At 51.9% G+C, this 57671-nt stretch carries 47 protein-coding genes (2 of these 47 cut by a window edge); 24 read left to right on the top strand and 23 right to left on the bottom strand.

Going from position 1 to position 57671, the window contains the following annotated elements; translation table 11 throughout:
- Nucleotides 1-833: the 5' portion of a trypsin-like peptidase domain-containing protein gene (locus SH449x_RS11965; RefSeq protein WP_482381568.1), read on the bottom strand. The gene continues 523 nt to the left of window position 1, outside the view; the window shows 833 of its 1356 coding nt (coding positions 1-833); its start codon is at nucleotides 831-833; the stop codon falls past the left edge of the window.
- 172 nt (nucleotides 834-1005) lie between these two features.
- Nucleotides 1006-1227: a hypothetical protein gene (locus tag SH449x_RS11970; RefSeq protein WP_482381569.1), complete on the bottom strand. Its 222-nt coding sequence runs from the start codon at nucleotides 1225-1227 to the stop codon at nucleotides 1006-1008.
- Between the two features lie 21 nt (nucleotides 1228-1248).
- On the opposite strand from SH449x_RS11970, the gene nrdR reads away from it, so the two are divergent.
- The 8 genes from nrdR (at nucleotide 1249) to dtd (ending at nucleotide 8701) form a co-directional block, all read left to right on the top strand.
- Nucleotides 1249-1716: a transcriptional regulator NrdR gene (gene nrdR / locus SH449x_RS11975; protein ID WP_482381570.1), complete on the top strand. Its 468-nt coding sequence runs from the start codon at nucleotides 1249-1251 to the stop codon at nucleotides 1714-1716.
- Nucleotides 1717-1904: 188 nt separating this feature from the next.
- Nucleotides 1905-2759, top strand: a complete 855-nt coding sequence (locus SH449x_RS11980) for a polyprenyl synthetase family protein (RefSeq protein WP_482381571.1) — start codon at nucleotides 1905-1907, stop codon at nucleotides 2757-2759.
- Nucleotides 2760-2763: 4 nt separating this feature from the next.
- Entirely contained in the window at nucleotides 2764-4668 is a 1905-nt protein-coding gene (gene dxs / locus SH449x_RS11985; protein ID WP_482381572.1) for a 1-deoxy-D-xylulose-5-phosphate synthase, read from the top strand.
- 8 nt (nucleotides 4669-4676) lie between these two features.
- A complete protein-coding gene (locus SH449x_RS11990; RefSeq protein WP_482381573.1) occupies nucleotides 4677-5555 on the top strand; it encodes an NAD(+)/NADH kinase in 879 nt (292 codons plus the stop codon).
- A gap of 51 nt (nucleotides 5556-5606) precedes the next feature.
- The gene (recO, locus tag SH449x_RS11995; protein ID WP_482381574.1) at nucleotides 5607-6371 is read left to right on the top strand and encodes a DNA repair protein RecO; all 765 of its coding nucleotides are present in this window, start codon (nucleotides 5607-5609) and stop codon (nucleotides 6369-6371) included.
- Complete coding sequence (gene bamD, locus SH449x_RS12000; RefSeq protein WP_482381575.1) at nucleotides 6311-7711, top strand: outer membrane protein assembly factor BamD; 1401 nt, start codon at nucleotides 6311-6313, stop codon at nucleotides 7709-7711. Before recO ends, bamD begins: the two co-directional genes overlap by 61 nt.
- Nucleotides 7712-8257, top strand: coding sequence for an LPS assembly lipoprotein LptE (gene lptE / locus SH449x_RS12005; RefSeq protein ID WP_482381576.1), 546 nt, complete (start codon nucleotides 7712-7714; stop codon nucleotides 8255-8257).
- A gap of 3 nt (nucleotides 8258-8260) precedes the next feature.
- On the top strand, nucleotides 8261-8701 hold the full coding sequence (gene dtd / locus SH449x_RS12010; protein ID WP_482381577.1) for a D-aminoacyl-tRNA deacylase: 441 nt from the start codon (nucleotides 8261-8263) through the stop codon (nucleotides 8699-8701).
- Between the two features lie 15 nt (nucleotides 8702-8716).
- Here dtd and SH449x_RS12015 read toward each other — a convergent pair whose 3' ends face one another.
- From SH449x_RS12015 to der, 5 genes are all read right to left on the bottom strand, one after another.
- Nucleotides 8717-9208: a cytidine deaminase gene (locus SH449x_RS12015; RefSeq protein ID WP_482381827.1), complete on the bottom strand. Its 492-nt coding sequence runs from the start codon at nucleotides 9206-9208 to the stop codon at nucleotides 8717-8719.
- The gene (locus tag SH449x_RS12020; protein ID WP_482381578.1) at nucleotides 9181-9642 is read right to left on the bottom strand and encodes a rod-binding protein; all 462 of its coding nucleotides are present in this window, start codon (nucleotides 9640-9642) and stop codon (nucleotides 9181-9183) included. Before SH449x_RS12020 ends, SH449x_RS12015 begins: the two co-directional genes overlap by 28 nt.
- 3 nt (nucleotides 9643-9645) lie before the next feature.
- The gene (locus SH449x_RS12025; RefSeq protein WP_482381579.1) at nucleotides 9646-10845 is read right to left on the bottom strand and encodes a flagellar basal body P-ring protein FlgI; all 1200 of its coding nucleotides are present in this window, start codon (nucleotides 10843-10845) and stop codon (nucleotides 9646-9648) included.
- Nucleotides 10846-10956: 111 nt separating this feature from the next.
- Nucleotides 10957-11538, bottom strand: a complete 582-nt coding sequence (locus tag SH449x_RS12030; RefSeq protein WP_482381580.1) for a hypothetical protein — start codon at nucleotides 11536-11538, stop codon at nucleotides 10957-10959.
- Between the two features lie 146 nt (nucleotides 11539-11684).
- Nucleotides 11685-13247, bottom strand: coding sequence for a ribosome biogenesis GTPase Der (gene der / locus SH449x_RS12035; RefSeq protein WP_482381581.1), 1563 nt, complete (start codon nucleotides 13245-13247; stop codon nucleotides 11685-11687).
- Nucleotides 13248-13390: 143 nt separating this feature from the next.
- Here der and SH449x_RS12040 point away from each other — a divergent pair, with 143 nt between their 5' ends.
- On the top strand, nucleotides 13391-14386 hold the full coding sequence (locus SH449x_RS12040; protein ID WP_482381582.1) for a uracil-DNA glycosylase: 996 nt from the start codon (nucleotides 13391-13393) through the stop codon (nucleotides 14384-14386).
- A 26-nt stretch (nucleotides 14387-14412) separates the two neighbouring features.
- Here the strand turns inward: SH449x_RS12040 and SH449x_RS12045 are convergent, their stop codons facing one another.
- Nucleotides 14413-17274, bottom strand: coding sequence for a hypothetical protein (locus SH449x_RS12045; RefSeq protein WP_482381583.1), 2862 nt, complete (start codon nucleotides 17272-17274; stop codon nucleotides 14413-14415).
- Nucleotides 17275-17330: 56 nt separating this feature from the next.
- On the opposite strand from SH449x_RS12045, the gene SH449x_RS12050 reads away from it, so the two are divergent.
- The 4 genes from SH449x_RS12050 to SH449x_RS12065 all read left to right on the top strand — a co-directional run bounded on the left by SH449x_RS12050 (nucleotide 17331) and on the right by SH449x_RS12065 (nucleotide 21110).
- Nucleotides 17331-18068 (top strand): sugar phosphate isomerase/epimerase family protein, encoded by a 738-nt coding sequence (locus SH449x_RS12050; RefSeq protein WP_482381584.1) that lies wholly within the window; start codon nucleotides 17331-17333, stop codon nucleotides 18066-18068.
- A gap of 60 nt (nucleotides 18069-18128) precedes the next feature.
- Nucleotides 18129-18614 (top strand): hypothetical protein, encoded by a 486-nt coding sequence (locus tag SH449x_RS12055; protein WP_482381585.1) that lies wholly within the window; start codon nucleotides 18129-18131, stop codon nucleotides 18612-18614.
- Nucleotides 18615-18780: 166 nt separating this feature from the next.
- The gene (locus SH449x_RS12060) at nucleotides 18781-19926 is read left to right on the top strand and encodes a transglutaminase-like domain-containing protein (protein WP_482381586.1); all 1146 of its coding nucleotides are present in this window, start codon (nucleotides 18781-18783) and stop codon (nucleotides 19924-19926) included.
- 194 nt (nucleotides 19927-20120) lie between these two features.
- Nucleotides 20121-21110, top strand: coding sequence for a YybH family protein (locus SH449x_RS12065; RefSeq protein ID WP_482381587.1), 990 nt, complete (start codon nucleotides 20121-20123; stop codon nucleotides 21108-21110).
- A gap of 603 nt (nucleotides 21111-21713) precedes the next feature.
- On the opposite strand, the gene SH449x_RS12070 is transcribed toward SH449x_RS12065, so the two are convergent.
- Nucleotides 21714-22298 carry a hypothetical protein gene (locus SH449x_RS12070; RefSeq protein ID WP_482381588.1) on the bottom strand — a complete coding sequence of 195 codons (585 nt, stop codon included), beginning with the start codon at nucleotides 22296-22298 and terminating at the stop codon, nucleotides 21714-21716.
- 16 nt (nucleotides 22299-22314) lie between these two features.
- Here SH449x_RS12070 and SH449x_RS12075 point away from each other — a divergent pair, with 16 nt between their 5' ends.
- From SH449x_RS12075 to SH449x_RS12085, 3 genes are all read left to right on the top strand, one after another.
- Nucleotides 22315-23664, top strand: a complete 1350-nt coding sequence (locus SH449x_RS12075; protein ID WP_482381589.1) for a tetratricopeptide repeat protein — start codon at nucleotides 22315-22317, stop codon at nucleotides 23662-23664.
- 649 nt (nucleotides 23665-24313) lie between these two features.
- Complete coding sequence (locus tag SH449x_RS12080; protein WP_482381590.1) at nucleotides 24314-25279, top strand: RHS repeat domain-containing protein; 966 nt, start codon at nucleotides 24314-24316, stop codon at nucleotides 25277-25279.
- A gap of 146 nt (nucleotides 25280-25425) precedes the next feature.
- Complete coding sequence (locus SH449x_RS12085; protein WP_482379680.1) at nucleotides 25426-25863, top strand: flagellar basal-body rod protein FlgG; 438 nt, start codon at nucleotides 25426-25428, stop codon at nucleotides 25861-25863.
- 809 nt (nucleotides 25864-26672) lie between these two features.
- Here SH449x_RS12085 and SH449x_RS12090 read toward each other — a convergent pair.
- On the bottom strand, nucleotides 26673-27131 hold the full coding sequence (locus SH449x_RS12090; protein ID WP_482381591.1) for an acyl-CoA thioesterase: 459 nt from the start codon (nucleotides 27129-27131) through the stop codon (nucleotides 26673-26675).
- A gap of 51 nt (nucleotides 27132-27182) precedes the next feature.
- Entirely contained in the window at nucleotides 27183-27491 is a 309-nt protein-coding gene (gene rpsR, locus SH449x_RS12095; RefSeq protein WP_482381592.1) for a 30S ribosomal protein S18, read from the bottom strand.
- Between the two features lie 430 nt (nucleotides 27492-27921).
- On the opposite strand from rpsR, the gene SH449x_RS12100 reads away from it, so the two are divergent.
- Together SH449x_RS12100 and SH449x_RS12105 are read left to right on the top strand one after the other, a co-directional pair.
- Nucleotides 27922-29541 carry a HEAT repeat domain-containing protein gene (locus SH449x_RS12100; protein WP_482381593.1) on the top strand — a complete coding sequence of 540 codons (1620 nt, stop codon included), beginning with the start codon at nucleotides 27922-27924 and terminating at the stop codon, nucleotides 29539-29541.
- A 6-nt stretch (nucleotides 29542-29547) separates the two neighbouring features.
- On the top strand, nucleotides 29548-29922 hold the full coding sequence (locus tag SH449x_RS12105; protein ID WP_482381594.1) for a hypothetical protein: 375 nt from the start codon (nucleotides 29548-29550) through the stop codon (nucleotides 29920-29922).
- A 331-nt stretch (nucleotides 29923-30253) separates the two neighbouring features.
- Here the strand turns inward: SH449x_RS12105 and SH449x_RS12110 are convergent, their stop codons facing one another.
- The 11 genes from SH449x_RS12110 to SH449x_RS12160 all read right to left on the bottom strand — a co-directional run bounded on the left by SH449x_RS12110 (nucleotide 30254) and on the right by SH449x_RS12160 (nucleotide 48193).
- Nucleotides 30254-30817 (bottom strand): sigma-70 family RNA polymerase sigma factor, encoded by a 564-nt coding sequence (locus SH449x_RS12110; protein ID WP_482381595.1) that lies wholly within the window; start codon nucleotides 30815-30817, stop codon nucleotides 30254-30256.
- Between the two features lie 6 nt (nucleotides 30818-30823).
- Nucleotides 30824-36283: a protein kinase domain-containing protein gene (locus SH449x_RS12115; RefSeq protein ID WP_482381596.1), complete on the bottom strand. Its 5460-nt coding sequence runs from the start codon at nucleotides 36281-36283 to the stop codon at nucleotides 30824-30826.
- 140 nt (nucleotides 36284-36423) lie between these two features.
- Entirely contained in the window at nucleotides 36424-37803 is a 1380-nt protein-coding gene (locus tag SH449x_RS12120; protein WP_482381597.1) for a Gfo/Idh/MocA family protein, read from the bottom strand.
- Nucleotides 37804-38039: 236 nt separating this feature from the next.
- Nucleotides 38040-39710 (bottom strand): S41 family peptidase, encoded by a 1671-nt coding sequence (locus tag SH449x_RS12125; protein ID WP_482381598.1) that lies wholly within the window; start codon nucleotides 39708-39710, stop codon nucleotides 38040-38042.
- 377 nt (nucleotides 39711-40087) lie between these two features.
- Nucleotides 40088-41005 carry an ABC transporter ATP-binding protein gene (locus SH449x_RS12130; protein ID WP_482381599.1) on the bottom strand — a complete coding sequence of 306 codons (918 nt, stop codon included), beginning with the start codon at nucleotides 41003-41005 and terminating at the stop codon, nucleotides 40088-40090.
- Between the two features lie 11 nt (nucleotides 41006-41016).
- Entirely contained in the window at nucleotides 41017-41826 is an 810-nt protein-coding gene (locus tag SH449x_RS12135) for an ABC transporter permease (RefSeq protein ID WP_482381600.1), read from the bottom strand.
- Nucleotides 41827-41832: 6 nt separating this feature from the next.
- Nucleotides 41833-42912 carry an ABC transporter substrate-binding protein gene (locus SH449x_RS12140; protein ID WP_482381601.1) on the bottom strand — a complete coding sequence of 360 codons (1080 nt, stop codon included), beginning with the start codon at nucleotides 42910-42912 and terminating at the stop codon, nucleotides 41833-41835.
- Nucleotides 42913-42997: 85 nt separating this feature from the next.
- Nucleotides 42998-43732 carry a hypothetical protein gene (locus tag SH449x_RS12145; protein WP_482381602.1) on the bottom strand — a complete coding sequence of 245 codons (735 nt, stop codon included), beginning with the start codon at nucleotides 43730-43732 and terminating at the stop codon, nucleotides 42998-43000.
- A gap of 68 nt (nucleotides 43733-43800) precedes the next feature.
- Nucleotides 43801-45324: a phosphate ABC transporter substrate-binding/OmpA family protein gene (locus tag SH449x_RS12150; RefSeq protein ID WP_482381603.1), complete on the bottom strand. Its 1524-nt coding sequence runs from the start codon at nucleotides 45322-45324 to the stop codon at nucleotides 43801-43803.
- 15 nt (nucleotides 45325-45339) lie between these two features.
- Nucleotides 45340-46335: a VWA domain-containing protein gene (locus SH449x_RS12155; RefSeq protein ID WP_482381604.1), complete on the bottom strand. Its 996-nt coding sequence runs from the start codon at nucleotides 46333-46335 to the stop codon at nucleotides 45340-45342.
- Nucleotides 46336-46363: 28 nt separating this feature from the next.
- Complete coding sequence (locus tag SH449x_RS12160) at nucleotides 46364-48193, bottom strand: ABC transporter substrate-binding protein (RefSeq protein ID WP_482381605.1); 1830 nt, start codon at nucleotides 48191-48193, stop codon at nucleotides 46364-46366.
- A gap of 266 nt (nucleotides 48194-48459) precedes the next feature.
- Between SH449x_RS12160 and SH449x_RS12165 the strand changes: the two genes are divergently transcribed.
- From SH449x_RS12165 to SH449x_RS12190, 6 genes are all read left to right on the top strand, one after another.
- A complete protein-coding gene (locus tag SH449x_RS12165; protein ID WP_482381606.1) occupies nucleotides 48460-49971 on the top strand; it encodes a Gfo/Idh/MocA family protein in 1512 nt (503 codons plus the stop codon).
- Between the two features lie 33 nt (nucleotides 49972-50004).
- A complete protein-coding gene (locus SH449x_RS12170) occupies nucleotides 50005-50781 on the top strand; it encodes an enoyl-CoA hydratase/isomerase family protein (RefSeq protein ID WP_482381607.1) in 777 nt (258 codons plus the stop codon).
- 124 nt (nucleotides 50782-50905) lie between these two features.
- Complete coding sequence (locus tag SH449x_RS12175) at nucleotides 50906-52858, top strand: DUF1538 domain-containing protein (protein ID WP_482381608.1); 1953 nt, start codon at nucleotides 50906-50908, stop codon at nucleotides 52856-52858.
- Entirely contained in the window at nucleotides 52845-54002 is a 1158-nt protein-coding gene (locus SH449x_RS12180) for a P-II family nitrogen regulator (protein WP_482381609.1), read from the top strand. The genes SH449x_RS12175 and SH449x_RS12180 overlap by 14 nt, the downstream gene beginning before the upstream one ends.
- A 42-nt stretch (nucleotides 54003-54044) precedes the next feature.
- Complete coding sequence (locus SH449x_RS12185) at nucleotides 54045-55094, top strand: bile acid:sodium symporter family protein (RefSeq protein ID WP_482381610.1); 1050 nt, start codon at nucleotides 54045-54047, stop codon at nucleotides 55092-55094.
- Between the two features lie 193 nt (nucleotides 55095-55287).
- Nucleotides 55288-56040 (top strand): hypothetical protein, encoded by a 753-nt coding sequence (locus SH449x_RS12190; protein ID WP_482381611.1) that lies wholly within the window; start codon nucleotides 55288-55290, stop codon nucleotides 56038-56040.
- A 44-nt stretch (nucleotides 56041-56084) separates the two neighbouring features.
- Here SH449x_RS12190 and SH449x_RS12195 read toward each other — a convergent pair whose 3' ends face one another.
- Nucleotides 56085-57671, bottom strand: the 3' portion of a protein-coding gene (locus tag SH449x_RS12195) for an ATP-dependent helicase (protein WP_482381612.1). 489 nt of this gene lie beyond the right edge of the window; 1587 of the gene's 2076 nt are visible here — the last part of the coding sequence; its start codon lies beyond the right edge, outside the window; its stop codon occupies nucleotides 56085-56087.

Genomic DNA, 57671 nt, shown 5'->3' on the forward strand with positions numbered 1-57671 from the left:
GATGCAGACTGGTATTCGCGAACAATAAGCTGACAACCGGAGTCTCCTGGGACGCGTTGACAAAGCAATCCATGTGCTCCGGACTTACGATACTGTGCGACAAGGTTCGCCATCACATCGAGGGCGTTATCGATGGGGATCGCAAAGCCAATTCCCTGCGCTCCTACTCGGACGGCCACATTGATTCCAATGACCTCGCCATTGGTATTCAGCAACGGCCCCCCTGAGTTTCCTGGGTTGATATCGGCATTGGTCTGGATCAAATCGGTGTATTGCTGGGACCCGTTGACTGGGATGTTTCTATGCAGAGCACTGATGATGCCAACGGTGACCGTATTCTGGTAACCAAACGGATTACCAATAGCGATAACGGTCTCGCCACGTAGCAGATCATCGCTCCGTCCCACGTTGATGGTTGGCAATTCCCAATCCACGTTGATTTTGATCATTGCCAAATCCGTCTCCGGATCGTAGTTAACGAGTTTGGCGATTGTCGTCGTTCCATCGGCGAGGGTTACCTCGATTCGTTCTACGGAATCGACAACGTGATAGTTGGTGATGATCAGGCCGCGGCGATCGATTATGACCCCCGTCCCCATTCCATTAACTTCCTGCCTGGTCGAAACCCCATTGGCCGATGTGTTCGCCACTGTCTTGTTGCCCTGAATGTTGACAACCGCAGCTTCCGTCTTGCGAATTGCTTCGACGATGGGGGTGATTCGAGGATTATCACCTCCAAAGGCGAACGAGCCGCTCGAAGAAGCTGCAATCGCTGCGCCCAAGACTGAAACATGAGCAGCTCGACGCAGGAATTGAGTTAGACGAACTTTCATGCTTGCTTGGCTTCTTCGTACGCGGGTCGACGATCTCACTCACCGGCCATGTCTCTGGGTCGAGTCGCACCATCTGTGCGGGCCGGTGAGCGTCAAACGTAGGGGTAGGATCGGTCATTCCGTTCGGGCTCATTACGCCTGCCCTCAGTGGCAGGCAAGGCCGACCCATCGCTTAAAGTCCAACCAAGCCGCCCAGCTTGCCAGCTTTGTGCCAATCACATTCGGCACATTCGGTGCCCCATTCCACATTCGGTGCCATCCATGCCACGAGGCAGCCTGTCAAACCGACCTTCTTTTCAGTCAATCCCTCCACCGCACCCTGCCATTCTGCTAGGATGGTGAGACCGGAGGTGGGGGGTATGCCTCGCTCGGCGGTATTCTCGCGAACTTGCAATCACTACATGACCGGCTCTTAATGAAATGTCCCTTCTGTTCCAGCGATAACGATTCGGTTCGAGATTCGCGAATTGTCGAAGATGGAAAAGCGATCCGCCGCAGACGGTTCTGTAATGGCTGCAAACGACGCTTTACGACCTACGAGAGGGTGGAGGGGCTCCTACAAGTCATAAAGCGGGGAGGCGACCACGAAGACTTTAGCCGGGCCAAAATCGAGCGTGGCCTAGCCGCAGCTTGCTGGAAAAGAAAAATCAGCGTCGAACAAATCCAGAGATTGGCTGCTGAAATCGAGGCCCATATCCTCGATAACTATGAGAAAGAGGTTACCAGCGAAGAAATCGGGACCCTCTGCATGGAATTTCTAAGGGAACTCGACCAGGTAGCGTTTGTGCGGTTCGCAAGCGTCTACCGAAGATTTAGCGATATTCAAGATTTCGTAGAAGAGTTGCGTCCCATTCTTAAGGGAGCGAAGCGGAGAACAGAATGAACAGGGTGTTTTTGGACGAATTTTTCAATGGTTCGATCCGATGGAAACCCCCAAAAGGGCTCGACGAACGACTACAATAAGCGGATTATTCTTGGTTTAAACGTTAACAATCCAAACTATCGCAAATTTGGGATCTATCTATTTCCACGATTACCTCTAACGATCTAGTCCAAGCGAGATGGAAACAGTTGGCCAGCGAGGTCGATCAGTTTCTAGCCGACAAGCTGGCATCACTATCGGAGCGCTGTCCTCCGCCTCTACGTGATGCAATGCAGTACTCGCTGCTAGCTCCAGGCAAACGGCTTAGGCCAGTGCTCGCACTTCTCACCTGCGAAACCATTGCGGGAGATTACCGACCTGCTGTGGCATGCGGATCCGCGTTGGAAATGATCCACTGCTACTCGCTAATCCATGACGATTTGCCAGCCATGGATGACGACGACCTGAGACGTGGCCGTCCGACGTGTCATATTCAATTCGACGAGGCCACTGCAATTCTAGCTGGGGATGCCCTCCAGGCGTTGGCGTTTCAAACCATTCTGGATAGCGACTTGGATGCCGCCCAAAAGGTGGCGACTGCCAGAATTCTGGCTGTAGCCGCCGGTCCTGAAGGCATGGTGGCTGGCCAAGTCGACGATCTACGGGCAGAAAGCGAAGGCGGAGATGCTGAGTTCTTAATGGCAATACACCGCCGAAAAACCGGTGCCATGATCCAAGCGTCAGCCCTGATGGGGGTCGAGGCTGCTAGGGGAAGCGACTCGGACCGCCGAGCCTTCGAAAAATATGGCGACAGTATCGGAATTGCTTTCCAAATCGCGGACGACCTTCTAGACGTCGAAGGAAATTGTGAGAACACTGGAAAGCGTACGGGTAAAGACCAAGACCGTGGTAAATTGACCTACCCCTCCTTGTGGGGGGTTGGCCAGAGTCGTCGCAAGGCAGAACAGTACGTTGAACAGGCATTGGATGCCATCCGAGGGTACGGTGAAACTGCCGCTCCCCTGCGTCATCTAGCGAGATATATCATCGAGAGGAGCCAATAGCACCATGCACGAAATGCTTTCTAAACTAGAGTCGGCGGAAGCTTTGCAGTCGATGACTGACGAGCAACTGGAGCAGGTCGGTTCCGAGATCCGAGACGTGCTATGCAATTTGCTGGCTACGCGAACCGCTCACTTCGCGTCGAACCTCGGAGTGGTCGAACTAACGTTGGCGTTGCACAGCGTTTTTGACTTTCGTCGCGATCGCTTGATTTGGGATACAGGCCACCAGATCTATCCGCACAAGCTGGTGACAGGGCGCTACCATGAGTTCCAAACCATCCGGATGAAGGGCGGATTGATGGGTTATCCCAATCCAGCCGAGAGCGAATACGACTTGTTCATGACTGGCCATGCTGGATGTTCCGTGTCGACTGCTCTTGGTTTAAAGAGCGGGGATGATCTTCAAGGCCAGGGAAGCAGAAAAAGCGTAGCGGTCATCGGAGACGGCGCGTTTCCGTCAGGAATTGTCTTCGAAGCGATGAACAACGCAGGCGAACTCAACTCGGACCTGATCGTTATCCTCAACGACAATAAAATGTCGATCTGCCCCCGCGTCGGCGCCGTCGCCAACTACCTCGACCGATTGCGAACCAATCCGTTCTACACCGGTTTGAAGAGCGAGGTCGTCAAGGTCCTCAACAAGCTCCCATTATTCGGAGATCCCGCCGAAAAGCTTTTGGCCCAGATAAAAGAAGGGGTCAAAGCAGGCATGGTCGGAGGTATGCTGTTCGAAGAGTTTGGTTTCAAATACATCGGGCCCATCGATGGTCATGATATTCGGTTATTGCGAAAATACATGGAGATGATCAAGGATCAGAAAGGTCCGACCCTTCTTCACGTTGTAACGGAAAAGGGGCGCGGATATCGCCCGGCAGAAAAGGATCCGGTCTACTTCCATACCCCTCCTGCCTTTGCCGATGAGGCTGGTGCGCCCAAGGTTTTGAGCACGTCGGAGAAACCCGCATTCACCAACTTTGCCAGGGACGCCATTCTTTCTCAAATGAAGAAGAATCCCAAGGTTACCATCATGACGGCGGCAATGTGCCAAGGGAACAAATTGGAACCGGTTCGAGATGCTTTTCCAGACCGATTCTTTGATGTTGGGATTTGCGAATCGCACGCGGTTGCCTTCGCTGCCGGGCAAGCGAAGGTTGGAATGCGGCCAATTGTGGCAATCTACTCGACTTTCCTGCAACGTTCGTACGATCAAATCTTTCAAGAAGTGGCGCTTCAGAATTTGCCCGTAACGATGATGCTGGACCGGGCGGGATTAACTGGTCCTGATGGCCCAACTCATCACGGCTTGTACGACATTGGCTACATGCGAGTATTCCCGAATATCGTCATGATGGCCCCCGGTGATGCCACGGAGATGGAGCCAATGCTCGAATTTGCGTTGTCGCATGACGGACCTTGTGCGATCCGCTACCCCAAAACCGCCGCGTTGACCTTTGATCGTCCCAGCCAGCCGGTGGAACTTGGTAAATCGGAATGGGTTCGCTGGGGAACAGACGGAGCCATTATTTCCTTTGGTGCCATGTTGCAACACGCACTGGAGGCGGCTGATCAGCTCAAACAAGAGGGCTTAGACGTCGCTGTTATCAATGCTCGGTTCGTCAAACCTCTCGATAGGGAAATGCTCGCCCAAGTATTTGAGGAATGTCGCTTTGTCGTCACCGTCGAAGAGGGGGCACTCATGGGAGGTTTTGGTTCTGCGGTTCTCGAGGCAGCCTGCTCCAGCGGATGGGACACCAGAATCATGCGTACTTTAGGCATCCCAGACCGATACATCGAGCACGGAGAACGAGGGGAAATCATGTCCGAGTTGGGGATTGATGCCAACGGGATTGCTTGCACATGCCGTCAGCTTAGTGAAAAGTATTCCGACGCCAGCAGCGCTGGAGTCTAGGAGCGTTGATGAATCAGCCTAACGCCATTTGGTTACGTGAGGGTCGTTTACCGCGCGTTGCGGTTTTAGCGGCCCCGAATCGCCCCAGGGTTGCTTCGGAACTCCCTAAGCTCCTTCCAATGATTCGCGAACATGCTGAGGTCGTAGCGGTTGATCAAGACTTTGAGCATGATTTCGAATGCTGCTCGTCGGATATTGTGATCGTGCTCGGGGGGGATGGATCCATTCTTCAGTCGGCACGTCAAATGCAGGACAATCAACGTCCAGTGCTGGGAGTCAATCTCGGGAAGCTTGGTTTCTTAGCTGCTATCCCCCCTGATCGGTTCGTTGCCCAGTGGAGCGAGATAGCTCTCGGTCGGTTTGAGGTCACCAGGCATTTGATGCTCGCGTGTGATGTGTTTCGAGGTACTGAGAAAATCCATTCGATGCTCGGTCTGAATGAGGCCAGCATTCTGGGTGGCCCTCCCTATTCTATGATGCACATCGATCTAAATATCGACTCCGTGCTGGCCACTACATATGCATGCGACGGTTTGATCATAAGTACTCCGATAGGCTCGACCGCACACAATCTATCGGCTGGTGGTCCTATATTGCGTCGGAATCTCGAAGCCTTTGTGATCTGCCCCATCAGTCCTCACACGCTAACGATGAGGCCGGTGGTTGATACAGCCGATCGAGTCTTCGAGTTGCGATTGAGAACGGAGCAGACCAGTGCCAGTGTCGTCGTGGACGGTCGGGTCGTTTGCCACTTAGACGAGGATTTACTAGTTCGAATTCAACGCGCTGATTCCGTGTTCCAGCTTATTTCCGTCCCAGGTCACGATGACTACCAAGCGCTTCGAGACAAGCTCGGGTGGAGCGGACGCCCACGATTGGCAGAGTAGCGGCAGAGACGACCGTAAACCGACTTGGAATAGAACGAGTAAACCGACGCCATGACGGCAGAGAAGACGGAAGCAATTGTGATTCGAACCGTCCCCTGGAGTGAAACCAGCAGCGTCGTGACCCTTTTTACTCGGGAGTTTGGCAAGGTCACCGCAGTCGCCAAAGGAGCCCGGCGGCTTAAGAGCCCCTTTGAAACCGCGCTAGATTTGCTAGCTAAATCCTACGTCGTCTTCATTGCCAAGTCGAATGACACGTTGGACATTCTCACAGAAGCCAAGCTGTTGCGGCGGTTTCGGTCTGGTCAGCAATCGTTGTTTCCGCTTTACTGCGGTTACTATCTCGCGGAATTGGCGAATGTGTTCACCGAGATCCACATGCCATTGCCGGTCGTATTTGAAACATTGGACGAGTCCCTTGTTAAGCTGGATGAAATGCGTGACCCAGCGAAGATAGTCTTGGGGTTTGAGCTTAAATTCTTGTCGCAACTAGGTCATTTGCCAACGTTTGAACTTTGCGCGGGGTGTGGTCATTTTGTAGAGTCCGACCCTGGAGGTACGTATCTATTTGGTGTTGAGGCGGGCGGGGTCTTATGTTCCCAATGTCTTACCGGCCAAAGAGGTGTACTGCGAATCCGTTCGGAGACGGTCGACTGTTTCCGCCAGGCGATGGAAGAAAGCGAAAGCAAGAACGAAGACAAATGGAACATCCCGATCGTTTCGAAAGAAGAAGTAAGGATTGTGATGGAGCGATTCCTATGCAATTTGGTCGATCGTCGTCTGCGCTTGATGGATTTTTTGGACGATCTCCGACGTTAGATATTTCTTGCTTTGTTCGCTCGAAAGCTTGCATTCTCCCCCTTTTTCGGCTTAGCCTTTATTGCACTTTGATCAGCGGCTGCGCTACGTTTGGATTGCGGGACGATGATGAATATGGACGCGCACGTCGCTCGATCGAGAGTCATGCCGACGGCAACGGGAACTTTATCCGGCCCGAGGGACGCAGAGCGGAGAATCGTGTTGGTGGTGGCGTGATGGACTCGTTCAAGAGTTCTGTTGGAATGACCCCAAAACCGAAGAATGTAGACAAGGCAAAGACGCTTTACCAAGAAGCCGAAACGCTCTTTGAGGAAGCGAAGCAATTGGAAGGCAAGGCTCGGCAAGAAGCGTTCGACAAAGCCGCCAAGAAATTCGATGAAGCCGCAAAAGAATGGCCGAGTAGCTACTTGGAGCAGGACGCCTTGATGATGGCGGGTGAGAGTTACTTTTTCTCCGAGCACTACCCCAAGGCCGGTGAACGATATACCAAGCTGGTGAGGGAGTACCCTCGAAATCGATTTCAGGATCGTATCGACCGTCGACGGATGGAGATTGGCAATTATTGGTTACAGTTCCCTGATAGGTTCTATCACGTAAATGTCTCCGACCGCAGACGTCCCTGGAACGATACGAAGAACTACGGCAAGAAGGAGCTTGAGAGGCTTCGGCTGGACAGTCCGACTGGGAAAATCTCAGACGACGCCACCATGGCACTGGCCAATACCGCCTTTCTGGAGGAGCGTTGGAATGAAGCGTTGGATACCTACAATGATTTGATCATCACCTACCCTGGGTCGAAGCACTTGTTCGACGCACACTTGATGGGCTTGCAGGCAGCTTTGCAATCCTACGCAGGGCCTGAATATTCCCAGGAACCTTTGGACAAGGCAGAGAAACTGCTGAAGAGCATCGTAAAATTTCCAGAGGAAGCACGTAGAGAAAAAGAAGCTATCGATCAAGCTTACACCGATCTGCAAAACCATCGTGCAGGCTACGAATACAATCGAGCCATGTTTCGTTACAACCGTGGTGAAGGGAAGGCGGCTCGTATCTACTGCGAAAAGATCTTGGAGAACTACTCGAACACCGCCTTTGCTCAACCAGCACAAGAGTTGATGGCAAAGCTCGAAGGAATGCCAGAAGCCCCAACACGTTATTTGCAGTCTCTCACCACACTATTTCCAGAAAACGACAAGTTCAAACCTTTGCTTCGTCCCCTTCCGGCAGAGAGTTTAGACTCCGATCGACGAGACGAAATATCTCGGACTGCGGATAGCAGTTCTCCCTACGGTACACCCGGCAGTAACAACCCCGGTAGCAGCAACGTAGGACGACGATAAATGCGGAACGTTCGTGTTATCATCTTCATGATCGGCAGCCTGATTACCATCCCATTTGGGGCCACTATTTCTGGTTGCGCAGGCTATCAGCTTGGAAACCGATCACTCTTTCGCAATGATATACGAACGATCCATATTCCCGTCGTGAGGTCCGACTCCTTTAGACCCGAGTTGGGTGTGATGTTGACCGAGGCTATTCAGAAAGAAGTCGAACGCCGAACACCTTACAAGATCTCCGACTTTGCAACCTCAGATTCAGTATTAAGCTGTCGTATTACAGCGGATTCCAAACGAGTCACTGCAGAAACAATCACCAATGAAGCCCGATTGATTCAATCAGTCATGTCGGTGGAGGTACAGTGGGTTGATCGTCGCAATGTTCCGTTGATCGAAACGAGATTCCTTCCACCTGGTGAGACCGCGTTCTTCTTTTCCGAGAGCGAGAGTTTTGTCCCCGAAGCGGGGCAATCGATGGCGACTGCCAATCAAAGAGTGATAGAGCGTTTAGCAAACCACATTGTGGATCAGATGGAAATGCGTTGGTAGACCATGCGTGCACTCTTGCAGCGAGTTAGTGAAGCATCGGTATCTGTGAACGGAGAGATCGTAGGGGAGATCGCTCACGGATGGCTCGTTCTGCTAGGAGTTTCCAAGCAAGACAGCATGGATTCGGTCCGATGGATGGCCGATAAATGCGTCGGCTTAAGGGCATTTGAAGACGCCAACGGGAAAATGAATCTGTCCGTAAAGGACGTAGGGGGGGCTATGCTCGTTGTTAGTCAGTTCACTCTCTATGGCGATTGCATCCGAGGTCGCCGGCCGAGCTTTGATTCAGCCGCTCCGCCAGAACAAGCCGAACCGTTGTACAATTCGTTCTGTGACGTTCTCGAATCACACGGTTTACCGGTCGCTCGCGGGAGATTTCGTGCCGACATGAAGGTTCGATTACTGAACGACGGTCCCGTCACACTCATGCTGGAACGCGAATAATGCGATGAGGCAGCACTACATTTCCAGCGTCATGCCACTCGGCAGGAGATCGCTGATTTTTACTGGCCCTGAGATTGGTTTGGTGGGATCGAGATATCCGGTCCATACCATGGCATTTGGCGCGAACTCGTGTAGAAATTGACGACAAATGCCGCAACAACTGACCGCTTGTGGTGACACCACTACGATCGTCCGCCAGTCGCGATCTCGGTGGAAGATCGCTTGGGAGCCCGCGACCCGTTCCGCACAGAGGGTGACACCGAACGAAGCGTTTTCGATGTTGCAACCGAGATAAGTCTGACCACTTGCGGTCCGAATCGCGCACCCGACCGAGAAATGGCTATAGGGATTGTAAGCTCGGGTTGCAGCATCTCTGGCTAGGCGAAACAACTCTTCAAGCTCTTGAGGTAGCGATTCCTTCATGGAACGGATCTCGATTGATTTCGTCTGCGGGTGATTTTGATAGCCTAATATGGAGCCTACTGCGAGCGTTGCAGTTGAAACAATCTGAACATGGGATCAGCGATTTGGTCGGCACTCGATTTGGTCAGTTCTTCGGATAGAACCTGGTCCAGCTGGCCTTGGAAAATCTTTTCCGCTTGGCCCCCGTTAAAGTAAGCGGCTCCCTCTTGGGTGCTTCTTAAGGAGGAAAGCAACTGCGAAAAGAACGTTTGCCCCACAAAGTTATGGAACGCTTCACGTAACTTTTCGTCTTCCATGTCTTGAGGCGTCTTGACACTCGAAGCCTGATTCGGATCGAGCAACCCATCGGCAGCCGCAGGTCGCGATGATTCGCCACCATCCGTAGTTGGCTTGATCAAACCAGAAAGTACGCTCGAGAAATCGGCCGATCCTGCATCATTGGTCAGCGCCGTGAGGGCATCGTTGGCTCGTTGTGTTGCGAAATCTAGCGGAGACTTGGTTTGTAATGCGATATTCATAAATTACTCGATGATCAGTTCGCCGTAGAGGTTACCTTGTTTGTAGATCCCCTTGATTATGGCGACTATGTCTTTCGTTGGTACGCTGAGGACATTGAGGGCATCAACGAGATTCTTTAGCTTTGGCTTCGTTGGGTCATCCTTGGGGCTAACCTCCACGAAGCTTCCGCCTACGCCAGCTCGCGCGTTTTGAGGTGAGATGGTTAGACTGCCATAAGATACTGCGACGGGAGCAATCGTTACGTCCTCGCCTATGATGATGACATCGTTTCGCTCGTGAATGTAGACGCGCTTCTTGTTGGCAACATTCACCAATCTCAACTTTTCGATCTGCGAGACAAACTCGACCGGGGTTTCGCGATACTCCTCGGGGATCGTAACGACAACATGCGTTTGATCGATCGCGGTGGCAATGGTTCGCTGTTTTTTTGGTCTGTAGTCGGTGGCTCGGTTGGCGTTATTGGCCTCATCAGGATCGTTGTCCTGGTTGATCCGATCCGCGATGAGTTGAGCGGTGGCAAACGATGTATGGGTCGGATGGATAACCAAGGTGACGCGATTGTCCTGAACGAATGGGTTTTTAACGGACTGCTCCATCTTGCATCCATTGGCGATCCGACCGGTTGTGGGGAGCTTGGGATCATCAAGGGCAATAGGCCCATTCGCGATTCCGTAAACGATATCGCCACGAGGGCCCAAGAGCAGTGTCTGGATGAGCATCCCCCCTTCTAGGCTCTTTGCGGAGATCGCACTCACGGTGCAGTCCATTTTATCGCCTTGAATGACTCCTTGAGCTGGTATGGTCGCTTGCACTAGGACCATGGCAACATTCTTTGCGTTGCTGAGCTCTTTTTCGACAATCTTGCCTTGCAAGTCTAGCGAAGGGTTTCCTCCGAGTCGCAGAAGCACTTGTCCGAGGGAGCGGTTGGTGGATTTGAAGTCACCGTCTCCGCTTCCTTTAAGGCCGACGACCAATCCGATGCCATGGATCGTGTTTTCCTCTTGGCCTTGATAGCGACAGATGTCACCAATTCTTAGATCCGCATTGACCGTGGCACCTGCGAACGAGATCAAAGCGAGTGCGCACAGACAGAAACAATCTCCCAGACCTCGCGATTTAGCCAGCATTGTTTCTCCTTTTGAAATCGATTCGACGCTGAACCAAGCTGGCCGTTTCATTCGAACGGCTAGCCGATCCAGCATTCGTTTGATACCGAAGGAGACAATCGGTTTCCAGCCCGATTTGTAGGGCTGCGAGGGGTTGGGATATCTGGATGATTTGGGCAGAACATTATAAGGCTCTGCCCTGGTTCATCATCGAGTTCCGACGGACTCGAGAAAGTAGGCGAAGAAATCGATGTCATGAGACTCCATCCAACGCTCGGCTCGCTTGTCGATCCAGCTCGATAGTCGCATGGTGTTGGCAAAGTATCGCGAGTTGGCAAAGGCATACTGTTCGTCGGGCGAGAGCATACCACCCTCCCGATAGACCCACTTTTGAACCTCGGAATCCAATCGTTGAAAATAGCCAGGAACAACAGAAGAGAGATACCGAAAGGCGTGTGGCTGGAGCCGAATCACTTCTGCGATATCAGGGCCAAAGTTCTCTAACAACCAATCGTGTGTACCACTTTCGAGAAGCGAATCTCCGGTCCACATATCACTGGAATACTCGCCGCGAGAGAGCATCTGGCATGGCACATACAACAAGGCCGCGACCACCATTGCTGACTCGGCGTTGTCGGAAGCTGCCCGAGAAGCAATATGGGTAGCCTCTCGAATTCGTCGTCGGACATCCGCATTCTCGTGTTCGAGTCCTAAGTAAAGAAACTCGACAATCTTTTCGGATAGATGCTTCTGTGCCGCTCTCGGTGTTGCATTCCAAACTGTGATCATGGGTGATCTCCTTTGACGAAATTAGTGAAATGCTAGCTTCGTCTAGGATAGTCACCGATCATTGGCCCTTGATTAAGACCTCGCGAAGAAATCGTTAAGAAGCGAAAGCCATTAACTTCTCTGCTGGAATGAATCGGGAATAGAACCTAGTTTTTCGTCTCGGAGTCTGCTGGAGGTTCTAGCTCGATATCGATATCCTCATAAGCTGCTTCTTCCTCCATGTCTTCCTCCATGTCGACATCGAGCTCGTCACCATAGGCGTCTTCATCTTCCTCGCCATCTTCGTCTTCATCGAGGAGTTCGTCTTCATCTGGTACGTATTCCTCTCCATCGACCAGGAACCGTCCATCCTTCACCTCCTCCGAGGCCCCGAGATCGTCGCGTTCGTCATCCCGCTTACGAGATTGCAGGAACAGTCGAATCGGGATTTCTCCAAAGGGAAGATGATCGCGAAGGAATCCTAGCAGGTATCGTTGATAGGGTGCTGGAAAGCCTTGGGGGTTATTGCAAACTAGAACGATAGTGGGGGGAGCCTCCGAGACCTGGGTGGCGTAGTACACTTTGGGTCGTTTGAGTTGGTGCAACGGCGGCTCATGTCTTTCCATCGCGATCTTGACCAATTTGTTTAATTGGCCGGTTGTGATGCGTTGGTTCGCTTGCTTGAAGAGCATTTGCGAATGGTTTAGAAGTGCTTTGACGTTCTTGCCTGACTGACCGGTTATAAAACCGATCGGGCAATAGGCCATGGTGGGAAACATCTCGCGAACATACCGCACCCAACGCTCCGTAGGCATCTGTCCGGCGAGTTGATCCCATTTGTTGACGACGAAGACGCACGGTTTGTATTGCTCGGCGATGTAGTGCGCTAACTGCTTATCCACCTTGCTCATTTGTTGTTTGCAATCGAAGAATAGCAAAACCACATCTGCTCTTCGGATGCTACGCTGTGCGCGATGCAGACCGTACCAATCGATATCGGTTTTGATACTCTTGTTGCGCCGAAGTCCCGGTGTGTCGATAGCCATGAATTTGTGACCATCGAGCTCGAACATGACGTCTACGCTATCACGAGTTGTGCCGGGCACCTCGCTGACGATCATACGTTCCGCTTTTGCCAGGGTGTTTACAAAGGTACTCTTGCCTACGTTGCGCCGCCCCACGATCGCGATTTTCATCACCGGTGGTTCGACCTCCTCGTCGGTTGAGCCTTTGTCGGGCAAACGTTGGCATATCAAATCTAAAAGCTCATCCTTGTTCCGATTCTGCTGCACGCTTACGAGAGTCAACCAACCTCGGCCCAGCGTTCGAAACTCCTCGGCATTCGCATCGAGTGAGGGGCTGTCCGTTTTGTTTGCGACGAGCAAGATTGGCTTGTCCACTTTTCGAAGCCGTAGGGCAACCTCCTCATCCAATGAGACCAATCCGCTTCGGGTGTCCACCACGAACAGCAAGACATCGGCCTCTTCGATGGCGGTTTCGATTTGCTCCTCGACTTGGTCTGTGAGGTTGTCGCAATCCTCAATCCCCATGCCGCCGGTATCTATAAGCTCGAAATGTTTGCTTCGATGTTCAATTAGTGTTGTTAATCGATCGCGAGTCACACCGGCGGTGTCCTCGACGATGGCCAATCTTCGGCCTGCAATCCAGTTAAATATTGAGCTTTTGCCGACGTTTGGTCTACCGACAATTGCAACGCGAGGAATGGCCATTATGTTTTGGAGCTCAACAGTTTGGATTTGCGTGGAACGAATGGGAAAACCTGCTATGGTAGTCGGTTTGTGGGATTCAGGGGAGAGATTTTCCTTTGAAGGATGTTCGTTCCATCTAGGTTTCTTAGGTAAAACACCGTTTCATGAGTGACTGGAGCCATACGGCCACGTTGCAGCTTTTGGAAAACTGGAAGCGGTGTGGCGTAGGAAAGATTCCGACGTCGAGTGCGGAGGGCGCCTCTCGGGCCGCTGAGTGGCTAGAGCAGCTGCGGGTCGAAGCTGGAGTCAACTCGGCGAGTTCTCTGGGGCTTACAGAGAGGGACGGGGGTCATGACGGGGGGCTGGCCGCGAGGGATGCTTTAGGTATTGCTGAAAGAATCAGCGTTCCGAGCCAGGCACCAAAAACCTCTCCGCTAACGCCAGCTCAGTCCACGACAGAGGCTTCAAAAAGCTCACGTTCTTCGCCGAGCCAGCAACCCAATCAATCGTCTGCTCCCCCTGATCTCATTCGGATGATCGATACCGTCGGTTGGGAGACTGCGGCTTTGGATGTAATCAGCCGTGAGAATCAGCTCAAGATTCTTTCTCAAGACGCTTCGGCCTGTCGCAAATGCTCCGATATTGTCTGTCGGCGTAAACAAGCGGTGTTTGGAACAGGGCCGGTCAATGCCAGGCTTGTTATGTTTGGTGAAGCCCCCGGAGCCGAGGAGGATGATCGAGGGGAGCCATTTGTCGGGGCAGCCGGGCAGCTCATGGATAAAATCTTGGTAGCCAGCGGGCTACGTCGCGAGGAGGTCTACATCATGAACTCGCTCAAGTGTCGACCACCGGGTAATCGAACCCCTACGGACGGTGAAATCGAGAATTGCCGGCCCTTTTTCGAAGCTCAGCTGGAAGCCATTCAACCCGAGTACATCATTTGTTGGGGGGCGGTGTCTGTGCGGGCGATCCTAAGAACCACCGAGTCGGTCGGTCGATTGCGAGGTCGGTTTCATCAGTACAAAGGAGCGAAAGTTCTGGTCACTTATCACCCGGCCTACTTGCTTCGGAACCCCGATGCAAAGCGTTTAACTTGGGAAGACATGAAGTTCTTGATGAGAGAGCTGGGAATTCCGATCCCGCCGCCAAAGAAGGGCTAACGGTTCGCAACGCAGGCCATCGCAATTTAAGGGGCTGACGAGTTGTCGACCATCGGCCGGTTTTCGATGCGAACTTGCTTGTTGATGATTCGATTTTTATCACCTTGTTCGCATTGCAAACGAATGAGCTTACCAACAAGCTGATCTGCATCTGGAAACACAAAGGTACGAGATGTCTTCGTGGTAAGGTCTAGAATCTGCCGGCGTTCTGCACGATGCCCGGTTACTCTGAGCACGCAATCAAAGCTGGCTGGCGAGTCGGTCTTGTTTACCGCGTCCACTCGAATCACAAGCTGATTGTCGGGAGTAATTTCATACTCGATCGAAAAGTCAAAGTCATCGTTGCCGATCAGTATTTCCTCTTCGATTACGATTGGAATATCGTCAACTTGTAGAACCACTTGGATCGGAGTCATGCCCACGTTGGCTTCGGGGCGAATTCTCACTGGGACGTTGAGTATCTGTGTTCCGAATTCTGGAATTTGAAAACGCGTAGGGGATTCTTCTGGCTCGAAAGCATCACAGATGACCTTGGCAGATCCAAGGACAGCAAATGGCATCGGATTCTCGAACTTGATATCTACCGTTTCCATCTTTCCAATCACGACATCAATATTCTTGGTCACGAGCTGAGCATTCATAACCCATCGGATAGCTCGCAGATCTACCTGGTCGATGACAATTGGGAATTCGCCTAGGGTGATACGTTGGAGATGGTGTCTATTGGCACCGAGTTTTTCGATAGGCACGCTCTTACCCCAAAGGTCATAAGCAACGACATCCTTACCGAAAAACAACTCTGCAGTCTTGGGTTCCGGACTCCAAGCCACGATTCGGCAATCGCTCCCGGAGGAAAGAATATGGTTTCTGCCCAACTTAGATGTCGGTAGTGAACCGATTTGTTGTCTACCAGCCGTGGTGCGAGCCAGCGTGCGAATGGGCGAGAAAAAAACGCCGGGTCCCTTCAGTGCGCCGTAGACCTCTACATCGTCCGAAGCAGGATCGAAGACCCAGCCCACGGTTTTGGATTGGATTTGCGGTTCGGTTAAAAGAAGGATTCTCTCAGTAAGATCTTGTGCACGCGTGGCAAGAGAATACCTGTTCGGTGGAAGTGGGGTGACATGCATCCAGGGCATGGTGTTCCCTTGAGGACTATTGGCAGCGGCGGTCAAAAGAATTCGTTTTTGCTCCTCTGCCGTGAAAGGGATCTGCGTCGATAGTTGCCAACGGTCTATCAGTTTGAATTGAGGGCTTTTATTAACGGGGTTGTTAGTAGCAATAAGTCGCGATTCTTGTGAGTATCGTTTCAGCACTCGATTGAACGACTCGACAGACGAACCGACCCGAGGGTTCGCAACCAGATCGGGCTCATCGTCCCAGCCGATTTGGTATTGTAGTATTCGAAATGACGTCTCACGAACGATTGGCTCCAAAAGGGCTTGAGCGACCGTCCAATCCTCAAGAAAAGATCCGGTGCCGTCCCCTCTTGCTAATGCGAATAACGATCGCAAAGCCTTGGGCGGGGAGGCAATGACTCCCACGCATGCGATGCCAGCATGTTGGATGCGATCAATTCGCTTTAAAAGTGCATCGACTTGTTCTGGCGATCGACTGTTGATCCAAATAGGCAGTTTTAGTTTGCCGATGCTAGATTCACGCAGGATCGTTAGTAGCAGATCTGTTTCTATTTTGGTCGTCTGGTTTTCGTCATCTTTTAACACCCAGCCGATCTGGTTATTAACAATCTGCTCCGAATTGTTATCGAGCACAACGATCTGCTGCTTCAATGATGAGTTTCGTTTCGCGCTTCGCTGGAGCTGCGTATGTACCTCGTAGTAACCAGGTTCCAGAGACGGCAACTCCCACGTTGTGCGTCCGCTCCAGTAGGTTTGTCCGGATGGTCTTATGGGACTATTGGTCGCGACTAGAACGGGAGTGCTGGTACTGGAGGAACTCTCTTTGTCCAGCATGCGAACCGAGCGTGAGATGGAAACGCCTTCCTTGTTACGAAGAATCAATTCCACTTGGTTTTGCTGCGATGCAATCCCAATCGCCTTGCACTCTACTTTGATGCTTTGCCCCTGGCGGTAGATACCGGATGGTTTATCAACGCTCAGCGATAAACGAGGCGATCTAGTAATCCGAACAGAATCAAATCCGAACTTGCCGCGGAAGGCATCTGGCGTTTTAGGGTTAACGACCAAAGCGACTTGAGCAAAGGTCACATTTGGATTGTAGGGATACTGTGTATCAGCCGTGACGGCCACCAAGCCGTTTGAGTGATCGATGGCAGGAGTTACTTGTTCGAAGATCACAGACTTATTGGAGTCGCATAAGCGAAGAATTGCCATCGCTTCGTACTCCCGTGAATCGCAATCTGCGCTGATGCTACAACTGATTCCATAAATGGAATTCGGCTCGATGGTTACAAAAGGAGAATTGATCTCAGCTTTTCCACCGTCCATTACCATTTCGAGGTAAGGATTCAGAATCGTGACCTCTAAAATTTTATCCAGTTCTTCTGGAGTCCGTTCCGGCGTGATATTCCACGGCAGCGTACCTCTTTCCCAACCCAACTTGAGCTGGGCGTAGAATCTTCGCCATCGGTCGATTTCCTGGAGTTGCTCTTTGGAACTGGCAGGCTTGGTAATGCGAATGCTCAAGTACTGCGGGTAATCGACCCCTGTGCGTCTGGTCCACAGGTCGGGCCAACCAACCCCCTTGACGTCGTCGGCAGCACCAAAGTCCCACCGCTTAACGACATCGACTACGTTTTCCTGCCCCCGTGTCGTGGACGAATACGTTAGTGTAGATAGAATTCCAAGCAGAATAGCGAGCCAAAGGTTCTCGCTGCCCCATCGGGGTTTCGATTCCGTCTCAATTTGCATATCGGAGAACCACTTTGCCAGGACTACGTGTTGGGATTCAAATTGCCGGATTGAGAATGCCTTTCAAGCAGGCGCTGCATGTCGCCTCGCAGATGGGTGCGGATGCTATCGAGATTGACGCTCGGACCGGACTGAGGCCCAATGAGGTTGTCGGCACGGCTTTGCGGCAAATTCGTAAATTAATTCAAGATCTGAATTTGCGTGTCGCATCGGTTAGGTACGCCACACGCCGTGGTTACGATTGCGAGGATGAGCTAGACCGTAGGATTGAAGGTACCAAGCAAGCGATCCGGTTGGCATATGATTTAGGTGCCAACGTTGTGGTCAATCATTGTGGAACTGTGCCGTCTGATCCGGAGGATCCCTCTCGCGTTATGCTGAAGCATGTCTTGTCCGACTTGGGAATCTATAGTCAGCGCGTCGGTGCTTTTTTGGCTTGCGAGACCGGATCAGAACCACTCCCCCACTTGGTCGACTTGATCGAGTCGCTTCCTGAAGGCTCAGCAGGCATCACCTTGAACCCAGGCAATCTGATTGTGAATGGTTTCGGTGTTGATGGCATGCAACAAGCTGCCAAGCATGTGATGCTCGTACACGCAAAAGATGGGGTCCCAGATCGATCCCGAGGCCGAGGAACCGAGGTCGAATTGGGACGTGGGATGGCTGAGTTTCCCGACATCGCAGGACATCTCGAGGAGCATCATTTCCCTGGATATTTTGTTGTTGAACGAGATAACGCCCGGAATCCGGTTCAAGACATTGCAACAGCCGTCGAGTTCCTTAAGAATATTTAGGGCATGGTACGACTGATTATTTGGCCTTACATACGAGCTTCTACAAAAGGATAGCTTTCCATGAATCGTTCATTTGCATCTTTAGTTAGCGTGATGGCATTGTCCCTTGCTGCTTGGGGTGGTGTGTTCCTGTTGGGGGCGCAAGAACCAGATACACCTAAGACCAAACCAACTCCCCCAATCGCTGAGTTCGAGGAGTATCTAACTGGTGCCGTCCTTACCGGCGTGTTCACGGTGGATGGGCAAAGTTTAGACAAGCTCGAGCCGGAGTCTTATGAAATCAAGAGTGCAAAAAAACTGGAGGGGTACGATTCTCTTTGGGAGATCACGACGCGAATCAAGTACGGTAAGAATGACATCGAGGTACCGGTAGAAATCAATGTCGAATGGGTTGGAAAAACTCCGATCATGGTCCTCGACTCGGCGATCATCCCTGGCCTGGGGACATTTTCTGCCCGAGTCATCTTCCACGACAAAAAATACTCGGGCACTTGGAAGCACGATGACAAAGGTGGTCATCTCTTTGGGCGAGTCGAGAAAAAGTAGCCTAGCTAACCCCTATAATCCTCGCGGGTTGAGCGAACAGCCCCCAGACGGGGGAGGTTAAGGCTGGATATTCTAAGAAAATTCGATTCTATCGGGAAACTCCCCTCGGTGTTGCTTATCCTAGAAGGAAACCTTCTGCACGGAGTCAACAAGCGGAGCCACCGAGATGAACATCGCGAAGCCAACTGAATTTCTGAAACTGATCCTTCTTGGGTCTGCCTTGATCGGGCAGGGCTATTGCCAAGACAACGACTCAGATACGGGAGCGGTCGCTGAGAAAAACTCGCGGCCCAAAACTGCTCAAAAAGCCGATATCTTTGAAATCACCGGTCGGGTCGTGAAGGGGCCGAATGGGCCTAAGTATTTCGCTCCCAACAAAATGCAAATGCAGTTTGGGCTGCGAATCGCCGCGAACGGCAATCTATGCACAAACTTGATGGCAACCCTGCCGTTCCCTATGGACTGGCCAGAGCAAAAAGTCACGGTCATCAATCATTATGTTCCGGACAATGCCTTGTCTAACTTTCGCGATCTGCCGGCAGGAGTGAGGCAATTGCTTCTTCAGATGAACACTCTGGGCCCCAGTGATGTTGCGAATCTTCTTGTCGATGTAGAGATTGAAAAATCGTTCTTGGATCCGCCTCCAGATACCTCGATTTTTCGCATCCCAAAAACCCTTTCCAAGGAACTGAAATTCTACATGGGGAATAGTCCCTTCATCGACTGTGATTTACCGATCATAAAGAAGACGGCGAAATCGATCGCAGCCTCGTCCCCCGATAACGCTTGGCAACAAGTCGAATTGCTGTACGACTGGGTTAGGGACACCATCGAGTACACCAACGGTAAAACCAGGCACATTCGCGATGCCCTGAAAGACAAAAAGGGTGACTGCGAAGAGATGTCAGGTATTTTTATTGCTCTGTGTCGGGCAAGCGGAATTCCCGCGAGACTTGTTTGGATTCCCGATCACTGCTACCCGGAGTTCTATCTCGAAGACCAAGACGGCTTTGGGTATTGGTTTCCGTGCCAAGCCGCTGGGGACCGACAATTCGGACAGATGCACGAGTATCGCCCCATTCTTCAGAAAGGAGATCGCTTTAAGGTTCCTGAGGAGTCAGGGCAGCTAAGATACGTGGCGAGCTTTTTCACCTGTCGTCAGCGACCTGTCGTTCCAGGAGCCTTAGAAATCGCAGTGCAAGAGGTTCTCGATCTTGGACCCTTGAAAGAGCAGCTCGAAGCCTTGCGACAACAAGCTGCCGGCAGTGCCAATCAACAAGCCAATCAGCAGGGCGTAGGCGACGATAATTGAGCTTTGCCGGATACATGCTTGAGTGAGAATTCTCGAAAAACACCCTAAGTAATACCATGTAAATTCGTCGCTCGCAGCCTTCGCACCCTATAATTCGAGAACATAGTTGCGGAGAGATCCTACGAGATCTTTCATTGAGGTCTCGATTTTCGCTTCAGCTCTCCGTCCTCTTCCCGTACGCGAGCTGTAACATTATGCGATTTCTGCTGCTATCTTTCTTTGCGACCTTGGTCCTTTATTCTACCATCAGTCGGACGGGAGGATTCGTCCACGCCCAATCGGCTTCAACGAATCCAACTGCTAATAGCCCCTTAGTTGATAGCCCAGTAGCGGAAGCATTGGTTGCACGAGAGCTGACACCACTCGAAAAGGAGATGCTCGAGGAAACAGACAAGCTGGTCACCGCATTCAACAAAGGTGACATAAAAGGCATCGTCAACACGTTTCTCTCCGATGGTGAGCTGATCGACGAACGAGGTGTCGTGCACTCGGGCCAAGAACAAATCTCTTCATTGATGGTCTCCTTTTTTGAGAACTACCCAAATGTATCGACGGAGGCTGAGCTAGAGTCCGTTCGGCAGGTAGCGGGCATCGTTTTCGCGGATGGTCGACGATCCATCGCAACGGCTGACGGCACCAGTGTGACATTGCTCCGATTCAATTCAGTTTGGCAAAAAACAGATGCGGGGTACAAACTCGCTTCGTTCCGAGACTATTCGGAACCATCCAGTTTGACTCCCAACGAGGCTTTGCAAGAATTGCAGTGGCTCATTGGTGATTGGGTCAACGAAGGTGACGATGCGACAGTAAGGCTTTCCTTCAAATGGTCTGCCGACACCAACTTTATTTTGGGTGATTACTCTCTTAAAACCGTTGATGGAGATCTGTCCACAAGCACGCAAAGAATTGGTTGGGATGCATTACAAGGTGCATTTCGCAGCTGGACATTCGATGTCGATGGAGGATTTGGTGAAGGGACGTGGACCAGAACCGTGAATGGATGGCGAGTTCGCTCCTCGGCCGTCACGCCTGAGGGAACGACCGCTTCTGCTATCCTGCTCTTAACACCTGTTTCCGAGGACCGCTTTTCTATCAATGGCAGCAATAGAATTGCGAACGAAGAGTCGTTACCTGATTACGAAATTTTCGTAGTCAAACGACCACCACCGGCACTGAAAAAGTAACTGTCCTCGATAATCCCCTAAGAAAAAATCTCCTCAGATCGATTCGATCGCAAAGGTTACGAATATTATGGAACGATTTATCTCGGTCGGAAGTGGGCGAAGCTGCTCACGTTCTCACCTCGCGGGTACGCTTACTTACCTCGCGGGTACGGTTGCCTTGTTGGGGAGCATGTTTGCGGCCCAGTTCGCAAACGGGCAAGGTCGCGGTCGGTCCGATGATCGCGGAGCCAGACCCTCACAGGGGAGTGCTAGACCGAATAACACGAGACCATCGCTCGGAAATGTTGGGGCGAGTGGTGCCAGGCCGATGCCCCGGCCCCAGTCGTCCGCGAACGCCCCTTCACTGCCATCGGTGAGACCACAGACTCCACAAACTCGCCCTCAGTCCCGCCCCATGGCTTCTTCGCAACGGCCTTCGCAGTCATCTTCTCAGAATCGACCACAAACGCGACCACAAACACCCGGCATCAACGTCCAGCGTCCTTCGTTACCCACCACAAGACCATCGCTGGGTAACACCAGACCATCCAATCCTCCAAACGTCAACATACCAAACGTCGGCGCACCTTCAGTTCGTCCCGGCGGCAATCAAGCAGGCGGCAATCAAGGCTCGTCTCGTCCCTCTATCGCACCCAATAGACCTTCGACATTACCCACGCGTCCTTCGATTCCCTCGCTTGGGAACAGTAGACCATCGATCGGAATCGGTGAACCGGGCAATCGACGCCCCAACCTCCCAAATCTCGGGGGAGGAAATACCTCACGTCCTGAGGTAAATCCTCCACAGGTAACGAGACCATCCACTCGCCCCAATTTGCCCCCAGCCAACACCTGGCCGATCACTCGCCCGCCTGCCGAGGTTAGACCGACAATTCCTGCTCCGTCCACTCCGTCAACCAGGCCCGGTACTCGGCCATCAGAGGGTGGGCAGACTCGACCAAATCCCGGCAGCCGTCCCCTCCCGGACGTTCGCCCCACACCAGGCACACGGCCAAACCCAGGAACACGGCCGTCTCCGGGGACTGAGCCACCATCCGTTACGAGACCGCCGACCGGAACCAGGCCACCGTCACTCGGCCAAGGGCGACCGACGCCGCTTCCTGCTCCTTTACCCAATACGCGGCCAAATCCCAACCCTGGTTCTGGCGGCAATCGACCCGGAATCAATCTTCCCAATCGTCCGACCACACCGAGCATTCCTGGAGTGAACCGACCAGGGCAAGGTCGACCTGGAATCGGTGGTGCCGTGACATTGCCGGGAATTGTTGGAGGCAACAACATCAATTCGGGCAACAATATCATCAACAACAACGTCAACAACAATTGGAACAACACCAACGTTAATCTCAACTTCAACCGGCCCTTTTGGGATCGTCCCCAATGGAATTCTGGCTGGGGGAATTCTGGCTGGAACAATGCCGGTTGGGGAACGGGCTGGGGAGTGTATCCCGTACAGAGTTGGAGGCAAGGTTGGTACACGTATGGTGTCAACCCTCACTATCGCGTTTGGTACAACGGATCCTGGGCTGGGTATTGGGGCAGTTCGTGGTATGCTCCCGTTGCTTGGGGAGGAATCGGTTGGGGGTTGAACAATGTCTACCAATCCTTCAACACCGTGTACGTGAACCCATATTACGCACCGATTGCTGTAAGTCGCCCGACATCGATCGCCTACGACTACTCCCAACCCATCACGATCAATAACTACCAAGCGATCGATCCGGCAGCGGGCGTTTCGCAGGTTGACGACAACGAACGCGAAGCACTCGAGCGCTTCGACCAGGGCCTCGACGCATTTCGCAGTGGCCAGTATCCGCAAGCCAATCAACTGTTCAAGGAGTCGCTTCGTCTCAATGGTGGTGATCCCGTAGCACACGAGGTTTATGCATTGAGTTTGTTTGCTGTTGGCGACTACGAAGCTGCTGCGGCGACTCTGAACGCACTGCTCGCATCAGCCCCTGGTATGGACTGGACATCACTTAGCAGTCTTTACGGGAACGTTGGGGATTACACGACGCAATTACGACGACTCGAGGATTATTGCGACCGCGAACCGACCAAACCTGCACCGGCATTTGTGCTCGCCTATCACTATCTCGTACTAAGCGAAAAGGAAGCTGCCATCGATTCCCTCAAAGTTGTGGTCGAGAATCAGCCAAAAGATCTCACAGCAAAGCGAATGCTCGAGGCATTGGTACCTCCCGAGGATGTGGTTGCACCGACGGAAGCGGCACCTGAAGATATTGATAACATTGATGCCAAAGAGTTGCCCCAAATTGATCTCGTCGGGTCTTGGATCGCAAACAAAGGTGATTCGACTATTGAGCTTGTCATCGACGAGGATGCGAGCTTTACCTGGATCGCTTCATCAGCAGGCCAACAGAACGCAAAGTTGGAGGGAACGATTACAACCGCTCCTGATGGGATTGTTCTGGAAACGACATCCAACGGAACCCTTGCGGGAAACGTTTTACCTGGTGAAAACGGTGAATGGACTTTCTATCCTCCTTCGGCACCGGTCGAGGAAGGATTGGTCTTTCAGCGTAAGAAGTGATCATTGAGTGCGTTCGAGACAGTCAGCTCCCCATCGCAAATCATGAAATCTAAGCCTCTTCATCGGTCGCGTTTCTTGTTTTCAACCCGACATTATGCTGTTACGGACGATCCGATACTATCCCAATGGCCAAAAGCTTTTTGAGGGCAGCGGTGACCAGAGCAAATGCTTCAACGACGAAGGCCATGAAGTCCCACAATCGGAGGTATTCGACGTCCTCCTCGAAATGGAGCAGATGAGCCAAATCGACGACAGTTCACGGGCTTTACGTGACAAGCAAAATAAGAGGCGTGGTTTCTGAGTAACAGCGAGCAACTAGAAATGCCCCATTGATAACCCCATAAAGCTTTCGCAGCCCGCCAGCCCGAGCTGCCTTCTTCGTCACCCTCCCGAAGAATTCGGGAGGGTCGAGTGGAGGGACGATCACTCGGGGAGGGTGCTTTGTAGTGGACGAGGCAAGGAGTCCCGGCTGTTGTAGTGGACGAGGCAACGAGACCAAATTGCACTGGAGACCACCCGTTCTTACACCAATAGGACTCCTGCCGTATGCGTGCCAAGCGATCTGGCCTCGTTGCCTCGTCCACTACACCCGAAAAAAATCCCAAAAATCAGCCACCAATCCGCCTCTTAGACCGTTTACAATTCGGGTATGACGAATCACCCGACTATCACTTCCGCAGCCCCCTCTTCCGCATCGCTGCCATTCGATGCCGTGTTGGATTCCATCGACTCGCTCACCACGACTTTCACCGCGTCTGTAGTACCTACATTAGAAACCACAACGGTCACCGAAGTTGCATTAGGCTACCATCGCAACCAACAGTACTCCATCACCGCTATGACCACGTCGAGCGGTGCAGTCGCAGAGCGGTACGCTTACACCGCGTATGAGCAACCTACGATCCTAAACGCCAGCGGAACTGTGCTTACGAGTTCTGCGGTTGGCAATCGGTATACCTATACCGGTCGTGAATGGGACGAGACCCTCGGTCTCCATCACTTCCGAGCTAGATGGATGAGTCCGCTCGCGGGAAGGTTCTTGGGAAGAGATCCGATTGGTTACGGTGATGGGATGAATCTCAATGCGATTCTTGTAAATGGTCTAATGGATTGCGTCGATCCAAGCGGAGAGTGTGCGGATTGTAAGCAACGTGGCGGGACTCCTTTTAAGGGAGGCGGCATGTTAGTTGATAGCGTAGTCGATTCTGAAATTGATGAGTACTTTGACCAATGGGTTAAAGTGGATAAGCGAAAAAATAAAGATATTCCTGAAATAGAAAGACGTCGCACCCGGAAAACGAACCCTCGCCAAGAAATTCATTACGTAATTCGCATACAGAGCTACACAGTGATTTGCTGCAAAGAAAAAGATGGCTCTATGACTTTCGAAACCTATAGAAGGACTACTACATCATATCAAAAGGGCACTTTCCGTGTCCCCAGACCTTGGGAGCTCGATTCGCAAAACAAGGATAAATACGTCAACTATATGTTTCCTGTTCCATTCTGGTATCACAGTGACAAAGGTTATAACGCAGAATGTTTGAAGACTACCGGTCTTGGCACTAATGGCTTTGGGCCAAGAATCATCGACAAAGATAGCGACATTAAATAATGCAGTAAACCATCAAAAGACGGAATGGAGAGTTAATGGAAATGGAATGTAAGACTGGTATGGTCGAAAGATTTGCAACATCATTATTAGTAGTTACTGCTGCACTAACAGTTGGCTGTGTGTCAGTTGCAAAAGAAAACCTCGCCTTGACAGATTTTAAAAATCGCCTTACTGAGACAGGGTCGAAACTGGATCTTGTTGCAACAGGAAACACGTACTTCTCTCTCATGAGAGATTCTGAGGAAGTCTATGTGCGAAGTGGCATGCTTTGCGTTTTATCGCACGGAGAGCTTGCTCTGCGAACCAACGAGGGAGACATTCCATTCAATCCGCCTGTGCTGATCCCATTTGGCGCCAGGTCATATGAAGTCGATTTAGAGGGTAACGTCCTGATCAAGATGGAGGGAGCGGAATCTTTGGTTAGCGTCGGTCAGATTGATTGCAATCGCTTCGCTGCTGGGCGTCTTCTGGGGCCTTTGCTAGCTACTGTTGTTGCCTCAGATGTGCCTCCATCAAAAGAATCGTTCGGTGTTCAGGCGGAAGCAATCGTATTGAGTGGTTGGCGTTCACAGAATAAGAGATAGACTTAGTCAGTAAGGTCTCCGCCAATTGCAGTTGGGCGGAAGAAGTTTGAAAGAAGGCCGATCTTTTCCTTATAGGATTTCCAAAGGTGTTTTGGATTTCCTACAGTTCCGATCAGTGCTCAAGCGAGCCGTAAGGCACCTCTTGCTAACACTTTGTTGCACCGAATTCGGTTTTTTGCTCTCCATTGAGTTCATCTCAGTGGAAGCACGACTAACAAGCTAGCAACGACGCACTCCCCCCTTCCCATCTGTCTCGCCTGCGGCGAGACAGAAGGGAAGGGGGAGGGATATATTGGGGGATGCGTTGCTAGCCTGTTAGTCATCGCTCCACCGACACGAGGTCGGAATGGAGGCGTTCACGAACAGCTCAAAGCTACTCACGCGAGTGCACGAACACTCCAGTTGGGAGCAGGTTATTGTTTCACCGATCTCAAGCTCACTGATCGACGCGAACTCTTGGCTCGTGAACCACCAGTCCTGCAGCGTGAGTTGCCTTCTTATTCACCCTCCCAAAGAATTTGGGAGGGTCGAGTGGAGTTTACGATCACGAGGGGAGGGTGCTTTAGGAAACGCTGACACTTCGGTCCTTAAATGCATCGCCGTGCCTGTCACTCTCTCCGAGCTACGCTCGACCCTCCCTCGAAGGGAGAGTGAATGCTGTAACGGCACCGCACGCCAAAGATGTCCGGTGTTTTCGGATCGTGTTCATTGCCGTCCTTCGGGACTCTTAGGTTCCGTGAGTTCTGTAAAAACCGAATCTCGGTAGAGTACAAGGCCGTCCCCTCTGTCTTTCTGCTCGCTGATAGTCCTTATTGCCTAATGAACTGAGACAGCTTTTCGCGAATCGAATCCGGAATCGTTCGTTTGGTTAGTTTTCGAGGGGACTCGCTCTCAATCTGGCAACAAACGGAGATCGAGGTCCCCTTGGCGACATCCCCGTTCGAGCCGGAGATTTTGTGCTCGAATGCGACACTGGTTGACCCCAAGCGAGAAATCTCAACTTGGACAGTTAGGAGATCTTCGAATCTGGCCGGCCCCAGAAAATCCATGCTGATGTGGACTCTAGGCCACGTAACGAGAGGGGCATCCAGCCCTGACTGGTGTGGTTCGTCACCAGACGTGTGTTGGGGAAAAACCGAGAGCCCCAAAGAGCGGAACAAGTCATGTTCTGCTTGCTCCATGTACACAATCAGCGACGAAAAATGCGCAATGCCAGCCGTGTCGGTATCCCGAAATTCGACACGGCGTTGCGTTACGAAAAAGCCCATGGAAATCACTCAGCAGTCGTTCGCCGGACCGACGGGCTGTCGCGTCTGGTACTACTCGCCAACGTATGGCATCAAAGCCATAAAGCGAGCCCGTTTGACCGCCTTGCTGACGGCATGCTGACTAGCTGCGGAGCATCCCGACTTGCGTCGCGAAACGATTCGACCGTGCCGGTTCACCAACTTTGCCAGGAATTCCACGTCTTTAAAGTCGACGTACATGGGCCGAGGTCTCTTGCCATCGACCAACAAAGGATCCTTTTTCTTGATTTTTACTTTGACGCGAGATCGCTTGCGTGGAACACGCTTGCCGTTAGGGGGACGACGACCACCGCCGCCGAAGGATCCTTGGAAATCTGACATAATCTCTTTGACTTGACAATTACAAAAGGTTTTCGTGCTCGATAAAGCTACGTAATTTCAGGAGGGAAGATGGTAGCGGACCTCATCGCGTGCATCAATACCCAAAGTGGTATTTCCCATGGCGTTTTTGACAAGTGTGAGGGGTTTGGTGAGCAGGTTTTTGGCCCGCACTTCTCCCACTGCCTGGCTCCCTGGACCGACAATATCGGCACCTTGAGGGGGAATTCGGCACGTTTTCGAGAATATCGCCCCAGGAGGGGGGGGCTTTCTTGTTAGGTTCTTGCGGGTTGTGGCAAAATTAACGATGTTGATTGCCACATAATGGAAACGCTTGACGCGATATGGGGCCGTCGAAGGTGTTGCTGGTCGATAAGCGTTTTAGCGTTTAAATAAGGACATGCCAATTGATTTTCTGAGATGCTGATGCTCCATGTTGCAAAGCGTTCATCCACTCCAAACGACATTTCGGGTGCTCGCAAACCCTCGTAACGTTGCGTCCATTCCAGTATTAGCGTTGGGAATGCAGTCAGGCGATCCTTTTATTCGGGTCACATCGATCCAAACGCTACTTGCACGGGGGAAGCTCGCAGACGCCAATGCTATCGTTGAGGGCATTGACCACTGCCATCCGGACGACCTTCCCTTTTTGAGAAGCCATCCCGGTCTTTTCATTTCCCCGATTGAGACTTGCCTCGCATGCCGCGAGCCGCATATCCGGCAACAGGGCTTGGTCGCCATAGCAAAGATTCGGGTGGCCTCGCACTTTCATCGCCTGATCGAAGTAGTCGAATCTGTGGATGATCCTCAGCAGATGGTTGCCTCACAGTTGTTAATGAGTCTTGCCAACGAGCTTGGGCAAGAATCCAGAAAATCCACCACACCCCGGCCGGTGAATGGCCGACTAGAGTTGATTGAGGCGTTAGGGGTGTCACTCGCAAATTTTGGTCGGCATAAAGTCCGTGACATAATCGATGCTTGGTTGCAAGCGTCCCACTGGGGGGACGAGTCCTTTCAGCGACTCTTTTCGGATATGCCGCAGGAGGATGCCTCGATCATAAAGAAGAGGATTCAGACCAGTCATGCCTACGAGACAGATGAGCTGCTACTAGGATGCTATTGGAGCCAGGCCCCCATAGTCGATGCCATTTCTATGGCGATAGAAAGAGCGTCCAACAAGGTTCCCAGGGAGTTGATTCGGCTCGAGAAACGATTTGGCATCCAGGCTCCCTTTTTTAAAAATTTAGCCAAGACGCCAATCGAGCCCTTGAGGACGGTCGATATCACGGAGCTAGCTAGCGATCCCGAGGATTACGATTCCTTGTTCCGACTGATGGCCGTCGGTGGAGCAACGCCGGACACAATCTTGTGGAATATTGTTCGAGTGCTGGATCGAACACCGGACCTTTCCCCGCAACTTGCAAGGAATATGGTGGCGGCGATTCGATCGATACGGTTTGCCAACGCGATTCTTATAACCATGGTGATGAGCGATTGCTTTGATCTTCCCGATATAGACCATTATCAACCTCCCCCGTGGAAAGCATCGCTAAGACTGGCACTCGACAACCTATTGAGTCGCTACTATTCGCTTCCGCCAGCGATTAGCAACGGTCTCGATGTAATGCTACAAGAATTTCGTTGCGACAATTTGTTCGAGTATGTAGAGACTTGGCCAGATGCTCACGTTCGTGCCTACGCAAGGATCGCTAAGCTTGTCGACAAGAGATGCGTCGAAACCATAGACCTCGAAGCGAATTGTGGTTCACCAACGCGGCGAGCCAAGGCGATTCGATTGATTCGATACCTGGGGCGCGACGAACAGTTCAACGAGATCGCGATTCAAGCTTTGCGTGATGCAAGTGACGATGTTCGTATTCAAGCTATCCAAGCAATTTCGTTTGGGATGGAGAAAGCAGAGGCAATAGAGCTGATATCGCCCATGCTCCAAGACGAGATTTATAAGGTGCAGGCTACAGCTTCGCAGTCATTGATGGACCTTAGGGATGCTATCCACGAAGCAAAGGTGCACGAAGCAAAGGTAAACGGATAACACAAAATGATGCAAGTCTCTCTCATATCGGAGATCTATCGAATCCAAGGCTACGACGTAGAAAGATGGCATTGGGGGCAACTGGGAACCTATCTACTCGCTGGCCTGCTAATCGTATTCGGTCTTTGGCAGGGCCTGTTAGCAATAAGTCGCTGGTCAAAAAAGCCAAGCGAATCTCCCTCAAAGCTCCTTGCGACATTAATCAGGTCCCACCAACTCTCGACCAAAGAGACAAAGCTGATACAACGAATGGCCAGGAATATTCCCAGGAATTTGCCAGTTGCGTCGCTGTTTGTCGATCCGCTTCTTTGGGAGGACGACCGGATCTATCCCAAGTCGACTGAAAAGCAAGAACTGAAACACAAGCTGTTTGGAATGTGAAGACACAATCCAACAGAAATTGCTTGAACGTATTTTCTTGGTTGACGAACGCTCTTCCAACGTCTTGGGTTTACGTTGAAAATGCGTTTTGCACTAACGCACAGCTCAGAAATTTGTTCGAGCCAATCGGTGTCCGGTTGCCGGTTACTACGAATATAAGCTCGTGATATCAAAGTCACAAAGTGTGTCAGTAACTCCATATGATATCAGCCCATAATAGCCTCAATATTCGACTTCATCCAACTTATCAAAGATTGTTGTCGCTTACTCTTAAAAATGGAGGTCACAAACTGCAGCACCGCATTTCTGACGAAGACTAGCCGCCTTTTCATCACTGATCGATCGCATCTCGCAATGCTGCGAGTGCTCTAACCCAAAGCATTCTAACAGCACCTTCGCTTCGTTCCATTCGAGTCGCAATCTCTTGATACGAAAGCTCTTGAAAGTTACGAAGCAGAATAACTTGCCGATAGTCTTCTGGCATCGACTCGATGGCCCTGGCTAACTGCAACCGACTTTCATTTTCCATAGCCGCTGCGCTCGGAGTACTGCTATTGGCTAAGACCAAACCATCCAGCCGACTCGAAGACTGCGATAGCGATTGTTCGATCGACTCCTCTCGACGGACAGAACGCATTTGTGTTCCCGCATAGTGCCGCGCTAGATTCGCTAATTGATGTGCGAGGATCTTTCGTAGCCATGCCATGCGCTCCGCTTCTGTGCTCCCCCGAAACTCTTGCCACCCCTGCCAAGCTGCCACCAAAGTCTGTTGCACCGCGTCCGAAGAATCGAACTTGCCAGCAAAACGACTATCGATCTCCTGCCTAGCAAGAAATTTCAACCAAGCCTCGTACTTGAGCAACCATCCAGTGCGATCAGCCTCTTCTGAGTCCATACGATCCTACGACGAGCCAGCTAAGCGTTTGCGAACCCCTATCCGAAAAACCTTCGATCTTAACCACGAGACAAGATAGAACAGTACCATAAACCAAGACATTACGTAGTAACCTGCCCACAAAATATGGTACCAACCCGTCCAATCCAGACGCTCTTGCGGCAAGAGCGGTGACTGAGCCAACATGGTTCTCAACTGAATCGCCCCCCACAAGCTGCTCACTGCTATGACGGCACATATCCACAGCACCAAGGAGAGCCGTTCACCCTTCACGCCAAATTTGACCAAGTAGCCGATGCCAACAAGCGGTGGTGCAAAGGCTAAACCAACCAGATATCGATTCAAGATGCCCCGAAAATCAATGCCCTCTGATGGGGTTACCATAACGGAGAACAGAAAGACTCCCGCGACAATAGGTAAGCCCAGCAATGCCTTCATACTAAACTGGCAATTTGAGGTCAGAGTGATAAGGTAAGCACAAGGCAGGACCACCATCGTCACCGAAAAGAACACGCCCCATCCTAGGAATGAAATCGCATGGTGCTGCACTTCTGTCAGAATCGTAACCCATGGCAAAGCTCGTTGCCAACGCACATCTTTTTCTGCAGGCATAATTTGGGCGGCTGACTTTTCACCTACCAACTGCGGCTCGTCCGTTCGCGAGGAACTGACTATGCCCGACGTGTTTCTCACTGCTTGCCGACATTCGACCGCATGGGCCGTGGCGAAAGTCAATAACGGTGCGGCTCCCGTTCTATTACCCAAAAAACCGATACTCTTGAGGGTAAAATAAACACCATCGTCTAAGTCACGAACAATTGGTCCAGGGCACGACCATCGAGTTTCACCAGAAGCCGCATCGATACCGAATACACAGTTGTCCGTGGCAGGCATCGCTAAAACAATCTCAGGCGATGTTGTAGAAGTACCCGGACGCACCGTCAAAATTTTCATCTGCCCCTTGGTAGGGAATTGCCGCTCCCACAACGGGCGATCCAACTGGTCAACGGATACGGCACTCAAGCCGGAATCATCTAAAACCACCAAGAGATCGCAACCGACTGCCGCGCTCTCGCAGACCCATATTTCGGCATCACGTGGCCGATGCTTTAGTTTGAGCTCCCCGACTTGTCCGTTGTAGTCGTACACCACAAACTTCGAATCGCCGCCGGGTAAGAGTACTCCCACGTTAAGCTTTTCATCGCTTGGCCGTAAGCAGACCGGACGTAATAGTTGTCCACGCTTGTCCCCAAACGAATGAAAGTGGGTAAAAACGGTATCGGTTTCTTTGGTCCAAATCTCGCTACCGTCGCTTCCATCCAGCATGACAATTTGAACGTGTTGCTGGTTAATACCATCCACTTGAAACAACGGAGCAGGTTCGACACAGACCACTTCAAGCGTTCCATCTTTGTTCAAATCGCACAGGGTTTGCGTCGTCCAGTTTTGCAAGCTCTCTTGGAATAAACTATCGGGATTTCTGGTTCGTTTCCAAAGCAACTGGCCATCATTACCACTTAACGCTCGCAGTTCTAGTAGTCCGTCGTGATTGATAGCCGGGGCCAATACATCCTGAACTCCGTCGTTGTTTAGATCCCCCATCGCCAGTGCTAATTCAACACGCCGGAATTGAAACGGCGAGACTCTTCCTAACGAGTGTCCATAAGCTGGACTGAGTGATTGCGACCATAGTAAACGCCCTGTCTTGCCATCTGCCACGAACAGCCATAATTGCTCGTCATCCGACGAAAAGACAGTTCTCACAGGATAATTGTGATCCAGGGCAGCCAACCACAGGATTTCAGCTTGTCCATCTCCATTGATATCTTTAACGGCTAATGCAAGATGGTTGGCCCTGCTCGCCGAGGCTTCCGTCAATGACCAAATTAGCTTGCCGGTTCGTCCTGAAACTGCATGTAATATTGGATCTAATCCGCGGCCACCCGTGAGATGGTCAATCGCTACGAAATCACCAACACCATCACCATCGAGGTCTACGATCTCATTTTGGTGCGCACGAATTCCTACGCTCGAATCACGACGAGTCAGGGGAATTATCTGCAAAGAATTCACCGCAGGGACTGGTCGGTTGCGCCACAGGGGAAGCCCTGTCGCACCGCTATTCGCCAATAGCGTACCATCCCCCCATGAACGGACGAAATCCAAAATTCCGTCCCCATCCATGTCAGCGATCGGTTCTCCCAAATCCCCACACCGCTTCCAGGCTTGTCGACCGCTCCCACGCAGGCATGCCAGTTCACCACCAAAGTCGCAGCGCGTCGCACTGCGGCTTCGTAGCAGCAATAGTTCCTGCAAGCCATCACCGTCTAGATCGTGCGGGCGAGCGGTCGTCAAACTGTATCCGAAGTGATTGACTTGCCCCGTCCCCGCTGAGAACGCACACAAGAGTGACAGAGGGTTCGGCCCCTGCTGTGCACTGGCTTGCACCAAAAGATGTGGCCAACCATCGGGACCTGGGTTCCACCAAGCGAGAGGACCTAAAACCAAGTCCGCGTTCGAATTGCCGATCTGTCGCGGTTCGAATGACTCCGTCCACAACGTTTGTCCATCAGATCCCGACAAGGCATCGACATAAACCGTGCAGTTGTTTCCGCCTAGAGTGGCGGCGAAGATCTCTTTAACTCCATCGCCGTTGATGTCTGGTCCAGCGATAAAGCAATCCACTTGAGAATCGATCGATACGAGTCGCTGTTTCCAAAGCTCTCGGCCAGTGCTGCCATGAAACGCCACGATCTCTCCCCATGGAGTCGATCCCATCACCGTTGGCGCTGACGGACCAAAAGTGGTGGATCTGCGATGTGGCACGACAATCTCGCAGCTTCCATCGGAATCCAGGTCCGTGACCAGCGGCCAATGCGGGGACTCTACTGTCCAGTTGGGTTGCAGTGGCCAATCGGCATCCAATGTTTGCGACCAGAGCTCTCTTCGTTTTGTGGCCGACCAAACATGCAGTTGCGCCGTTGGAATGCCAGGATAGTTGGTGGTTGGGATGGCTTCTAGGAGCACCAGATCGGTGAAACCATCCCCGTCAACATCTGCCCATTGCGGAATACTCCCCGCGCGAATGCCCAAGTCGATCGGCGCCTCGGATTCTCGCCCCGTGAGCGGATCGAGTATCACCAAATGCGTTCCCGCAATACAAGCGAGCTGATCCTGTGTCGCCTGGCGAACCATGACGATCGGTGTGGGGACATACAGGTGCATGCCCGTCCGTTCAAAATGACCACGGCTACGCGTTAAATGCTTACCGTTCATCATACTGCCGCGGCCGCCACTGGTCATGCCACTAGCCCCGACATACCAACGCAGGTCGTAGGGTACCTCGATCCCCGGTTGCAAGTCAAATAGGTGACTCGCCAATTCGTAACGCCAAATGGTTTCACCGCTCCGACCTGAAATCGCTTCTACCCAGCGGGTTCCGTTCACGACTAATCCCTGCATTGCTGGCGAAGAGGGTACGTCAATCATGGTTACGACTACATCGGCGATACCATCGGCATCCAAATCTCCCATCAACAAAGGTTTGCCGATGATGCCACTGCGATAACTCTGAGCCAACCGACCGGAAGGTGCCGTTCCCTTTTTTTCCAGATGTGAACTGCGTGGCGCAAACCATAACACTCGCCCATCGCTTCCCGAGATTGCGATCACCCATGCTTGATGTCGCGCGGCGGCAATGATATCGCCAATGCCATCTCCATTGAGGTCGACGAACGACTCAACGACCCAAGGTTGATAGCGATAACTTCCGTACCCGGAATACTCGAGCATCGGAGACGACCAGGGCCATTCGAAACCAGGCGATGCTTTGCAAAAATCTTGGCTGGTATTCAGTTCGCATTTCCACCCAAACTCCGGGCCATGCGTTTTGCGCAATGCCACACTATCTTCGTTCCAGAGCACCACTCCCGTTTCAACTCCCAGGTCTACCAAATCAAACGTGCGTTGAATCGACTGCGGCGGAAACAAATCATTATTGTCCAGTGTGGCAGTGGCCATAAAGCTTTGGCCGCGTTCTAACTCCATGGTGTAGGTCTGACTTAATTTCCCTTCCGCCGAGAGTCTGACCTGATATTCGCCTGCCGCAAGTGATGCCATTTTTTGCATGGGCAACGTATCGTTGCGAATCAAGCGATCGTCGCGGTCAAAGACTTCGGTGACAATCGGCGGGCGAACAGCGGCTAGTTGAAACGTAGCTTGGAGCCATGCGTGGTACTGAGACCTCCCTAAGCTTCCGATAAGTATCACCAACACCGTGAGCGCGGCGACACTCGTCGACAACCAAACGCTTCGCCGATTTTGCTTGACCCATCGCGATACTAATTCGACCGGAGTGGCTCGCCGTGCACGTATCGGTCGACCATCCAAAAACGCTCGCAGATCATCTGCCAGATCACTGGCTGCGGCATAGCGGTGCTGTGGATCCTTTACCAAACACTTTAAAACGATGGTCTCCAAATCGCGTGGTATCGCATTATCCAACGTTCGCAAGCTTGGCGGTTCATCACTGATAATGTGTTGAATCACATCATGAGGATTCTCTCCAGAGAAAGCAGGTTTTCCACTCAGCAACTCATATAGCGTCGCACCAAAGCTAAAAAGATCACTACGAAAATCAATCCGCTTCGTGGACGCCTTGGCCTGCTCAGGACTCATGTACCGCGGGGTTCCCAACAACGCTCCCGTCATGCTTAATGTCACGTCGTCCAATCGTCGGGCCAGTCCAAAATCTGTCAACCATACGCGGTTTTCGTGATCCAACAATAAATTCGATGGCTTGACATCGCGATGAATAACTCCGCGTTGATGAGCGTGTGCTAACGCTTCCGCTGCTTGTAGACCGATTTCCGCTGCCTGAACTGGTGGCAATCCCGCCCCTCGGTCGGCAACAACCTCGGCGAGACTTTTCCCTTCGATGAATTGCATGGCATAGTAATTGACCCCTTTCTCGCTACCTACTGCAAAGATAGGGACGATGTGTGTATGGTGCAATTTTGCGACTGTTTCGGCCTCGCGTTGAAACCGATCGACCGCCTCCCGGTCGGAAACACCGCCAAAACGTAAAACTTTGAGCGCGACGCGACGTCCCAAGGATATTTGTTCGGCCTCGAATACGGCCCCCATCCCTCCGCGGCCTACTTCTCTGATAATCCGATAATCTCCCAACTGCGGGAGCTGCTCCGGTGCGGATCGTTCGACGTTGTGAATGAAGTCCAAACCAGCCAAACAAGCTTCCAATTGACTCGCAATCGCGGGATGCTGAGCCAGCAACGCGTCCCGACTAGGCTGCCGACCGAGCTTGAGATCCTCGAGATATTGGTCAAGAACTCGTACAATCTCTTCGGTGGATCCTGCTGCGAAAAATTCGCAGGTAGCATCTATCGGGGGAGAATCAGGTGTTGCGTTGAGAGGATCGTTCGGTGTGTCAGGCTGGGAGTTCATCATGCATCCGCCTCTAAGCATCGCGTGGAATGGAGTGAAAGGATTTCACATCCGAACCGACGGATGTGATCATACTCCATCAGTAACGCTGCCAGTATGAATGTCACGCAGAAAACGAAAAAAGGCCGAAACACCAATGGAAGCTACATGTCGATTTCATAGCCTTTGCGGTAAGGTCTTGAAAGTTGAGCCTCGATTTGTGGGTCGTTTTGTACTTGCTCGGTCTCAGGATCCCACTCGATGGGACGATTAAAGCGTGCAGCTAGAGCGGCTAGATGGCAGGTGCTCAGCGCTCGGTGATGACTGAAGACGTCCGAAATGGGTTCCAATCGGTCCCGTGCAGCTTCGAAGAAGTTGCGGAAGTGATTCGCCAACGAACGATTCTTGTACGCAGTGATCAAAGCATCCCCCGGCAAAGGGTTGGTCTTGAGGTCATCAACAGGTTGTCCAGTGAGTTTGCCGCGATTGACGAAGATTCGACCTTCGGTACCTTCGAACAAAATACCGTTGTCTCCATCGTGGCGAATCACCAGCTCCACTCCGTCGGCGTAAGTAGCTCGGATCAAGAACTCCGTGGCGGTGTTGTATCGCGAAGGATCAACCGGCATACCATCCCGAAACTCAACTGGATGCTTCACCATCTCTGGCACAATGGAAATGGGACCGCTGGAGGTTTGTCCCATGCCCCAAGTGGCGATATCCACATGATGCGCTCCCCAATCAGTCAATTTGCCACCGGAGTATTCGTACCACCAACGGAACTCGTAGTGTCCACGCGACCAACTCTTGGTTTCGCCGTTGTCGCCCGCTAAATAACGGAAATCGGCACCAGCGACTGGACCTTGCCACAATTCCCAATCCAAACCAGGCGGAGCGGAGGCCACTGGTAACTCAGGGCTGGTCGGGGCTCCGCCGATGGAACATGTGACTCGTTTGAGTTTGCCTAATCGACCAGCTTGAATCATAGCGATCGCAGTCACGAATTGCTGCTCGCTACGTTGTTGAGTCCCCACCTGTACAATCCGTCCCGTGCGTCGACAGATTTCGCAGATTTTCTTTCCTTCATCAATGGTCAAAGTCATCGGCTTTTCACAGTACACATCTTTGCCAGCCAACATGGCTTCGATTAATAACTTGGCATGCCAATGATCAGGGGTGCTGATGTGGACGATGTCAATTTTTGGGTCGTCGATAATAGCTCGGTAGTCGGAGTGAATAGTGGCTGTTTTGTTCGACCAATCCTTTATCAAGCTAGCGGCCTTTTGGAGACGGGTTTCGTCGGCATCACACAATGCTACGTAATCGCCATACTTGATGAAGTCGGGAGCGGAACCCCATGGACCATCGATCCCGGTCGCCTTGACCGACCAACGGCTCCCGGTACCGATCGCACCTACGCGTGGTCGCTCGTTGCGCGTGCTAAATCCATTCGCCATGACCAAAGGCGAAGAGAAAACGGTTACCGAGGCGATGCTTGCCGATGCCTTAAGAAATCGACGGCGCGTACTAGATGCAATGGACATGGCTATCTCTGACAAATTTATAAGGTGGCTCAAGTGTTGCCGTAACGGCATTTGAGAAGATGATCGAAAGGGAGGGAATCATCTTAGCCGAAACTTTTTTGCAAATCGAGCATTCGATCTACTTGTCCAAACAATATCCGGACTAATAGCGGTGGGCACAACTCCTTGAGGAACCGCCTAGACAACCAGTGATCACATTCATTCCAGAGAAGAAAGGAAGAATTATCTCTGGGATTCTATCGCTTCAGTTGAATCTTCTGCCTAGCCATTTCGATGCCGCGCTCTTTGACCAAATCCACTTTGCTCTCAGCACTCACAAACACTTTTCTATCCTGCTCGGCACGCTTAGCGACAAGATCCAAGGTCCGAGGCTCGTAAGTACTTTCAATCTCCACGGGTACGTTTGGCTTGACTCCGTTGTTGCTAATCGGAGTACCATTCGGAGAATAGAACTTGGAAACAGTCAGACGAAGCCCGCCATTGCCGTTCTCGTTGTGAAAGACTCCTTGGACGCTCCCTTTACCATACGAGGTCTGACCAACGATCGTGGCCCGATGATGATCGTGCATAGCACCGGCGAATATCTCGCTCGCACTGGCACTATCCTCATCGATTAGAACCACTAACGGGATGTCCCAAGTGCCATAACGCTTAGCAGTGAAGTTATGGTTTTCGTGACCATTTCTACCATGCGTGGACACGATGGTTCCTGAGGTCAAAAAGAGATCTGCCAATTCCACAGCCGCATCCAGTAGACCGCCGGGATTTCGCCGTAGATCGATGATCAGAGATCGCATCCCTTGGCCGCTCAACGCTAACATGGCTTTGCTAACCTCGGATGTGGTTGTCTTCTGAAAATTGGTGATCCGGATGTAGCCGACGACTGGATCAGCCATCTCGGCCATCGCTACGCTGGGAACCTCCACCTTGCGACGCTCTACCTTGACGTCGACCATTCGATCGTCGATGGTTTTGAGTTGCAACTGAACAACGGACCCCTCGGGACCACGAAGCAAATCTGCTGCTCGCTTGGCACCGATTTCTTGAACCGACATTCCGTCGACCTTGAGAATGCATTGCTTGGGGCTCAACCCTGCAAAGTAGGCAGGTCCACCGCGGAAAACATCAACAATCCGCAGCTCTGTCCCTTCGGCCCAGAGTTCGATACCCAAACCAATAAGATTGCCTTCGATGCCGGACATGACCTCTTGGTACTCACCTGGTGTCAAGAGCGCGCTATATGGATCGAGCAATCCAATCGATCCGGCTACGTACTCGTAGATAACGGCCGAGGTTGAGAGCCCGATGCTATCGTATGCTTGCTTAGCTACCAGAGTGGCTGTTTGCTTCAACTCTTCTGCCGTCGTGATGCGACGACCGAAAACGGACTTGTGTATGTTCTTACGAAACTCTTCGACGCTCTCCCGCGATGCATTGCGAACATGCTTACCGAGGAAATCAGGCTCGGTTAGAGCTACTTCTAGAAAGGCAGTTCCATGCAGTGCAAGCCTGTAGTAGTCGATGCGGTCGACATAATAGACTTCCAATTTAGCAATGACTTCCGAATAAACCTTTAATGCATCCGTTGCAGATGCGTTGTCAACAGCTTGTAGATAGGACCGGTCGCTGTATCTACGTGTAACGTCATGATGAACTCGACAAACTTGTAGACGTTCTGCGGCGTTGCGAAAGTCGGGATTCTTACGCACGACCTTTTCGTAATGAAGGATCGCTTCGTGCCAGCGTCTTTCCTGTTCCAGCTTTCGCCCGGCCTCAAGAACCTCAACCTCGACGGTAGTCCGGACACTTCCCCCATCCGGAAAATCTGCCACAACGTGCGGAACTGGCCCCATGAGCAGGAGACCAATGGCCCACGTCGAGAGAGTTCTAAGGTTCGAATTCTTCATACGAGCAGAGTCAGTTCGGGGCATACGGGGACACCTTGTCTAAATTTCCAAGGGAGTATGCATCTCCAGCAGTGCCAGTCAAAAAAACCACCGAACTTTTTGTCCGTAGCTTTTATGGAATCGTCAAGGTTTATCAACCTCGATCTCAATGTGACGCAAAGATGGAAAATGCGGTTACGAGAAAGTATCCCTCTCCAAGCCCAGCATGGGCCGCGCGTCATTGCACGAGTGAACTATAGGCAGAGGCTAGCACCGAGGCAATCATTTTTTCCCGACGATGCGACCTGAGGTTTGCCCCGACTGCATCACTGATTTCAAACCTGGCAATCTAGGCAGCCTGGGGTTAATAAACGGGAGTTTACGATAACGCTCGCAAATTAGATCGAACCTGCGATCGCATCGGTTTCTCGGACAGAACGTGCGAGCTCATCCCAGAAGGACACATACTTCGAATGATGCTTGAGGTAACTTTGGTCGAAAACAGCCCGTCGCAGCTCCTCACGTTGCTCGATAAGTCGGCTGAAGTCCTTAGGATCTTCGGGATTGAAAACGGGGCACGGGCGATCGTACACCACCATGGCTCCTTGTTCGCCGGAGTCATGGTATCGCGACAAGCCAACCACGCGATCGGCAACGTATAACGCTTCGTTCAATTCGTGCGTAACAATAATGATGGTGTAAGGTGGAACCTGCCCGGCTTGCTTCGCTCGAAGATTCTCCTGATAGAATCGCAAGAGCATGAGTTGCAGCTCCTCTCGCGTCGTCTCATCCAGTGCTCCGAACGGCTCATCAAGCAAAACCACTTTGGGTTTGAGAATAAAGGCTTGCGCGATCGCCACTCTTTGCCGCATTCCTCCAGATAACTCTGCTGGGTAATGACCGGTGGCAGCACCCAACCCTACCTGACTGAGAAACGCGCGTGCTCGTTCTAAATGCTCCCTCCGCTTGCGCAGATACGATGGCAAAGCAAAGAAACGAGATGGGAAGTTTGTCTCAATAAGTTTTAAACCGAACGCGACGTTCTCCTCTGCCGAAAGGAACTCATAAAGTGCGTAGTTCTGATAAACGATACCCACATCTTTGGTCGGTTTGCGTATCTCGACCCCATCTACCAAGATCCTACCTTCAGATGGAGGATGCGTTCCGAGTATCGCCTTGAGCAACGTACTTTTACCGCAACCACTTGGCCCCACCATGGCTACGATCTGCCCAGCAGCAATTTGCAAATTGATATTGTTCAGGATACGGTTGTCGCCGAACCATTTGCTAACATTTTGAATGTCTAACGCGTACATCGATTTACTCACTACTTGCTGTACCAAGGGCAAAGTTTTCTTCGCACCCAAACCAAAAACCAATCACCGAGCAAGCCGGTGAACCCGAGTATGGCTAGGTAGATGTACACGATGCTCATGTTTAAAACGCGGGACTCCATCCGAATGCGATAACCAATACCCGCACTTCCCACCAGCATCTCCGCAGCCAACAAAAAGATCATTGCGGGACCTATCTGCAAGCGAATGGCATCAAGAGTCGCTGGCAGAATCTGCTTCCATATCACCTCGTAAATGATTTCTGGATCAGAACCACCCAACGTATAGGCTTTACTAATGGCCTCATCGGAAACATCGTTGACGATTGATTGATAGACGCTCTGCGCCATGGTAAAGAAAACACCGAGCGCGACCATGGTCGTAAACATGGTTTGGTTCGTTCCTACCAGAATAAAGTAAATCGGCAGCATGGCCGTCGGCGGGATCTTGGCCAAGAAGGAAATCGTGGGGGCCAACGGGGCTGCGATCCATTCATAAGCCCCCATTGCTATGCCGACGATGATCGAAAGAACGACTCCCAACCCAAGTCCCAAAAAGAGACGCCAATAAGTGGCTCGCAAATCCGTTACCAACATGGAGGGTTTGGGATTCTCCTCGGACCCCTGCGGGGCCAGCATTCGCTTGGCCCCATCCTTAAAGGCTTGTATGCCGGGAATCACCTTTTGCGTTTCGTTCTTTTGCGTCTGTCGCTTTGACAAGACGCTATAGATACCAAACATTCCCAGTACGCCAAGAACCGATAATAGAACCGTCAGCCATGTCGGTAAATGAGCTCGAATCATTTCTGCCTACTTACCGTCCGCGTGAGCCTTGAGGAAACTCAAATCAAAATTCAATTGCGAATCCTTCGAATCAAAGCCAACGGTTGGCTTACCGGTAACGATGCCCTGTTCGATGCAGAACGTTGCTACAGCAGGCATGGTTTTCCCGCGGAAATCTTCCCCCTCGAACAATGCGATGGCAGCTTGAGGAGTTTTATAAAACTGGGTTTGTTGGACCACTTCTTTCATGTCGTTCAATGTCAAGTTGCTGAACTTAGCACCGATGGCGACCAGAGTGCTATCTGCGGTCTCAGGTTTCTCCATCCTCGCATTCACAGCATAAAATGTCTCGATGATGCAACGAGCGAATGCATCGCCCCCTTTCTTGCCCAGTGAATCCTTAGCTACCACCACCATGTCGATAATCTCCTCAGGAATCTCCGAGGAATCGAATAGCTTCTTCGATCCAGATACATCTCGCAAAGTTTGCATTACAAACGGATTCCAAACCATGATCGACGTTACATCCTTGTCCCCCGACTGCATCGCGGCTGCTGCTGCGCCTGGATCCATGTTGGCGAATGGATAATCCTTTGGGTTCAAGCCTCGCTTGATCAGAATTCGCTCGAAAGCATATTGAGACACACTTCGCTCAAGCCCCTTGGTGGTTTTGCCCTTCAAAGCCTCTACGCTGTCTATCCCGACCGCTACGCAAGCATCGGCCCCCAAGCTGGTCGAGGTTGGCAAAACCGCCACACTGGCTCGATCGGCTGCCGGGCCGAGAATGTCCATATTCGTAATGCAAACCGCATCGGCTTCGCTCGATCCATAGAGTTGGATACACGTGTCATAGTCGACACCTTTGAGAACGATATCCACGTTCCATTTCTTCTCGAGTTCCCCAAGTTTGCCTTCGTCGCCGTCGATCAAGCCAACGTCGCTGGCCACACCGAAAACACTCCACGACGGATACTCACTCCACGCCAACGTAAATACGGGGGTGGACTGACTCGTGGAGCCACCTGATGTACCGGTTGTGGGTTTTCCGGAATCACAACCCATCAAAACTGCTGCCATGAGCGGCACCGCAAGCCAAATTCGTTTCATGTCGGTCTCCTCTAATTCTTTGGGGTTACTTTTTGGGAATCTTAACTACAAACATTGATGCAGAAATTGCTCGGTAAAGACCTGGTTACTCTTTCAAATCCCTTAAATAGGACGGGTAAGCGGGGTCCGAATCGAGCTCCCTTAGTCGTTCTTCTGTTCTCTTGGCGATCTTTATACTCTCATCCAGCTCTTCTCGCAGGCGACTTAAGTCGGTACCGACGGTCTTTTTGGTAAAACTGCGATATTGCTCCAATGCTGAAAAAGAAAAATCAACGGAAACTTGAATTTCCTTCAGCAATCGCTCTCGCTCATCGAGCAACATCCGACGCTCATTCTGCCCAAGCTGCTTGCTCTGTGTCAGCAATCGATACGATTCGTATAGATTGTTGACCGAAGCCCGATAGAGTTGCTCGAACTGCGCGAGTATCTCCTGGCTTCGAATGACTACTCCTGGTTGGCTGGCTAATTGCTTGAATTGGGCGCGCTGAACTCGCAATGTCCTCAAAAGATCTTGATCGCGGTCGTCGTTGTCCTGCGATAAGAAGCGATCGAGCTGATCTAACTGTGCTTCTTCGGCTGCAATTTCTTGTTCGGCAAGCTTCTGAATCGTCTCCGCCGTAATGGACTCAGTCTTGAAAATAGCACGTGTCCCCATCCAGCCGAGCCCACCGAGTACTCCCGCTAATCCAGCTAGCGTCAACCAACCCACACCATCAGCCGCCCACGAAAGAAGCAGCGACGAAAGCCCACCAACGATCGGCAATACGACCGAAGGAGCCAAAAAGATCTCTCGGAGAACTCGATTTCGAACTTGATTCAATGCGAGGCCAACTCCTGATTACCCTGCAACATTCCGCTTAGCGCCAGACTTTGAAGCATGTGGATCGACTAGTACGGCAATTCCCCTAGTATAAAGACGACTCGCGATTGGCCAACCTTGCCTCGCACGCTCTTCATTCTTGATGCCGAAATTCCCCGCATTTTTAAGTAATCAACCGCTGCATCAGCCCGTTCCCGAGCCAACGCCAGATTCGCAGCCTCGTTTCCGCCCGAGGCTGCATTGCCTTCCACCTTGATATAGTAGGCAGGCCAAGTGAGCAGCTTTTTCGCCAATTCGTCCAGCGTCTGCTTGCTAGCCTCGGTCAATCGAGCGGTCCCTCTAGCAAAAACGAGCTCGGGGACGCTTAATGTCCCGACCGGTGTCAATGAGCCCCACTGATCTTCAGTGAGTTCGACTAGCTCCCCATCGCTCCGCACCAACTCATCCGGTAAAAAGTTCCCCGACTTTAGCTTCGCCAAAGCCTTATCAAAGAATAGCTTGGGATACTGCCCGCCCGTCGGATCGCGGTCGATCCCCTTGGTGGCCATCAGGACCGACATGATGCGGGCGATCATGTCCTCGATATGAACCACACGATCCTCACGCAATCCAAAGTGGGCGTAGTTCTCAAGCGTATTCTTCCAACGAATACCAGCCAAAAGCCTGTCTGCCTGGACGTCCGTCAATTTCGTGCCAGTCCGCTTGGCATCATCAAGAACGAGCTGCTTGAGCTTGGTCGGATCTCGAAACGCATTCATCGACCGGAAATAACTCTCGAGAACTTGTTCCACCACTTGCGGTTGCTTAACCAAATAGTCGCGGCTCACGACCAACGAGTCGACGATGTAACCGGTAAATTTGGAACTGTCTACGATGACATGCATGGCAGGGTTTTCGAGCAATTGGGAAACGAACGGCTCCCAAGTGACATAAACCTCGTCCGTCGTCGGTGCAGCGACTTGATAAGAAGCCATGATCTTTTCCGGAGAATCCACACGGCGGAATGGATCCGGTGCCAGATTGGCTAGATCAAAGTCCTTCATCACGACCCGAGTCAACGTTTCGCTCGGCGAATCCCCCACCAAAACAAACTTCGTCGTGGCTGAATTCAACGCATCGACATCGGGGAAACGATCTGTATAAGCGACCATAGCATCGGCACCACGCGTTTCATCAATCAAAGCGATGATCGTTACCGGGAGCTTGTTTCGCGCGCTGCATACTTTGATCAAGGCATCGATTGGAAACGCCGCGAATTGGATGGCTCCCGACTCGAGCTGATCCATTCGTTTGGCATAATCCGCCGCGTCATCATTGGTGGATAAGCGAATGCCCTGGCTGGCCAACTGATCTCGAAATTCCTGCGATCGCAGAACTGCATAGCCGGAAAACGCATCCAGCCCGATGGCTATCTCATGTTGATAGCGGCTGGTGCCTTGCGTGGAATCGAGCTTCTCCTTCTCCTTGGTCTCTTGCTCCTTTGCCTGCTCTGCCTTTTGAGCAGGTTGCAATACGAGCTTCCATATGCCAACTCCGACAGTTAGCACGAACAACCATAACAAAGCAGCTAAAGCAATTTTCGTCTTGGACACAGCAGTTTGGTTCGATCAGCGTTTTTTCTGAGACTTGAGCATGCCATTGAGGAAGATCGTTATAAAAACAACGATCGCTACAATAAACCAAAAGTTGCCACCCGAGGGTGGAGTGTTGGGCGCGGCCGCCCCGACACCTGGAGATGAGACCGCAAAAGTGTCGGTTTCCATGGATACTTGTTCACCGTCGATAGGTTTATTGACCATGCCAGCCAGTGCCGCCAATGCTTCGCTCGCAAACTCATCCGGCAGTCCAGCGATCAAATCGAAATCGGACGAACTACCATCATCGGTAGCCTGGTTGGACTCGGCGAATATCTCGATCAACGCCGACTCAAAACTTGATGCGTCGTTCGCTCTGCGATAGGTATGCGCCTTGCTCGCCAGAGTATGGTCGCTTTTCATGTCGACACCTATCGTATCGATGACGATACCCCGTGCGACCATGTTGGGTAGCAATCGATTGAGCTCCCGCCCATCGGTCGCCTCTCCATCGGTGACCACGATGAGCCGGTAGTCTCCGATCGGTTTACTCGATCGAGCGGCTAGCAATTGATCCATGGCGGTTTTCATAGTACGCCCAAGCGGAGTTCCGCCATCCGCTCGCACTTGGTCGATGAGAGCAACAGTCTTTGCCTTTTCGAGTGGCCCGAGCGGTACTAACCAACCGCCCTGGTTGCGTGCTCCGTTCATCAACAACAATCCGAGTTGCGTGTTATCCGGAAGCTGCCCCACAAGCTTCTTGAGGGCCTGCTGGGCAACCTTCATTCGGGCCTCTTTGCCTTGATCGGTTCGCATTTTGTCGCGCATCGATCCGGAATCGTCGAGCACGATTACGACCACCGGGGCAACGGAACTGGTCTCTTGTGCCGCCATGGTCCCGTGCACCGAAGTGCCAAACCATACGGTCATGCTAATCGTTAACGCGACAACCGCCGAGAAAATTCGGCATGGTCGATACTCCGCTTTAGGCTTAGCGGATATCGATTGGCTCAGCCAACGTATGTTCATTAGATTTACCTTTGGCCTGAATTGTTATTTAAAAATCGAATTCGTTGGGTGCGATCGTTTCCGCCTCGACCCGAACGATGCGAAACTCCACTCGCATGTTCTCTTTGGCTTCGTCCAAATTCTTCGGCTTTGCGATCACGGGCTCGGAAACGCCTGCTCCAACCGGCACGATCTGCGACAAGTCGAGATTGGCTTTCTCCGCTTTGGCAAACTTCACGACTGCATCGCGAACCGATTCCGCACGCTTCTGACTTAGATTCAAAGCCGCTTGCATCGTGACCAAAGGATCAGCCTTGCCACCGCTGAACTTGCCAGCCTTGATGAGTTCCACGATCGCAACCGTGTTGTTCAAATCTAGTTCTTTCCCATCGTAGAAATATTTGAAATTTCCCGACGAGCCGGTCTGTCTTAGGAGTTTTTTCTCCATCCCGGATTGCACGAGATCGATCAGCGTTTTGGTCGGGTCGGAGTGCCCCCGAATGACTATCTTTGCATTGCCGAACGTACTAGCCGCTTTGATGGCTCGCTGAAACTCAGCCCCATATCGATCGGCGGAGAACTCTTGGACGTTGGGTTCAAAGTTGATGGTGAAACTCACGATAGTATTGGCATCTAGATTCTCACCGAGAAACATCTCGGTCGATTCCGCTGAATTGGAAAAGCGTTCGCTCTTGGTCGGTTCGACGTATGGGACACCTGCCGTCTTAGCAATGTCTCGATAATCAAAATCGTTGGGATCAAACCCAAAACGATTCTTTGCATAGCCCCAACCAGTCGCCAAATCCAACGCTTCGGACATCTTGCTCTCAAAGCCGCTCAAGTTGCCGCTATCGCGAAAGAAAGCAATCTGCCCCGGCAGCCCCACAAATGTGCAATCCATCAACAAACCGTGGGCATCGACATCGAGAGTCGGCAACACTTCCTCGCCGAAGGTGCGTTGGCTCATAGTCAAAATGTCTTTGTAGGCATCCGACATCTTGCTGCTTTCTTCAAAGCCTTTTCGCATGGCCACCAGCTCCTCAGTTCCCTTGAGATAGCCAGCCACAAACTTGGTGACCCATTCCTTGTTAGCATCGAACCAATCTCGGCGAACGGCATAAACGTCTGCGATGGAACGGCTCATTTGTTGGGTACTGTTCACCATGTGAGCCCCCTCAACGGTCCCCTCAGCACCGCTGCCTACGGAATCAAAGCCGCTGGTCAGTCCGATCAAATCGGGGGTAATGACACAGCATGCGTCGATGGTCGGATCGTTTCGGAATGCCTCGGCGGCACCCTTCTCCCCAGTCAAATCATCCACCCAAACGATGGTGACATCTTCCCTTTTCAAATTCGCAGCCGATAGCGAGTCGTAAAGCAGACCGACGTGAGGCCCCCCTTTTTGGACAGCAATCTTCTTACCTTTGAGATCGTTCAACGTTCGAACATTCTTGCGAGCAACGATGTGATCCCCCGCGCTCCAGGATAACTGCAGAATCACGACTGGCTTGGTTCGCGGGTCCGCGCCAATTACCTCGCTCGCCAGTCCCATCATGTGAAAAGTGCCTCGCAGAAACGGAGTCTTGCCAGAGACATAATCGCGAACCTGCCCGATGAAGTCGTCACCGTTGACCAATTGCATATCGAGCCCCAGCTTGCCATACGTCGACCCCGGTGTCGTCGTCAAGTCGCCGTTAGCCAAAAACGTGGCCACATCCCCACCCCAGGTCAGAAAGGGAACCTTGGCGGTACCTTCCACAACCTGACCAACAGAAACGGGACCGACCAACTCCTTGAAGCTTTCTTGTGCTACGGAGCGGGTGGCCGCCGCCAGAAAGAGTATTGCCGCAAATAGTCTGAAATTTCGAAACCACATCATCTCTAATTCCTCGAGGAGTTCGGAGCTTTTGAACGCCGTGCATTCTAGCAGGCTTTAACCAGATTCCCACAAGGCGCTATTAATTCTCTTTAATCGCAGTTTCTGTTGGCTTAGGGTGGTGAAAGAGAACTTAGAACCGTTTAAGATGTTGGCTTCGTCCACTGAAACGGCCCAAACTGTACGCTCGCGCCCCTTTGCTTTCTCTTTCCACTCTAAAGTTTCCTTACCTCTCCCGCACGGGGTTTTATTCCACCAGGAGTCCTACCATGACCAAACCTACCCAACGAGCCTCTCATTACCCATCAACCCTTCGCAAATCCGATCGCCGTGAGTTCCTGGAACGATCGATGCTAGCCACCGCTGCTGCACTGGCGGCCCAAAACGCGTGGACCCCGTCGGCGCTCGCTCAAGACACCCCCTCCGGAACAATTAGCCCCAACGAGCAAATTCATGTGGCGGTCATCGGGGCCAACGGACGTGGTCAATCCCATGTTGATGGCTTTGCTGGCAAAAAGGGAACCATCGTAACTCACATATGCGATTGCGACGAAAAAGTCGGCCAACAGGTTTGCGAGAAGACTGCCGAAAGACAAAACGGCAAGAAGCCCACCTTTGTTAAGGACTTGAGAGCCCTCCTCGAAGACAAAACGATCAACGCGGTTAGCGTGGCCACTCCGAATCACTGGCACTCTTTGGCAACCATCTGGGCCGTCCAAGCGGGCAAAGATGTCTACGTCGAAAAGCCGGTTTCTCACAATGTTCTCGAAGGCCGTCGGTTGGTCCAAGCGGCTCGTAAGTACAACCGCATCGTTCAAACGGGCACGCAAAGCCGTTCCAATCCCGGCATGCGAGAGGCCATGACCTTTATCCATGCCGGCGGGATCGGTGAAGTCACCGTCGCACGAGGCCTCTGCTACAAACGTAGGCCATCGATTGGTCCAAAGGGAACCTACGAAGTCCCCAAAGCGGTCGACTACGATTTGTGGTCGGGGCCTGCCCCGATTCTACCGCTGACACGACCTAACTTTCACTACGATTGGCACTGGCAGTGGGCTTACGGAAACGGTGACCTCGGCAACCAAGGTATCCACCAAATGGACCTTTGCCGATGGGCTCTCAACGAAAGCCGACTCTGCGATCGAACTTTCTCGCTGGGTGGCCGGCTCGGCTATGAAGATGCCGGCGAAACAGCCAATACGCAATTGGTTATCCACGACTATGGCCAAAAGCAGTTGGCATTTGAGGTTCGCGGTTTGCCGACGGGTGACTACAAAGGTGCCATGGTCGGCATCATCGTTGAGGGGACCAACGGTTACTTGGTGATGACCTCTTACTCCTCCGGAACTGTATTCAGTCTGGATGGTGAAGTCGTGAAAACGTTCAACGGCGGCGGCGACGGACACCATTACAAGAACTTTGAAGAAGCGGTCCGGGCTCGCGACTACAAACTGTTAACCGCAGATTGCGAGGAGGGGCACTACTCGAGCGCCCTTTGTCACCTGGGTAACATTTCTTTACAACTAGGGACTTCGGTGCACAAAGACGATGTTGCCGGGAAGCTCGCTGACATCGAGGGGACATCCAAAGTTGGTTTCGCATGGGATCGAACCGTCGCGCACCTCAAAGAGAACTCCTTGGAAGATTTCAGCGTCAGCGTTGGACCAGCTCTGCCCCTCGATTCCAAGACCGAGACTTTTGTCAATAACGAGAAAGCCGATCAGATGCTCAGTCGCGAGTATCGCAAAAACTACGAACTGCCAACCGAGGCAACGTTGTAGGACCAACTACATAACTCATTACCAAGTCGACTCATGAAGCTTCGCGTTCAAAAGAATTCGCCTAGCGGCACTATCATTCTGTCTTCACCGGAAACGAGAAATGCCCTGTCGCGAGACTTAGTCCAGGATTTGATCCAAGCGTTTGGTGATTTCCATCGCGAGAAATCGGTCCGAGCGGTGGTGTTATCCGCATCCGGCGCAACGTTTTGTTCAGGAGTCGATCTTAAAGAATGGGGGAAAGTTCGCGACACCGAAGAGCCACTCGAGATCTGGCAAGATGTTGCGACCGAGTTGCAGGACTTGGTCGAGACCATGTTGCGTTTTCCCAAGCCGATCATCGCTGCCATAGACGGACCTGTTATTGGAGCCGGCCTCGCGCTCGTCTTGGCAGCGGATTTGGTGGTGGGGACACCAGCCACGAGCTTCTACTCTAATGCTCCGAAATTGGGACTTGTATCGGGGCTTGTTGCACCGTTAGCGCATTATCGGATCGGTGCATCGATTGCTTCGAGGTTGTTGTTGGCGAACGAGCCGATTGCGGCGGAGCAGGCGCATGGCTGGGGCTTGATTCACTATCTGGTCCCATCGGAGCATGTCTGGATCAAAGGGAGCCAGCTAGCGACACAGATAGCCGAGACCGCTCCGGAGTCGATTCAGATGACCAAGCGACTGCTTAATGAAATGGTAGGAGAAACGCTTTGGACTCATTTGGTCAGTGGTTCCGCCGTGATGGCGACCGTGTGCAGTTCCGAGGCCGCGACCGAGGGGTTAACAGCATTTCAAGAAAAACGCACGCCAAAGTTTTTGTAGACTCATCGTGGCACAAGCAAACTAAATTAGTCATGGATCACGAATTTCAGCACGGTTAGATTTCGGCTAACATGTTGGAGCGAACGTATTCACCATCCGAGTTTACCAGATCGATCTGTCCGGCATGCCAAACAAAGATTTTCATCAGTCCGCAATCAATGAACTTGGTTTCGGTGGAATCGCGTCGATTCTCTGGCGTTACTTTCGTGTGAAATCAGTCGAACAGTTGCGAAGCGTTTGGTTTATCATCGTTTACTTGCTTCTGTTCCAGATCTTCCTGTTGCAGTTACCCGTTGTTTACGGATTGACCATCGCGCTTGGGATTTTCTTCGTCATCATCGGATTGACCTTCTTCATGGAAGGCTTGCGACTCGGTCTTATGCCTTTCGGGGAGACGATTGGCGCGATTTTACCTCGCAATTCCAAACTTCCGTTGATCCTGTCTTTTGCATTTCTGCTTGGGGTCGGTGCAACCTTTGCTGAGCCAGCGATCTCGGTTTTAAAGAAGGCTGGTAGCGGAGTAAAACCGGACCAAGCACCTTTGCTGTTCAGTTTGCTCAACGACTTTTCTGGCCAACTGGTATTATCGGTTGGAGTTGGGGTGGGGGTCGCAGTTGCGTTGGGGATCCTTCGATTTTTCCTAGGATGGTCCCTGAAATGGTTCATCATTCCCTTGGTGACCAGTCTTCTTGGATTGACGATCTATGCTTATTGGAATCCGTTGCTTCGCCCTGTCATCGGTTTGGCTTGGGACTGCGGGGCTGTAACGACGGGGCCGGTGACCGTCCCGTTGGTCCTCGCGCTCGGTATCGGAGTGTGTCGAATTATCAGTAGCGACCGGCCACAAAGCTCCGGGGGAGCGGATGCGGGATTCGGTATCGTAACGCTAGCCTCGTTGCTACCCATCTTTGCAGTATTGTTGCTTGCCATGTATCACCAATTCGCAAACGATTACTACGGTACGCCGGGATACCAAGTCAGCGACGTTCAAGCTTCCGAGCAGGAGGTCGCGGACTCCAGCAGTACTGCGGAGCAACGCATAGACGAAGAGCAACCCCAGTTCAGCGAGGCGGAATTCCAAGCCTACCTCGAGAGCCGGAAACTGCCTCAGGATCCGAGAGGCTATAGTACGTTGTACAAGGGAGGCGACGTGGTGCTGGAGAACGGACGCATCGTCCATCGGAATGCCGAGATTGTTCTGGAAAAGGTCAATAATTACGGTGTTATCGAAAGTTTTATGATCTCCCAGACCCGCAGACCTTGGGACGAGAGCTTAGCGATCGGGCAAGAATTGTTGAGTGCTTTGCGAGTCTCAGCTCAAGCCATCTTGCCCTTGTGTGTATTCATGTTCGTTACGTTGTTGGTCATCCTGAGAGAGAGATTGCGGCAAGGTGACGAGATTGCACTAGGCATCTCGTTCTCTTTGATTGGGATGACACTATTCAGTCTCGGGCTAACGATGGGACTGACACCTTTAGGGACGCAACTGGGGAGTAATATACCGGTTACTTTCGCTTCCATTGTTCCGTGGGGGCGATCTGGTGCGGTTCCCGCAGTCTTTGAGAACCCAGTGCTTGGGAAATTGGTAACCATGTTATTCGCATTCTTTCTAGGCTACGGAGCGACGTTAGCAGAACCGGCTTTGAATGCCATGGGGGAAACCGTAGAAGAGGTCACCGTTGGGGTTTTTCGCAAGAGACTGCTTATGCACGTGGTTGCCGTCGGGGTTGGGCTCGGCATTGCAGCAGGAGTTGCTCAGATGGCATTTGAATCTTTGAGCTTAACGATGCTACTCATTCCGCCTTATGTACTCCTCTTGTTTCTAACCGTGTTCTCATCGGACGAGTTCGTGAATTTCGCATGGGACGGAGCTGGTGTAACGACCGGACCGATTACGGTCCCATTAGTTTTGGCAATGGGGCTGGGAATTGGATCGAATGTGCCTGGTGTTATCGATGGATTTGGAATCCTGGCACTGGCCTCAGTGGGGCCTATTTTGACTGTGCTATTGGTAGGATTAGTGGTGCAAAGGACTCGAAAAGACGAATTCAATATGGTGTCCGATGAAATCGTTTAACGTTCATACAGGGTACTCATTCGTTACAGCGATTCTTCCTCGTCAAACTGCTGGCTTGGTGGCGCAAGAAGTGTTGCAGAGTGGTGCAGCACACGTCATGACCATGAACGCCCGTGGTGCGCTAGTCAAGCAGCATTGGTACCAGTCGTTGTTACCTGCCATTTCTCCCGAACAAGAGATGTTGCACTTCATTGTGCCTGGTGAAGAAACCGATCGCTTGATGGAGCAGATAGCAATCGTTGGCAAGCTACAACTTTATGGAGCCGGCGCTATATTTTCGACCCCATGTGACGAGCTAATATGCTCAGGGGACTACCCGTTATGGACTCCGGGGAACTACACATTTGAGTCAGTCTCTTTTGATATCCGATTCAAACAGGATCTTACAGCGCTAACACATATCTCTGACCGCGGAGCGGCTGAGCCGATTGCTCGGGCTGCGATTAAAGCTGGCGCTCAGGGAGCTACGATCACCTACGTGCGAGGCTACGGTCTTCGAGATCGTCTAGGACTGCTAAGGGTTACCAAGAAGCACGATAAAGAACTAATCACAGTTGTCGTAGATCAGTTCGATCTCGAAGCGGTATTTCAATCCATGTCGCAAGCGGGACGAGTGGACCAACCGGGCCGTGGATTCATCTATCAACTGCCAGCCTGCAAGGGCTTAACAAATCTGGCCAGCGTTTTCATGGCAAAGAAGCACTCGGTAAGTATCCAACAAATGGTGAGCGCCATTGATACGCTGCATGGAGGAACCCAGTGGAGAGCTAATCCTCTGTTGATTCATGATCATCGAGCCCACGAGTTTGTTGCTACCAATCGAGGAGTTAGCCGGGACTTGACACTGCTTAGCGTCGTTTCTCAAAGGAAGGATGCGGAGACCTTGCTTCAAGGCTTTCTAGCCCATGGCTGTTCGGGAGCTACGGTTATCAACTGGAGGCTAGTAGAGTCCAGCTCCCCACAAATGCAGACTGGACTGCGAATCAATCGCGAGCTAGGCTGTGTCACAGCAGTAATCCCACAGCATCAAGTTGCACCGCTACTAGCCGCCTATCAAGAATTGGTGACGACCCAAGAAATGAAATCGACTTGCTGCTACACCCAGCGTGTTCCCGTGGTAAAGAGTTTTGGTTCCATCTCGTAATTCGGTGACTGGGTTGCATCGGGCAAGCTAAGGGGAGATGGAATGATTTTAGAATTCAGTGTTGTAGGGATTGCGATCATCCTAAGCCTTTATCCTAGGACGCGAACGTTTGGTTTTGCGTCTTGGGTATTGGCGTTTGTATTGATTGCGTTTTGGCGACCTGAGTGGTTCGCTGAGTGGTTTGGTTGGAGATTAAAGGGAACAGTACCATCCTTGATTCAGCTCGCTATGTTTGGGATGGGTGCGACGTTAACCATCGACGATTTCGCTCGAGTCTTGAAGATGCCCAAAGCGGTTGCTATTGGGTGCGGTTTGCAATACTGCGTGATGCCCCTCGTCGGTTTTGGTTTAGCGTTTACAACGGGCCTGCCACCAGAAATTGCCGCAGGCATCATTCTCGTTGGATCTTGCCCAGGCGGCGTGTCGTCGAATGTAATCACCTATCTAGCGAGGGGGAACATCGCCCTCTCTGTGACCATGACGGCATGCTCAACCCTTTTATCCCCGATCATGACACCACTGGCTATGAAGCTTTTAGCTGGACAGCTAGTCGAAGTGGATTTCTGGAAGATGCTCTGGGTGATTGTGACGACCGTCTTGTTGCCGATCGCTGGCGGCCTGTTGGTCAACCGAGTGATTCGCTGGTGGGGAGGGAGCACATCTCTGGCGGAACGAATGCTCTCCAGGCTAGCCATGCTGGCCATCTGTTTGATCTGTGCCATTATCATGGCCGACGCACATGAGGCGATGCGGTCGGTCGGTTGGGTGCTCGTTCTGGTTGTGGGAGTGCACAACTTTGCCGGTTATGTATTCGGTTATGGTATCAGTTGGCTAAGCGGATTGAGTGAGGCGGAATGCCGAACCGTGGCGATCGAGGTTGGATTGCAAAACGGTGGCATGGGAGCTACGATTGCCAGCGAGGTGTTAAAGAGCACCCAAGCTGCCTTGGCAGCAGCGTTGTTCGCTCCTTGGATGAATGTGACCGGTTCGATTCTAGCGAGCTGGTGGCGTGGACGCCCGGTTGTCGAACAGGATACGCTCACTCCCCCGAAAGATTCTGTTGACAAACTCATGAACGAGCAGATCAACTAGATCTGCCTGTCCCTCTTTTGGTCAGTGGAATCCTTTTTAAAAATTGTGCTATTATACTTTTCGGCAGGGATGACGGTTTCTCTTCCAAGAGATCCATCGCGAGTTCGAAGAAGCTTATATTCGCTCAAATTCTGCACCCCGGCCAACTGGTTTTATTCCAACTTTCCTTTTCTTGCGTCAAAAGGTTTACACTATGTCCTATTCGAGTCCCTACGAAGCACCAGCGTCGCACGTTGGTTTTGTCACCGACGACGAAATTCGTAAAGTGTCGATCGATCCGATCGGGCTACTCAAGCGAGGGAAAGATTTGTTAGGGGATCAGTATTGGCTCTTCTTGGTTGTCTGCTGGTTAGCCTTGATCATCGGCTCCATGGTTCCTTTTGGAATCGTAATGGGACCGCTTATGGTTGGTGTCTACATGTGCTTGCGAGAGCGAGAGGAGGGCAAGCAATTTGAATTGGGAACCCTTTTCAACGGTTTCGAACGTTTCATCGATGCTTTTATCGCCGTCCTGTTGCAACTGGTCATCGGCTTTGTTGTGCTCATACCGGTCTTTGTAGCACTTATTATTGTTGCGGTTGTTGTAGCTGCAGCAGAAAACAATGCGACCGATGTTGCAGCGGTCGTAGGAGTTGTGGGAGGTATTGTGCTCATCCCTTTAATCTTCATTGCCGTGCTGCTCGCCTATCTGCCATCGGTCTTTTGCTTTCAGCTTATCGCCGATCGAGGTGTTACGGGCTTGCAAGCCATCACGCTCAGCATAAAGGCTGCATGGAAAAACCTATTCGGTCTAATCTTGTTTCAGATCGTTGTGGGAATTATCTCCGCAATCCTTAGCTTGATGTGCTTTTTTCCCGTCGTCTTTTTCTTTCCGATCGCCTTGTCTGCAGCCTTCGTTTTGTATCGCGACATCTTTCAGCCCCTACCGGACACCAGCCTCTCGTAATGGAAGTTTAACGACTTCCACTTCGTGGGGGATTGCCTACTTGATTATCGTTTTTGTGCTTCGGCTTTTCGGGCTGCTTCCGCAGCAGCTCGGATCGACTTGAGGCGGTTCGGGTTGTCAGCTTGTCCAGTAACCTCATAAAGAAACCTGCTCGGATAGGTCGTGCGAGGTTTACCCCACTTGTGCCGAGACATGGGGAGCGTCAACGTCAGTTCATCCTGAGCACGCGTGACACCGACATAACAAAGACGCCGCTCTTCATCGACTTCCTCAGCATTTCCAATAATAGATCGCCTGTGAGGAAGAATCCCTTCTTCCATCCCCACCATATAGACAATCGGGAACTCAAGTCCTTTGGCGCTGTGGTAGGTCATGAGAGAGATGGCATTCTTCTTCATCTCCTTTTCCTTAGGGGAACCAAACTCGCGTCCAGCCAGAGTGACGCTGGAAAGGAAATCATGCATGTTCGGAACCTCCGCCTCCTCTTCGTACTCCGCTACTGCATTGATAACTTCCTCGATGGACGATAATCGCATCTGGCATTCATCCGTATCAGGATAGAGGCGTTCGACCTCGGCACGATACTTCAAGGACTGAATAAAATCGCTCACGAGTTGCGTCAAGCTGTCTCGTTCGAGCGAGCTTGTGGCAGGAGAGGCGTCGTTCGAAGCGCTCGCGGTGATGGCTTTGGAACGTCTGGAAAAATCTGCATGCATATCCTTCAATTTCCCGATCCCAGCTTGTGCAGCGGAGGGGAGCGAGCTGAGCATTTTAGGCTCCTGCATAACGGTCCATATATTCGTGGAATCAGCGACCGCTTTTTTAAGTAGCTTGTCGATGGTGCTGGCCCCCATCCCGCGTGGCGGGACATTGATCACGCGCAGCAGAGCGAGTTCATCTTCAGGTGTATCAAGCCAGCGAAAGTAGGCCAGCAGATCGCGAACTTCTTTACGGTCAAAGAAGGACTGGCTTCCGGTGATGACATACGGCAGCTTCAAATGTCGCAACTGCATTTCAAAGGCCCGAGGTTGTTCGTTGGTTCGGAACAAAATGGCAAAGTCACCTGCTTCGACCGCTGGGTCCTTGGCGAGTCGTGTCGCGATTTCTTCCACGACCCCTTTGGCTTCATCGGTTTCGGTGGGGAATTGCAAAATGCGAGGGGGCTGGCCATTGCGCCGAGCTGCTCGAAGTGTCTTATCGTGTCGATGGGAGTTAAATGCGATGAGTAGATTCGCCATTTGCAGAATGGCTTCCGTGGAGCGATAGTTGTCCTCCAAACGGACCATTTTGGCTTCTGGCCAATCGGATTTGAAGTTCAGGATATGGCGAACCTCGGCACCGCGCCAACCATAAATAGATTGGTCGTCATCCCCCACAACGCATAGATTGCGGTGATCGATGGCGAGGGATTTGATGATGCGATATTGCGACCCATTGGTATCTTGGTATTCGTCCACCAAGACGTGATCGTAGCGACCGGCTTCTTCTTTGCGAACGGATTCGTTTTCCTGCAGGAGCTGTTCAGCGCAAACTAGAAGATCGTCAAAGTCAAACGCGGCCTGCAACTTTAGTGCACGCTGATAGCGTTTGAAACCGGCCGAGGCCATATGCTCCTTATCGTCTTTCGCAAC

The sequence above is a fragment of the Brakhagea baltica genome, from assembly GCF_052161605.1.
Classification (GTDB): Bacteria; Planctomycetota; Planctomycetia; order Pirellulales; family Pirellulaceae; genus JBKCUI01.

What these genes read in the sequence shown, in the direction of transcription:
- nrdR (WP_482381570.1), top strand. Translation starts at nt 1,249, where the DNA reads ATGAAATGTCCCTTCTGTTCCAGCGATAACGATTCGGTTCGAGATTCG.
- dxs (WP_482381572.1), top strand. Translation starts at nt 2,764, where the DNA reads ATGCACGAAATGCTTTCTAAACTAGAGTCGGCGGAAGCTTTGCAGTCG.
- SH449x_RS11990 (WP_482381573.1), top strand. Translation starts at nt 4,677, where the DNA reads ATGAATCAGCCTAACGCCATTTGGTTACGTGAGGGTCGTTTACCGCGC.
- recO (WP_482381574.1), top strand. Translation starts at nt 5,607, where the DNA reads ATGACGGCAGAGAAGACGGAAGCAATTGTGATTCGAACCGTCCCCTGG.
- bamD (WP_482381575.1), top strand. Translation starts at nt 6,311, where the DNA reads ATGCAATTTGGTCGATCGTCGTCTGCGCTTGATGGATTTTTTGGACGA.
- lptE (WP_482381576.1), top strand. Translation starts at nt 7,712, where the DNA reads ATGCGGAACGTTCGTGTTATCATCTTCATGATCGGCAGCCTGATTACC.
- dtd (WP_482381577.1), top strand. Translation starts at nt 8,261, where the DNA reads ATGCGTGCACTCTTGCAGCGAGTTAGTGAAGCATCGGTATCTGTGAAC.
- SH449x_RS12020 (WP_482381578.1), bottom strand. Translation starts at nt 9,642, where the DNA reads ATGAATATCGCATTACAAACCAAGTCTCCGCTAGATTTCGCAACACAA.
- SH449x_RS12025 (WP_482381579.1), bottom strand. Translation starts at nt 10,845, where the DNA reads ATGCTGGATCGGCTAGCCGTTCGAATGAAACGGCCAGCTTGGTTCAGC.
- SH449x_RS12030 (WP_482381580.1), bottom strand. Translation starts at nt 11,538, where the DNA reads ATGATCACAGTTTGGAATGCAACACCGAGAGCGGCACAGAAGCATCTA.
- der (WP_482381581.1), bottom strand. Translation starts at nt 13,247, where the DNA reads ATGGCCATTCCTCGCGTTGCAATTGTCGGTAGACCAAACGTCGGCAAA.
- SH449x_RS12040 (WP_482381582.1), top strand. Translation starts at nt 13,391, where the DNA reads ATGAGTGACTGGAGCCATACGGCCACGTTGCAGCTTTTGGAAAACTGG.
- SH449x_RS12045 (WP_482381583.1), bottom strand. Translation starts at nt 17,274, where the DNA reads ATGCAAATTGAGACGGAATCGAAACCCCGATGGGGCAGCGAGAACCTT.
- SH449x_RS12050 (WP_482381584.1), top strand. Translation starts at nt 17,331, where the DNA reads ATGCCTTTCAAGCAGGCGCTGCATGTCGCCTCGCAGATGGGTGCGGAT.
- SH449x_RS12055 (WP_482381585.1), top strand. Translation starts at nt 18,129, where the DNA reads ATGAATCGTTCATTTGCATCTTTAGTTAGCGTGATGGCATTGTCCCTT.
- SH449x_RS12060 (WP_482381586.1), top strand. Translation starts at nt 18,781, where the DNA reads ATGAACATCGCGAAGCCAACTGAATTTCTGAAACTGATCCTTCTTGGG.
- SH449x_RS12065 (WP_482381587.1), top strand. Translation starts at nt 20,121, where the DNA reads ATGCGATTTCTGCTGCTATCTTTCTTTGCGACCTTGGTCCTTTATTCT.
- SH449x_RS12080 (WP_482381590.1), top strand. Translation starts at nt 24,314, where the DNA reads ATGACGAATCACCCGACTATCACTTCCGCAGCCCCCTCTTCCGCATCG.
- SH449x_RS12090 (WP_482381591.1), bottom strand. Translation starts at nt 27,131, where the DNA reads ATGGGCTTTTTCGTAACGCAACGCCGTGTCGAATTTCGGGATACCGAC.
- rpsR (WP_482381592.1), bottom strand. Translation starts at nt 27,491, where the DNA reads ATGTCAGATTTCCAAGGATCCTTCGGCGGCGGTGGTCGTCGTCCCCCT.
- SH449x_RS12100 (WP_482381593.1), top strand. Translation starts at nt 27,922, where the DNA reads ATGTTGCAAAGCGTTCATCCACTCCAAACGACATTTCGGGTGCTCGCA.
- SH449x_RS12105 (WP_482381594.1), top strand. Translation starts at nt 29,548, where the DNA reads ATGATGCAAGTCTCTCTCATATCGGAGATCTATCGAATCCAAGGCTAC.
- SH449x_RS12110 (WP_482381595.1), bottom strand. Translation starts at nt 30,817, where the DNA reads ATGGACTCAGAAGAGGCTGATCGCACTGGATGGTTGCTCAAGTACGAG.
- SH449x_RS12115 (WP_482381596.1), bottom strand. Translation starts at nt 36,283, where the DNA reads ATGATGAACTCCCAGCCTGACACACCGAACGATCCTCTCAACGCAACA.
- SH449x_RS12120 (WP_482381597.1), bottom strand. Translation starts at nt 37,803, where the DNA reads ATGTCCATTGCATCTAGTACGCGCCGTCGATTTCTTAAGGCATCGGCA.
- SH449x_RS12125 (WP_482381598.1), bottom strand. Translation starts at nt 39,710, where the DNA reads ATGAAGAATTCGAACCTTAGAACTCTCTCGACGTGGGCCATTGGTCTC.
- SH449x_RS12130 (WP_482381599.1), bottom strand. Translation starts at nt 41,005, where the DNA reads ATGTACGCGTTAGACATTCAAAATGTTAGCAAATGGTTCGGCGACAAC.
- SH449x_RS12135 (WP_482381600.1), bottom strand. Translation starts at nt 41,826, where the DNA reads ATGATTCGAGCTCATTTACCGACATGGCTGACGGTTCTATTATCGGTT.
- SH449x_RS12140 (WP_482381601.1), bottom strand. Translation starts at nt 42,912, where the DNA reads ATGAAACGAATTTGGCTTGCGGTGCCGCTCATGGCAGCAGTTTTGATG.
- SH449x_RS12155 (WP_482381604.1), bottom strand. Translation starts at nt 46,335, where the DNA reads ATGAACATACGTTGGCTGAGCCAATCGATATCCGCTAAGCCTAAAGCG.
- SH449x_RS12160 (WP_482381605.1), bottom strand. Translation starts at nt 48,193, where the DNA reads ATGATGTGGTTTCGAAATTTCAGACTATTTGCGGCAATACTCTTTCTG.
- SH449x_RS12165 (WP_482381606.1), top strand. Translation starts at nt 48,460, where the DNA reads ATGACCAAACCTACCCAACGAGCCTCTCATTACCCATCAACCCTTCGC.
- SH449x_RS12170 (WP_482381607.1), top strand. Translation starts at nt 50,005, where the DNA reads ATGAAGCTTCGCGTTCAAAAGAATTCGCCTAGCGGCACTATCATTCTG.
- SH449x_RS12175 (WP_482381608.1), top strand. Translation starts at nt 50,906, where the DNA reads ATGCCAAACAAAGATTTTCATCAGTCCGCAATCAATGAACTTGGTTTC.
- SH449x_RS12180 (WP_482381609.1), top strand. Translation starts at nt 52,845, where the DNA reads ATGAAATCGTTTAACGTTCATACAGGGTACTCATTCGTTACAGCGATT.
- SH449x_RS12185 (WP_482381610.1), top strand. Translation starts at nt 54,045, where the DNA reads ATGATTTTAGAATTCAGTGTTGTAGGGATTGCGATCATCCTAAGCCTT.
- SH449x_RS12190 (WP_482381611.1), top strand. Translation starts at nt 55,288, where the DNA reads ATGTCCTATTCGAGTCCCTACGAAGCACCAGCGTCGCACGTTGGTTTT.